The 57,671-nt window shown below is 41.7% G+C and carries 41 protein-coding genes and 1 pseudogene (2 of these 42 only partly in view); 16 read left to right on the forward strand and 26 right to left on the reverse strand.

From position 1 onward, the window contains the following. Positions 1-506: pseudogene (locus E0E16_RS14960) on the forward strand (IS4 family transposase); its annotated part reaches 766 nt to the left of the window's first position; the annotation flags it as partial. Positions 507-822: 316 nt separating this feature from the next. Here the strand turns inward: E0E16_RS14960 and E0E16_RS13510 are convergent. The 5 genes from E0E16_RS13510 to E0E16_RS05010 form a co-directional block, all read right to left on the reverse strand. Further along, a complete protein-coding gene (locus tag E0E16_RS13510; RefSeq protein ID WP_165444195.1) occupies positions 823-987 on the reverse strand; it encodes a hypothetical protein in 165 nt (54 codons plus the stop codon). Positions 988-1,107: 120 nt separating this feature from the next. After that, on the reverse strand, positions 1,108-3,021 hold the full coding sequence (locus tag E0E16_RS04995) for a RecQ family ATP-dependent DNA helicase (RefSeq protein ID WP_130829743.1): 1,914 nt from the start codon (positions 3,019-3,021) through the stop codon (positions 1,108-1,110). A 28-nt stretch (positions 3,022-3,049) separates the two neighbouring features. Continuing rightward, a complete protein-coding gene (gene recJ / locus E0E16_RS05000; protein WP_130829313.1) occupies positions 3,050-4,774 on the reverse strand; it encodes a single-stranded-DNA-specific exonuclease RecJ in 1,725 nt (574 codons plus the stop codon). 134 nt (positions 4,775-4,908) lie between these two features. Further along, a complete protein-coding gene (locus E0E16_RS05005; RefSeq protein WP_130829314.1) occupies positions 4,909-6,114 on the reverse strand; it encodes a C1 family peptidase in 1,206 nt (401 codons plus the stop codon). 118 nt (positions 6,115-6,232) lie between these two features. After that, positions 6,233-7,630 (reverse strand): aminopeptidase P family protein, encoded by a 1,398-nt coding sequence (locus E0E16_RS05010; protein WP_130829316.1) that lies wholly within the window; start codon positions 7,628-7,630, stop codon positions 6,233-6,235. An 86-nt stretch (positions 7,631-7,716) separates the two neighbouring features. Between E0E16_RS05010 and E0E16_RS05015 the strand changes: the two genes are divergently transcribed. After that, complete coding sequence (locus E0E16_RS05015) at positions 7,717-8,574, forward strand: patatin-like phospholipase family protein (protein ID WP_130829318.1); 858 nt, start codon at positions 7,717-7,719, stop codon at positions 8,572-8,574. Positions 8,575-8,686: 112 nt separating this feature from the next. On the opposite strand, the gene trmD is transcribed toward E0E16_RS05015, so the two are convergent. Continuing rightward, positions 8,687-9,361 carry a tRNA (guanosine(37)-N1)-methyltransferase TrmD gene (trmD, locus tag E0E16_RS05020; RefSeq protein ID WP_130829320.1) on the reverse strand — a complete coding sequence of 225 codons (675 nt, stop codon included), beginning with the start codon at positions 9,359-9,361 and terminating at the stop codon, positions 8,687-8,689. A gap of 99 nt (positions 9,362-9,460) precedes the next feature. Here trmD and E0E16_RS05025 point away from each other — a divergent pair, with 99 nt between their 5' ends. Then, on the forward strand, positions 9,461-10,207 hold the full coding sequence (locus E0E16_RS05025; protein ID WP_130829322.1) for a nucleoside-specific channel-forming Tsx family protein: 747 nt from the start codon (positions 9,461-9,463) through the stop codon (positions 10,205-10,207). Between the two features lie 474 nt (positions 10,208-10,681). On the opposite strand, the gene ligA is transcribed toward E0E16_RS05025, so the two are convergent. The 3 genes from ligA to E0E16_RS05040 are packed head-to-tail and all read right to left on the reverse strand — an operon-like array spanning position 10,682 to position 13,747. Continuing rightward, positions 10,682-12,658: an NAD-dependent DNA ligase LigA gene (gene ligA / locus E0E16_RS05030; RefSeq protein WP_130829325.1), complete on the reverse strand. Its 1,977-nt coding sequence runs from the start codon at positions 12,656-12,658 to the stop codon at positions 10,682-10,684. Between the two features lie 40 nt (positions 12,659-12,698). Further along, a complete protein-coding gene (locus tag E0E16_RS05035; protein WP_130829327.1) occupies positions 12,699-13,361 on the reverse strand; it encodes a B3/B4 domain-containing protein in 663 nt (220 codons plus the stop codon). Next, positions 13,346-13,747 (reverse strand): (deoxy)nucleoside triphosphate pyrophosphohydrolase, encoded by a 402-nt coding sequence (locus tag E0E16_RS05040; RefSeq protein WP_130829329.1) that lies wholly within the window; start codon positions 13,745-13,747, stop codon positions 13,346-13,348. The genes E0E16_RS05035 and E0E16_RS05040 overlap by 16 nt, the downstream gene beginning before the upstream one ends. A gap of 132 nt (positions 13,748-13,879) precedes the next feature. On the opposite strand from E0E16_RS05040, the gene nhaD reads away from it, so the two are divergent. Together nhaD and E0E16_RS05050 are read left to right on the forward strand one after the other, a co-directional pair. After that, positions 13,880-15,262, forward strand: a complete 1,383-nt coding sequence (gene nhaD, locus E0E16_RS05045; protein WP_130829331.1) for a sodium:proton antiporter NhaD — start codon at positions 13,880-13,882, stop codon at positions 15,260-15,262. Between the two features lie 135 nt (positions 15,263-15,397). Further along, positions 15,398-17,005 (forward strand): NAD(P)/FAD-dependent oxidoreductase, encoded by a 1,608-nt coding sequence (locus E0E16_RS05050; protein WP_130829333.1) that lies wholly within the window; start codon positions 15,398-15,400, stop codon positions 17,003-17,005. Positions 17,006-17,165: 160 nt separating this feature from the next. On the opposite strand, the gene carB is transcribed toward E0E16_RS05050, so the two are convergent. From carB to E0E16_RS05075, 5 genes are all read right to left on the reverse strand, one after another. Further along, the gene (carB, locus tag E0E16_RS05055) at positions 17,166-20,390 is read right to left on the reverse strand and encodes a carbamoyl-phosphate synthase (glutamine-hydrolyzing) large subunit (protein WP_130829335.1); all 3,225 of its coding nucleotides are present in this window, start codon (positions 20,388-20,390) and stop codon (positions 17,166-17,168) included. Next, positions 20,390-21,466 (reverse strand): glutamine-hydrolyzing carbamoyl-phosphate synthase small subunit, encoded by a 1,077-nt coding sequence (carA, locus tag E0E16_RS05060; protein WP_130829336.1) that lies wholly within the window; start codon positions 21,464-21,466, stop codon positions 20,390-20,392. Before carA ends, carB begins: the two co-directional genes overlap by 1 nt. A gap of 27 nt (positions 21,467-21,493) precedes the next feature. Continuing rightward, complete coding sequence (locus E0E16_RS05065) at positions 21,494-23,386, reverse strand: amidophosphoribosyltransferase (protein WP_130829338.1); 1,893 nt, start codon at positions 23,384-23,386, stop codon at positions 21,494-21,496. A gap of 29 nt (positions 23,387-23,415) precedes the next feature. Next, positions 23,416-25,263, reverse strand: a complete 1,848-nt coding sequence (glmS, locus tag E0E16_RS05070; protein ID WP_130829340.1) for a glutamine--fructose-6-phosphate transaminase (isomerizing) — start codon at positions 25,261-25,263, stop codon at positions 23,416-23,418. A gap of 132 nt (positions 25,264-25,395) precedes the next feature. Beyond that, positions 25,396-26,178, reverse strand: coding sequence for a polysaccharide biosynthesis/export family protein (locus E0E16_RS05075; RefSeq protein WP_130829342.1), 783 nt, complete (start codon positions 26,176-26,178; stop codon positions 25,396-25,398). 362 nt (positions 26,179-26,540) lie between these two features. Here E0E16_RS05075 and E0E16_RS05080 point away from each other — a divergent pair, with 362 nt between their 5' ends. Beyond that, on the forward strand, positions 26,541-27,584 hold the full coding sequence (locus tag E0E16_RS05080) for an asparaginase (RefSeq protein WP_130829344.1): 1,044 nt from the start codon (positions 26,541-26,543) through the stop codon (positions 27,582-27,584). Between the two features lie 37 nt (positions 27,585-27,621). Here the strand turns inward: E0E16_RS05080 and dapA are convergent, their stop codons facing one another. From dapA to E0E16_RS05110, 6 genes are all read right to left on the reverse strand, one after another. Next, the gene (gene dapA, locus E0E16_RS05085) at positions 27,622-28,506 is read right to left on the reverse strand and encodes a 4-hydroxy-tetrahydrodipicolinate synthase (RefSeq protein WP_130829346.1); all 885 of its coding nucleotides are present in this window, start codon (positions 28,504-28,506) and stop codon (positions 27,622-27,624) included. A gap of 869 nt (positions 28,507-29,375) precedes the next feature. Then, positions 29,376-31,382, reverse strand: coding sequence for a YgiQ family radical SAM protein (locus tag E0E16_RS05090; RefSeq protein ID WP_130829744.1), 2,007 nt, complete (start codon positions 31,380-31,382; stop codon positions 29,376-29,378). 112 nt (positions 31,383-31,494) lie between these two features. Then, positions 31,495-31,806: a DUF8442 family protein gene (locus E0E16_RS05095; RefSeq protein ID WP_130829348.1), complete on the reverse strand. Its 312-nt coding sequence runs from the start codon at positions 31,804-31,806 to the stop codon at positions 31,495-31,497. A 29-nt stretch (positions 31,807-31,835) separates the two neighbouring features. Beyond that, complete coding sequence (locus E0E16_RS05100; RefSeq protein WP_130829350.1) at positions 31,836-34,421, reverse strand: golvesin C-terminal-like domain-containing protein; 2,586 nt, start codon at positions 34,419-34,421, stop codon at positions 31,836-31,838. Positions 34,422-34,423: 2 nt separating this feature from the next. Further along, the gene (locus E0E16_RS05105) at positions 34,424-34,978 is read right to left on the reverse strand and encodes a 1-acyl-sn-glycerol-3-phosphate acyltransferase (RefSeq protein WP_130829353.1); all 555 of its coding nucleotides are present in this window, start codon (positions 34,976-34,978) and stop codon (positions 34,424-34,426) included. A gap of 4 nt (positions 34,979-34,982) precedes the next feature. Beyond that, on the reverse strand, positions 34,983-35,255 hold the full coding sequence (locus tag E0E16_RS05110) for a hypothetical protein (RefSeq protein ID WP_130829355.1): 273 nt from the start codon (positions 35,253-35,255) through the stop codon (positions 34,983-34,985). A 195-nt stretch (positions 35,256-35,450) separates the two neighbouring features. On the opposite strand from E0E16_RS05110, the gene E0E16_RS05115 reads away from it, so the two are divergent. Both E0E16_RS05115 and E0E16_RS05120 read left to right on the forward strand, forming a co-directional pair. Further along, on the forward strand, positions 35,451-37,106 hold the full coding sequence (locus E0E16_RS05115; protein ID WP_130829357.1) for a diphosphate--fructose-6-phosphate 1-phosphotransferase: 1,656 nt from the start codon (positions 35,451-35,453) through the stop codon (positions 37,104-37,106). A 100-nt stretch (positions 37,107-37,206) separates the two neighbouring features. Continuing rightward, positions 37,207-38,028 (forward strand): glycoside hydrolase family 25 protein, encoded by an 822-nt coding sequence (locus E0E16_RS05120; protein WP_376744090.1) that lies wholly within the window; start codon positions 37,207-37,209, stop codon positions 38,026-38,028. On the opposite strand, the gene prmA is transcribed toward E0E16_RS05120, so the two are convergent. Then, positions 37,961-38,830 carry a 50S ribosomal protein L11 methyltransferase gene (gene prmA / locus E0E16_RS05125; RefSeq protein ID WP_130829361.1) on the reverse strand — a complete coding sequence of 290 codons (870 nt, stop codon included), beginning with the start codon at positions 38,828-38,830 and terminating at the stop codon, positions 37,961-37,963. The genes E0E16_RS05120 and prmA overlap by 68 nt on opposite strands. Positions 38,831-38,991: 161 nt before the next feature. On the opposite strand from prmA, the gene E0E16_RS05130 reads away from it, so the two are divergent. Together E0E16_RS05130 and E0E16_RS05135 are read left to right on the forward strand one after the other, a co-directional pair. Continuing rightward, complete coding sequence (locus tag E0E16_RS05130) at positions 38,992-39,939, forward strand: hypothetical protein (RefSeq protein WP_255418115.1); 948 nt, start codon at positions 38,992-38,994, stop codon at positions 39,937-39,939. Between the two features lie 43 nt (positions 39,940-39,982). Further along, positions 39,983-41,590 (forward strand): OmpP1/FadL family transporter, encoded by a 1,608-nt coding sequence (locus E0E16_RS05135; RefSeq protein WP_130829746.1) that lies wholly within the window; start codon positions 39,983-39,985, stop codon positions 41,588-41,590. Positions 41,591-42,437: 847 nt separating this feature from the next. Here the strand turns inward: E0E16_RS05135 and E0E16_RS05145 are convergent. From E0E16_RS05145 to E0E16_RS05165, 5 genes are all read right to left on the reverse strand, one after another. Then, a complete protein-coding gene (locus tag E0E16_RS05145; protein WP_240048085.1) occupies positions 42,438-44,588 on the reverse strand; it encodes a cytochrome c biogenesis protein CcsA in 2,151 nt (716 codons plus the stop codon). 134 nt (positions 44,589-44,722) lie between these two features. Then, positions 44,723-46,309 (reverse strand): di-heme oxidoredictase family protein, encoded by a 1,587-nt coding sequence (locus tag E0E16_RS05150; RefSeq protein WP_130829362.1) that lies wholly within the window; start codon positions 46,307-46,309, stop codon positions 44,723-44,725. Between the two features lie 110 nt (positions 46,310-46,419). Continuing rightward, entirely contained in the window at positions 46,420-47,604 is a 1,185-nt protein-coding gene (locus E0E16_RS05155; RefSeq protein ID WP_130829749.1) for an imelysin family protein, read from the reverse strand. Between the two features lie 46 nt (positions 47,605-47,650). Beyond that, positions 47,651-48,994: a hypothetical protein gene (locus tag E0E16_RS05160; RefSeq protein WP_130829363.1), complete on the reverse strand. Its 1,344-nt coding sequence runs from the start codon at positions 48,992-48,994 to the stop codon at positions 47,651-47,653. Positions 48,995-49,708: 714 nt separating this feature from the next. Next, on the reverse strand, positions 49,709-50,122 hold the full coding sequence (locus E0E16_RS05165; protein WP_130829364.1) for a DUF3127 domain-containing protein: 414 nt from the start codon (positions 50,120-50,122) through the stop codon (positions 49,709-49,711). A 208-nt stretch (positions 50,123-50,330) separates the two neighbouring features. Between E0E16_RS05165 and dnaN the strand changes: the two genes are divergently transcribed. From dnaN to E0E16_RS05195, 6 genes are all read left to right on the forward strand, one after another. Next, complete coding sequence (gene dnaN, locus E0E16_RS05170; RefSeq protein WP_130829365.1) at positions 50,331-51,455, forward strand: DNA polymerase III subunit beta; 1,125 nt, start codon at positions 50,331-50,333, stop codon at positions 51,453-51,455. Between the two features lie 64 nt (positions 51,456-51,519). After that, positions 51,520-52,374, forward strand: coding sequence for a 3'-5' exonuclease (locus E0E16_RS05175; RefSeq protein WP_130829366.1), 855 nt, complete (start codon positions 51,520-51,522; stop codon positions 52,372-52,374). Positions 52,375-52,377: 3 nt separating this feature from the next. Continuing rightward, positions 52,378-53,577, forward strand: coding sequence for a bifunctional phosphopantothenoylcysteine decarboxylase/phosphopantothenate--cysteine ligase CoaBC (coaBC, locus tag E0E16_RS05180; protein ID WP_130829367.1), 1,200 nt, complete (start codon positions 52,378-52,380; stop codon positions 53,575-53,577). Then, positions 53,543-54,439 carry a type IX secretion system protein PorD gene (gene porD, locus E0E16_RS05185; protein ID WP_446676318.1) on the forward strand — a complete coding sequence of 299 codons (897 nt, stop codon included), beginning with the start codon at positions 53,543-53,545 and terminating at the stop codon, positions 54,437-54,439. The genes coaBC and porD overlap by 35 nt, the downstream gene beginning before the upstream one ends. A 10-nt stretch (positions 54,440-54,449) precedes the next feature. Further along, the gene (recN, locus tag E0E16_RS05190; protein WP_130829368.1) at positions 54,450-56,129 is read left to right on the forward strand and encodes a DNA repair protein RecN; all 1,680 of its coding nucleotides are present in this window, start codon (positions 54,450-54,452) and stop codon (positions 56,127-56,129) included. A 36-nt stretch (positions 56,130-56,165) separates the two neighbouring features. After that, on the forward strand, positions 56,166-57,671 hold the 5' portion of the coding sequence (locus E0E16_RS05195; protein ID WP_130829370.1) for a tetratricopeptide repeat protein. Its footprint extends 159 nt past the window's final position; the window shows 1,506 of its 1,665 coding nt (coding positions 1-1,506); it begins with the start codon at positions 56,166-56,168; the stop codon falls past the right edge of the window.

Raw genomic sequence — 57,671 nt, forward strand, 5'->3', positions numbered from 1 at the left:
AAGACTGCATGGATATGAACGAGGATGGGCTGATGGAATATCGTGAGCAGGTGGTGGTGTTCAGGAAGGGCGGTATCAACCATATAGCGCGTATCATCACCTATGTGGATATCAAGAAGGGAAAGATGCCAAAGTTGGTGTCCTTGCTTACCAACGACTTTGACATGTCCATGGAGACTATCGTAGCCATCTACCGCAGGAGGTGGCAGATAGAGACTCTTTTCAAGCAGATAAAACAGAACTTCCCGCTTAGATACTTCTATGGGGAGAGTGCCAACGCCATCAAGATACAGATTTGGGTTACACTCATTGCCAATCTATTACTGTCACTGCTGCAAAGCTCATTGCAGAGGCGGTGGAGTTTCTCAGGGCTGGCTACTATGGTGCGCATTGTACTTATGGAATACCTCAACATGAATAATTTCTTCAACATGCCGGATGCCGACATGAAACTCATGCTTGAAGCAGCGGCTGAATCGCCACCCGAGGTAACAGAAAATGAATAAGGGGGCTTGTCACTAACATGCTGTCATCCGAACTATTGTGTCTCAATGAGTTGGAATGAGGATTTCTATGTTTAGCGGACAGTAATAATTATAAATAAGCATATTCCCTTGAGTTAGCCGAGGTATTGAAAACGCAAAAATCCTTCCCGGCGATATGGGAAAAGTTCAATAATGTCCTAAATTTTCTTTATTCATCTATCCAAAGCTTAGCTTTCACTTTCCAAAAGCTAAGCTTTTGCAATTGAAAAGGTCATGAATTGGAATGCAAAAGCTAAGCTTTTAAATCAAGATTAATATCATCCTGATTATCAATAGATTAAGAGACATATTCCCAATGCGGCTTTTGTAATATAATTTCGTGGTGATGGTCGGGACGAATGTTCACTATCAAGCGTTTGTTTATCATCACCTGAATGCGAATTGGAGGGGTGAGGAGATTGGCGCTATTCTCAGCATTGGAATAAAATATGCCAAATCTCATGGTTGTATGCTTACAAAGAAAAGGTAACTTGCACACTTTTTAGAAATAGTAGCATGCCCGGATAGAGCGGAAGCCTCGAACCTCATTTGTCGAAAAATAGGAAAAATGATGTTTTGAAGGTTAATTGTTCATATTGAGTTGTATGAAACTTCCATCCATAGAGATTTCTTCTTCATCCAATAAGTTCCTAAGTGTGTCTTTTAAATAATCGGCATCAGTGTCTGCGGTTCTTATTGATTTCAGTTCAGTAATCAAATGTTTCTTTCCATCAGACAATAGGGTTAGGATTTGTTCTTTGGGGCTTATCCGCATGTCAGGATGTTTTTCGGTCTGATGTTCGAGACAAACATCGCATTGACAACAATCTTCTGATTTTATTTCCCCAAAATACTTCAGCAACTGTCGGCTTCTGCACACTTTTCCATTTTGCGCATAGCTGATTATAGCCATGATACGAGCGACAAATCGTTCCTTACTGTCTTCGTAAACATTCTTATTGAGGATGATATCTTTCCCATCTTCTCTGTCTTTTGTGTATCGTATCAGTGGAATGTCCTTTCTTGGAATGAAATCAATGATTCTTTTTTTTGCCAAATTCTGTAATGTCAGATACGTTTGGTTGTGATCTAAACCGGCTTCTTCCGCCACATGTCCCTCGTCAATGAAGGAATAGTCCGTGAACAGACCTCCATAATTTCTGAGTAAGGAAATGATAATCTTATTCTCATAACCTGAAAGCGAGTTGAGTTTGTAAAGATCCTCTCGTCCTAACAAGAAATGCACTCTGGCTTTGGTGTCAGGGTCAGGATCGTATTCTATGTATCCCGCTCTTCTGAGAAGATGTAGCGCGGAGTTGACGCGTATGGGGAAATGCTTGAATGCAACGCAGAATTTATCTATCGGGAATTCAAATGTCATGTTGTGTCCGCTGCCCACTCCTATCTGATAAAAATAGGCCAAATGTTCATATACCTGTCGTATATATTCCTTGGGTGGGAATGTGTCGTCTATTCTTTTTCTCAATATGTTTTCATCGTGAGCCGGCGTATAGAGCAGTATGGCGTATGATTTGTTTCCGTCCCTTCCCGCACGCCCTGCTTCTTGAAAATATTCTTCAATTGAATTTGGGAAATCAACATGAATGACAAGGCGGACATCGGGCTTGTCTATACCCATTCCGAAAGCATTGGTCGCCACCATCACCCTCACTTCGCTTTTTTGCCATTTGGTTTGCCGTTTGTCTTTTATCGTAGGTTCCAAGCCGGCATGATACCATGTTGCAGATATGTTGTTATTCAGAAGCAGAGTTGCTAATTCTTTTGTACGCTTTCGGCTTCTGCAATAAATGATGGCTGTGCCTTTTACCGATTGCAGTATGTGAAGCATCTCATTGAGCTTATCTTCGGTTTTTCGCAGAACGTAAGCAAGGTTCTTACGTTCGAAACTCATTTTGAAAACATTCTCTTCCCTAAATTCCAACTGTTGCTGGATGTCTTTTATAACCGCCGGAGTAGCGGTCGCGGTTAGGGCAAGTATGGGTGAGTTCGGAACAAGTCTTCTTATTTTCGCTATGTTGAGATAAGCCGGGCGAAAGTCATAGCCCCATTGACTGATGCAGTGGGCTTCATCCACTGTTATGAAACTTATCTTGATGTGCTTGAGCTTTGCCTGGAAAAGATCTGATGACAATCGTTCCGGAGAGATATATAAAAGTTTGATGCTTCCGAAAATACAGTTTTCGAGTGTGGTAACAATTTCATTGCGCGACATTCCGGAATGGATGGTGGCTGAGAGAACACCCTGTTTTTTGAGATGATCTACTTGATCCTTCATTAGCGAAATGAGTGGTGTTATGACGATGCAAACCCCTTTCTTCGCCAATGCTGGTATTTGGAACGTTAGCGATTTGCCGCCACCGGTGGGCATGAGACCAAGCGTATCTTTTCCCAGACCGATGCTTTCAATAACTTCTTTCTGAATGCCCCGGAAGTCAGGATATCCCCAGTATTTGTGGAGGATATCCTTATAAGTCAATTTCTCTTGTTTACTCACTGATTTCGGCTCAATCTTCTTCAGACGGTCTGATGCCTTCTATTTGCAGCTGTACCGCTCCCCGCTTGAAAATATTGTCTTCTATCGTATAAGCAATGTCGAAAGAACGTTTTGATTTTATGTAGCGCGCCGACTCACTCTGTCCGAACGCAATGCCGTTCATGACATTGTTTGATTTGGAATCGACAAGCTCCAATTTGATGTGTTCCTGTTCGCGACCCACAACCTTACTCGTTCCGAAATCAAACACGTTTTTTGTGCAGAAGAGTGGCTTGGGATTTCCGGGACCAAAGGGTGCGAAACGCTTCAAGTCATTATGAAGTTTCTTCGTGATGTCTTTGAAGTCGATTATTGCATCGATATCAAGAGTTGGTTCTGTTTGTTCGGGGAGAATATGCTCATCTACATATTTCTGTAGTCTGTCCCTGAAAGCCTTTACATCTTCCCAATTGAGTGTCAGTCCGGCGGCGTAGGTATGTCCGCCAAAATTGATTAATAAATCGCTGCAACTTTTTATGGCTGAATAAATATCAAATCCTGCTACACTGCGCGCCGAACCGGTTGCCAATACACCATCTTTTGTGAGTACGATAGTCGGGCGACAATATATTTCCGTTAGCCGGGAAGCAACAATACCTATCACACCTTTTTTCCAATTCTCATCGTACAGTACGATACTGTTTTGATGTTTTTGACTTTCCAGACGTTCCACGATTTGGTTTGCCTCATCAGTCATTTGGCGATCAACATCTTTTCGCTTTTCGTTGTATTCATTGATGTGTTTTGCTTCCAATAACGCACTGGGCAAGTCGCGTTCCACCAACAAATTCACACTTTCACATCCGTTTTCCATTCTTCCGCTTGCGTTAATTCGTGGACCTATCTTGAAAATGATGTCGCTCATGGAAAGTTCCCTTCCGCTCAGACCGCAAATGTCAATAATCGCTTTCAGACCGATACTCGGATTTTGGTTGAGTTGCTTCAATCCGTGAAAAGCCAAAATGCGGTTTTCTTCTACTACCGGTACCAAATCAGCTGCTATGCTAACCGCGCAAAAATCGAGTAAGGGGATGAGCCGTGAAAAAGGAATGTTGTTATTTTTAGCGAAAGCCTGCATGAATTTAAAACCAACTCCACACCCACACAATTCCTTAAATGGGTATGTGTCATCGGGACGTTTGGGATTTAAGATAGCGGTAGCAGGAGGTAGATCATCATCCGGCACATGATGGTCGCAAATAATGAAATCTATTCCCAATCCTTTGGCATACATAATCTCCTTGTTTGCCTTAATGCCACAATCAAGTATGATTATCAATCTTACATTTGTATCTTTGGCATAGTCTATTCCCTTTTTGCTTACGCCATATCCTTCTTCGTAACGGTCAGGGATATAGTAGTCTATATTTGAATAGAATTGTCTTAAAAATTTATACACCAATGCTACAGCCGTACAGCCGTCCACATCATAGTCGCCGTAAATCATGATACGTTCTTTCCTTCCCATGGCATCGTTCAGACGATCAACGGCTATATCCATGTCCTTCATAAGGAATGGATTGATAAGGTCGGATAATTGAGGACGAAAAAACCTCTTTGCCGCACTCTCGGTATTGATACCACGCTTGATTAACAGGGATGCCAATGTAGGACTCATGCTGAGTTTTTCTCCCAATTCTTTAGCTGCGTTTGTCTGTTCAGATGTAGATGGTGTGTAGTTCCATTTGAAATGCATTTTAATTGTTTTTTAATATGCGGTAAAGGTACAAAAAAAAAGCGTAAGTCTGTGTAGATTTACGCTTTTTTAATTTCTGCTTGATAATCCTCTTTTAAGTTAGGGTTATCAGAGAAGAATGAGTTTTTATGCTGTTAAAGCCCCATCTTCTTGCGGAGATTTTCGGGGATGGCATTCTTATTCACCATGAAGTCCATCGTGTTCGCAGCGATGAAATTCTTGGTCATGTACCATACGCCTTTGTATTCGCCTGTTTCGCCCCATGAATTCTTAACCATATAGTATTCTTTACCATTCTGGTCTTTCGCGATACCGAAAATCAACATACCATGGTCATCAGTAAGTTCCCAGTTGTCGAAACGCTCTTGACGCATTTCTTGCGTTGGGGTAACTTCTGGTACGTTCATGCCAAGCTCATCAATGATGTTGCGCTTCTTGGCTGCTGAAAGTCCCAACCATCTTGCCATATCGCTGCCTTTCATGGTTTCTACCTTCTTGCCATCAACCATATAAGCCAATCCATTGCGTGTGAAGCCCGGTTCGCTAACATCACCACCCCAAGCAATGCAATAGCCATTCATTACGGCATTGTCTATGATTTGCATCATTTCGTCCATTGGAACGTTATGAGACTGCGGATTGCGCCAGTTGTCCTGTACTTCTACTGCAAATGTAGAATAGAATGGGTGGTGTGTGTAAGATGTAACTGTTACATAGTCATCCCAATTCAGTCCAAGACTTGCAGCAAATGACATGGGAGTGTATTCCTTTCCTTCATATATGAACTTCTCCGGACATTTACCCAGATAAGAATCGAGGATAGCTTGAAGTCCCGGTTTCCACTGACCGGAGATCTTGCTTGCCTTGTTGGTAGCAACAGCGTTTACGTAAGGCTCCATTACCGAGAAGAATTCGTTAAAGTTGTAGAGGGAGTCGCCCGTAAGTGAGCCGGGGAAAGGCATGATGCCCTCGGGACAGATACCATAATTCTTCATGCAGTATAGTGGGTCATAGCAAGACCCCCCTTGTGCAAATTGGGCATCGCCGTGCATGCGTACAACGGTTATGGCACGATCCATGTAAGTCTTGTTGGCTACGAAACTTTCGCAAAGGTCGTATGTCTTACCGGTTTTCTTCAGAATTTCTGCTTCAAAATAAGATAAAGTTGAATAATCCCAGCATGTACCTGAACGATTTTGGTCTTTAATACTGGTGATTGGATTTTCTTTGATTACAGTGAAAACCGGTTTGTTGTTGTTTTTCTTTGCATCCTTTTTGGGTGCCGCGTTCACGCTTGTCGCAAAAATCGCGAGCAATGCGAATACAAAAATTTTTCTCATAATTCTTAAATTTACCGGAATGTCAATTTTAGGAATAGCTTATCCGGTTGGTTAAAAATGTTGTTTAATTGATTATTATTGATTTGTTGTTTAATTCCGTTTATGTTTCTATCGGAAATCAAGCGTTCATGAATGCCTCAATGTCCTTTGGATGATAAGGAATGAGTTCTTTTCCGATAAACCGGCAACCATCTTTTGTGATGAGTAAGTCGTCCTCTATGCGGATGCCACCGAAGTCTTTGTATGTTTCGAGTTTATCGAAGTTAAGGAATTCCGCACAATGTTTCTTTTCTCGCCATTCGTCTATCAATGCGGGGATGAAGTAAATACCGGGTTCATCAGTTACCACAAAACCTTCTTGCAACCTACGTCCCATTCGAAGTGCGTTAGTTCCGAATTGTTCCAAGTTGGGGCGCGTCTCTTCATCAAAGCCCACGTAAATCTGCCCGAGTGCTTCCATATCGTGTACGTCCATGCCCATCATGTGTCCAAGTCCATGTGGCAAGAACATAGCGTGTGCGCCTGCTGTCACGGCAGCATCAGTGTTTCCCTTGGCAAGTCCGAGTTCTTTCATGCGATCAAAAATGATGCGACATACGGCAAAGTGTACATCAGCGTACTTCATGCCGGGTTTTGCCAATTGTAATGCAGCATCGTGGCATTCCACAACCACATTATAAATATCTAATTGTCTTTGCGTAAACTTTCCATTAACAGGGAAAGTTCGTGTATTATCTGAACAATAATGGTTCAGAGTTTCACCTCCACAATCGCAAAGTACCAATCTTCCGGCTTGTAACTCTGCCATGGAAGGATTACCGTGCATGATTTCTCCGTGTTGGGAGAAGATGGTTGGGAATGAAACCATTGCGCCATAAGAATTGGCGACTCCATCCACATTGCCGGCTACAAACTTCTCGGTTAGTCCCGGTTTTGTTAGGCGCATTGCCGTAGTGTGCATCTTGTAGCCGATAACGGCTGCACGTTCCAATTCTTCTATCTCTTCAGCCGTTTTCGTCGAACGCATCTTTACAATTGCGTGAATCAGCTCCAAACTTGCGGCTTCTTTTTGTTTATTGGGATGGATTCCGAGCAAATCGGATATTTGTATCTTGATGTCTGAGCGATAGGGCGGAAGGAAATGAATTTTCCGTTGCGCTTTCTGTGCTTTATCGCAAATGCTTTTAAGTTCTGCCATAGGAGCGGAATTAGCAACCCCTACTTGCTCACCGAGTTCCCTTACGGTATCTACACCTCCAAACCACACGATGTCTTCAATGTCGATATCATCGCCGATGAGCATTTCCTTATTCTCATCAATGTCTATTACACCTACAAGCCCATCTCTTTGTTGTCCAAAATAATACAAGAAAGAGGAGTCCTGACGGAAAGGAGAGTAATTATTGGCAGGTGAATTAACTGCCGATTCGTTGTTCCCGAATAAAATAATCACGCCGCTTTTTACGAGCTTTTTCAGCTCGGCGCGACGGTTGATGTACGTTTTTTTGCTAAACATATAGGTTTTGGTTGATTGTTTAGTTGCAAAGATAATGAAATTTCCATCAAAATCATTAACTTTGCATTGTATTTTACAAGATTTTTATGGAAATAAATCAAAATACGGGTTTAGTCTTAGAGGGAGGCGGTATGCGCGGCGTATTTACTGCCGGCGTATTGGATGCTTTTATGAAATATGGATTGTATTTTGATTATGTTGTAGCAGTCTCTGCCGGAGCATGCAACGGTTTATCATACATCAGCAAGCAGCCTCGACGTGCACGTGTTTCTAACATTGAGATGTTGTCAAAATACAACTATATCGGTCTGCGGCATCTTGTAACACAAGGTTGTATTTTTGATCCCGACCTACTGTACCATCGGTTTCCTTTTGAATTGGTACCTTTTGATTACGATACCTTTTTCAAAAGAGTAAATAATGGTTGTGTTTTCGAAATGGTAACAACCAATTGCAATACCGGTAGGAGTGAATATTTGCAGGAATGCAGCGGAGATCGTCACAGGCTGAATGAACTGGCTCAAGCTTCCAGCAGTCTTCCGTACGTTAGCAAGATCGTGATGATAAATGGTGTTCCCATGTTGGATGGTGGTATTGTTGATTCCATTCCGTTGCAGCGTTCCATAGTTACCGGTCATCGTACCAATGTCGTAATTTGCACTCGGAACAAAGGTTGGCGCGATAATGGAAAAGACCTCAAACAGCCAAAGTTTATCTATAAGAATTATCCTCGCTTGCGAGTTGTTTTAAGCCATCGCTTGAAAACATACAATCGTCAGTTGGATATGATTGATGAGTATGAATCCAGAGGAGAAATATCAGTCATTCGTCCCGAGAAGCCCATTGTTGTAGGGCGAATGGAAAAAGACATAAGAAAGTTGGATGACCTATATACCGAAGGATTCCAATTAGGTGAGCGATTTATTATGGATAATGAAATTTAACCTTGAAATCAATGGTTAGGCTTCATTATTACAACACTTCGTTAATTCTCATGTAAGCGTTTGAAGATGAGATAGAGTTAATTAACAGAGTGTTGTCAGATATTAGAAAATCTCATTTTAACAAGTCGGGGCGCAATTTGCGCGTGCGTTCCATGGCTTGGTCAAGTTCCCATTGTCTTATTTTGGCTTCGTTGCCACTCAACAGAATTTCAGGTACATCCCAACCTTTATAGCTGCGAGGGCGTGTATAGATGGGAGCTGACAATAGATCGTCTTGAAAACAATCCGATAAGGCACTTTGTTCATCTCCTATCACGCCCGGTACTATTCTTACGACAGCATCGGCTATAATCGCCGCGGGCAACTCGCCTCCAGTAAGCACATAATCGCCCACGGAGATTTCTCTTGTTATCAAGTGGTCCCTAACCCTTTGGTCTATGCCTTTGTAATGTCCTGCCAATATTATGATGTTGCCACCAAGCGAAAGTTCGTTGGCTATTTTTTGTGTGAAAGACTCGCCATCGGGTGATGTAAAAATGACTTCATCGTAGCTCCTTTCTTCTTTCAGAGCACTGATGCAGCGATCTATTGGCTCTATCTGCATAACCATGCCTGCTTGCCCCCCAAAGGGATAATCATCAACGCGTCGCCACTTGTCAAGGGTGTAGTCGCGGAGATTGTGCAATCTGATTTCTGCCAATCCTTTTTTTTCGGCTCTTGCCAAAATGCTTTCATGAACAAAACCTTCCAGCATCTCCGGCAATACGGTAATGATGTCTATTCTCATATTTATCGACAAAGTTACCAATTATTTTACAATATTATTTACTCCTTGGGATTTTTTTGTAACTTTGCCACCGTTTTTCAATATAATTCTTAAAAACTCATGAGAAAAATCTTTTCCCTCGCCATCTTTATGGCTGCTTTTGTAAATGTGCAAGCTCAAGACATACAGTTGCATTATGATTTGGGGCACAATTTGTACGACAACTTGGACAATCGCCCATCAGTAACCACTACTTTGGAAATGTTCAAGCCCGACAAGTGGGGTTCAACCTATCTTTTCACAGATATAGACTATAAGAATGATGGCGCGACAGGAGTCTATTGGGAAATTTCCCGCGAATTCCATCTTACCAAAGACAAAAGATGGGCTGCTCATGTTGAATATAACGGGGGTGCGGCGACAGGAGAACTGCTTGATGGATATTATGGAAATCGCTTCCAACATGCATTTCTTGCGGGTGGAGCGTGGAATTGGGCTTCTCACGACTTTTCAAAAACGTTCAGTGTGCAGCTGATGTATAAATACTATTTTAAGAACGGACACACCGGAACACATCCATTCAACGGATTCCAATTGACTGAAGTTTGGGGACTTACTTTTGCGAAAGGCAGATGTTCATTCAGTGGCTTTTGCGATGTGTGGTATGATCCTAACGTAAACGGAAAACTCATTTTGCTTTCGGAGCCACAGTTTTGGTTTAACATGAATACATTAAAAGGATGGGACAAAATAAATCTTTCGCTTGGTTCTGAAGTTGAGATTAGCAATAACTTCGTGTGGGATAATAAGGGGCGGAACAATAGATTTTATGCCATTCCCACCATTGCCGCCAAATGGACATTTTAATTCGAAGCTGCCATTAAGCTGTCAAGCCACGTAGCTTCGGCAATCCACCCGAGACAAATCACATCGTGTTGTTATCTCTCTGAGTTTCGGGCGATTGCTGTTTCGTTTACGAGTGGAAAATTGCACTTGTCAGTACAGAGGATATGTCCAGCCAATAATAGTTGGACTATCGTTGTCCACCGATGCTTAATCGTGCCATCCATCGGATTATATTTGTAAAAACTTGCGCATCAAATTATAAGAGCTTAGCTTTTGACTTTTAAAAGCTAAGCTTTTGAACAGCAAAAGCTTAGCTATTGCATCGCAAAAGCTAAGCTTTTAAAATGCCATGTGTAAGTAATTGATAATCAGACTCTAATTTTTAGCCTTCACTGACCTGTAAATTTTGTGATTCATGCTGGAAAGATAGCTGCGTTGTCGTAGGCTAAGTGAGTGAAAAAACGAGGGTTTCTTTCTGCAATGTGCCGGCTATCACTATTTAACAAAGTCTTCCACAAATTTGTCTTCTGAGATAATCGGAATATTAAGTTGTTTTGCTTTTTGATTTTTTCCAGAAAGGCTGTCAATATCGTTATTGATAAGGAAATTGGTTGATTTGGAGATGCTGCCAACCACCTTGCCACCCTGACTTTCGATGTAGGCTTTAAGCTCATTTCTGTTCTTGTAATGATGAACATCGCCCGTTACCACGAAGGTTAGTCCTTCGCAACGCATGCCTTTAGGGATAGATTCGGATTGCGAAATAATGAGTTCCGGCAGCAAGTCATCGAGTATCATGCGATTGTTTTCATCTTTCATCCATTTGACGAAACTCGAACTTTTCTCAGGACCAATGCCGTCTATTATGGAAAAAACCATAGAATCGGTTGTCGCTCTCGCGGTTTGGATGAGTTCATTCAACGAATACTCGGAGAGCAAACGAGCGCAGACATCTTTTCCAACCAATGGGATGTTGAGCGCAAAAAGCAATTGTCGGGCTTCAACAGCTCGTGCTTTTTCAATGGCTCTTAATAAGTTAGAAACACTTTTGTTGCCAAATCCATCCATGAAACGCAGTTTGTTGGCATAATCATTTAAGTGGAACAGGTCGGCATATTCGGAAACCCATCCGAGGTTGATGAATTTTTGTAGGGTTTGTTCTGACAATCCATCAATGCTGATTCCTTCTTTCGAGACGAAGCGTGCAAATTTTTTCAACTGCTTCGCCGGACAATTCACGTTGGTGCAATGGAGTGTTTTCGTTCCGCTGTTTTCACTTTCTTTCACTTCTGTTTCTGCTTTACAAACAGGGCATGTGTCGGGAATAGTAAAAACTCCTTTTCTCTCCTTCACCTGAATGACTTTCGGGATAATCTTATTGGCTTTGATAACAGAGAGAAGCGACCCTTTACCGCCAATCCCCAGACGTTCGCATTCCGAGATGTTGCAGAGGCTTGCTCGTTTCACGGTTGTTCCTTCTAAATCCACCGGATTGAATACTGCGACAGGCGAGATGGTGGAGGCTGCGCATGACCATTCAATATGGTCGAGTTGCGTTTCCACACTTTCATCCTGCCACTTGAAAGCATACCCCGCGCGCGTGGCATGATGTCCGGTGATGCTTCCTCCGGCGGCATATTCCGTATCGTCAAACGAGACGACAAGTCCGTCGACAGGATAGGGATTGATGCGATGGGTTACAAGTTCCGTCCATTTGTTTACCACCTTATTAATATTGTCGGTAGAAGGGGCTTTTATCAGTTCGTGCTCAACAGTATTGAATTTATTTGCTTCCAAAAATTCCATGCGTTCTCCCCATGACCTTATATCTTTCTCACAATATACCAACGTGAAAGGTATCCATCTGATTTTTCGTTCCTTCACTTCGTTTATTTCTTTCAGGGTCAGAGATCCGGAAGCCAAGTTGCGCGGGTTGGCATATTCCTCATCTGCCTCCATGTTGAATTGTTCAAAATCGGCATAACTGATTACGGCCTCTCCTCGAATTACAACATGTCCTTTCTCCGCAATGGCAGGGTTTATACCCTTGATGGCAGGGGCAAGATGAGTAATGTTCGTACCAATATGCCCATTGCCGCGAGTTACGACTTTGGTGAGTTGTCCGTTGTCGTAGGTAACGACCAGTGTCAGCCCATCGAGTTTCCACGAAATCCATATCGGTTTTCCTTCAGCCCACTTCGCCAGTTCTTCCGTCTTCTTGGTTTTCGCCAGCGAGAGTGCCGCAAACTCATGTTGTTCTTTCGCTCCTGCTAAGTTGTCAGCACTCACGTTTGAGGTAGGAGAATCCGGTAAGACAATGCCGGTCTCCCTTTCCAATTCCTTGAGTTCATCGAAGGCTGCATCCCATTCATGGTCAGACATGATTTCACTCCGTCCGTTGTAATAGGCGTCAGACGCTTTGTTCAGCCTCGTTACGAGAGATTGCATTCGTAGTTCTTGTTCGCTTTGCATAATCATAGAAATTAATTGAAGTCGTTATGGGCAGAGGTATTTAATAAATGGTGTATGTTCCACCATCGCTATCACAATATTTCCGCAATAAATCTTGAATAAATTCTGCATTGTCCCTTACGGCTTTTTCATTTCCATCGTACCCATTGATGAGGACTACAAGGTGCGATGTGTCAATGGCTATCTTTGTGCGCTCGTTGTCGGAAGTGGGTGTGCCCACGCCTCCTGCCGCATCGCGATATACGGGCAAGCCATGAATGTTTATCATTCCTCTTCCTATTCCCTCGTAGGGTTCGCCCTCTTTTCCAATGCCCAACGTGAGCTTACTGCCTTCAAACTTATCGGCATCGAAACCGCCAATGCTGTAGCCGAATGCGATAGACGCAAGGTTAATGAGATCGACAAGTGTGTTGATTTGATAAAGTTCTTTTCCTTGAAGCATTCTTCGGATGAGCGATTCCGCAGCCGGACGATATCTCGAAGGATCTTTTCCGCACTCGCGATAAACTTTGCGTGTAGCTGCTATTCCCGATAATTCCTTTAAGCTTTCTGTGGTTAATCGCTCTTTGTATCGCGCGGCATAGGTATGAATCTCATCCCAAAGAGCAGGACAAAACTTTGAGTTTTTCACTTGCGCGTCCACACAAGCACCAATGAAGTTCGGACATACCTTTTCTATTTCTTTGCTTACTGTAACCTCCATATCTTTTCTATTAATAACTTGTCGGCTTCCGTCCAATTCAAGGAAGGAAATTCTTCTGTGGCCAGCCATTTTGCGTCCAAATGCGCAAGTAACTTGAAGTTGTTGTTGCGTGCAAGACATTCGTATGCTTTTAGATGGATGATAAAGTCGGGATATTCATGTTCTATTGTTCCAAGCTTTCTGCCCACGAATATGTCCCAATCCATTTCTTCGCGTATTTCCCTTCGCAAAGCCTCGTAGTCGTTTTCGTTATCTTCTACTTTTCCACCCGGAAACTCCCAATGTTCAGCTGTGTAATCGGGACCTTTACGGAGCCTTTGTGTGCATAAATACTTGTTACCATCACGCATGATGGCACAGACCACATTTATTCTTTTCTTTTTCATGATACTGTGATTTTGCTACAAATATACTATAAATTTATGAGAAATTCCAATCCTTATTCTATTTTTCCCATACTATTTATGTCTTACTCATAACTTTTGTGTACCTTTGTCGTCAAATTAAATTTAATAAAAATGTCAACACTATCAATTTCAATTATTGTTGCTTTTGTATTAGGGTACGCCCTGATTGCAATGGAAAGCCTGACAAAAATCAATAAGGCTGCTATTGCCTTACTAATGTTTGTATGCTGTTGGACACTTTACATGATTAATCCGGCATCTTTCATACAAATCATGCATCCCGACTTTAAGGGTGTAGGTCAAGAAGTTATTACGTTTGTCAATGAAGTCATTACACGTCATTTGGGTGATACGGCAACGACTTTGTTTTTCTTAATGGGAGCCATGACCATCGTTGAGATAGTGGATCAAAATGGCGGCTTCAATTGGGTGAAAAATGTCATGCAAACCAAGTCGAAACGCAGTTTGATGTGGCGCATAGCTTTTATGACCTTTATACTCTCTGCCATACTCGACAATCTTACGACGAGTATTGTAATGATTATGATTCTGCGGAAACTCATTCGCAACCATAACGATCGACTGATATATGCTTCTTTGGTTATCATCGCTGCCAATTCGGGAGGGGCTTTCTCACCGATAGGGGACGTTACAACCATTATGCTGTGGAATGCGGGAATGATTACCGCTGTGGGAGTTATTTCGGAAATCTTTATACCATCATTGGTGTCGATGGTTATTCCGGCTTTCATCCTTCAGTACATGTTGAAAGGCGACATGGAAAGCGATGTTGAAAAGATAGTGGAATCTGAAGTGTCTGATGAGGAATTTGGAAGCAAGCAGCGTAAGGTAATTTTTATTGTTGGTGTGGGAGGTCTTTGCTTTGTACCTATATTCAAGTCCATTACCCATCTGCCTCCGTTTGTGGGTATATTACTCGTCCTTAGCGTCTTATGGACGGTAACAGAGCTATTCTATCGTCATTTGCATCGAAAGAACGGAGGCAATCAAAATTTCGCTAAACGTGTTTCCAATATCATGCGCAGAATAGACATGTCCACCATCCTCTTTTTTCTTGGCATTTTGATGGCAGTCGCTTGTTTGCAGGAAATAGGATTGTTGACACAGATGGGTGGTTCCTTAAATGATATATTCAATGAGAACCACTATGCGGTAACAGGAATTATAGGTGTGCTTTCATCCATTGTGGACAACGTGCCATTAGTAGCCGGTTGTATGGGTATGTATCCCATTCAGGCTGCCGGGGATATGGCAGTAGATGGCATCTTTTGGCAGTTGCTGGCTTATTGTGCAGGTGTGGGAGGTTCCATGCTGATTATTGGCAGTGCTGCCGGAGTAGTCGTAATGGGTTTGGAAAAAATCACTTTCGGATGGTATATGAAGAAGATTACATGGATAGCTTTCGTGGGCTATATTGCGGGGATTCTCAGTTATTGGGTTATTCGCAATTTCCTTTTAACCACTCCGCTATAAGTTTGTCGCAGTATAGAGGTCGATAGATTTCTTTATTAATTCTATACCCAAAAGGCGCACTCCCATTGTCTTGGAAGTCTCCTCTTGGGTATTTTTTTTAACGAAGATATACGAGTAAGTTTTTTTTGATTAATTATGATACAGGAATATCAACTTAGGGTTACCCCACAAACAGCTTACAACGAACAAAACATTAAAGCGTTTCTTGCCCGGGATAAGGGATTGGATGCGAGAACCATCCATGCGGTTCGCACATTGAAAAAGTCAATAGACGCCCGACACAGGGATATATATATCAACTTGAAAGTGCGGGTTTATATAAACGAAGAACCTACCGATGATGTTTTCGTGAGAACTGAATATGCTGATGTAAGTTCCGCTCCTGCTGTAATAGTCGTAGGCGCGGGACCCGGTGGGTTTTTTGCCGCACTTCGTCTCATTGAATTAGGCTTGCGCCCCATCGTGCTTGAGCGAGGGAAATCTGTTCGAGAACGCAATAAGGATTTATCCTTGATTTCTAAAACTCAGAAAGTAAATCCCGAATCCAATTATTGTTTTGGAGAAGGAGGAGCCGGTGCAAACTCTGATGGAAAACTCTACACTCGAAGTAAGAAGCGAGGTTCGGTGGAGAAAATTCTGAATGTGTTCTGTCAGCATGGAGCCTCTCCTGCCATATTGTCGGATGCTCATCCTCATATTGGTACGGATAAACTCCCGAAAGTGATTGAGAATATGCGAAATACTATCCGATCGTGTGGGGGAGAAGTATATTTTCAAACAAAGATGACCTCCTTTATCATCGATTCCAACAAAGTTATTGGGGTTCGTGCCAAGACGGTTTTCGAGAGCGACATCCAAATTGAAAAAGTGTTTCATGGACCGGTCATACTTGCCACAGGTCATTCTGCTCGTGATGTGTATCGCTATTTAGCGGAAAGCAAAGTTGAGATGGAGCCTAAGGGAATAGCCGTGGGAGTGAGATTGGAACATCCATCGCAGCTTATTGACCAAATTCAGTATCATAATAAGACAGGTAGGGGAAAATATCTCCCCGCCGCTGAATATTCTTTTGTAACTCAGGCGCGCCAACGAGGTGTTTATTCGTTCTGTATGTGTCCCGGGGGCTTTGTTATTCCTTCCGCATCGGGACCACGGCAAATCGTTACCAACGGAATGAGCACTGCCAATAGAGGTTCCAAATGGTCAAATTCGGGAATGGTGGTACAAGTAAATCCTGATGACCTGCCGGGTAATGACTTACTTAGGATGCTTACTTTTCAAGAACGCATGGAACAAGACGCATGGCAACAGGGCAACATGCGGCAGACTGCTCCGGCACAACGCATGACTGACTTCGTAAACAAGCGCTTGTCCTATGATTTGCCCTCATCAAGCTATACGCCGGGGTTAATATCAAGCCCATTGCATTTTTGGATGCCACCTTTCGTTACCATTAGATTGCAGGAGGCGTTCCAAACCTTTGGAAAACAGGCTCATGGTTTTCTCACCAAGGAGGCTTTGATGATAGCTGTCGAAACGCGAACAAGTTCTCCGGTGCGTATTCTCAGAGAACCTGACACCCTGATGCATCTGCGATTGCGCGGACTTTTTCCCTGTGGCGAAGGAGCCGGGTATGCCGGAGGAATTGTCAGTGCGGGTATGGATGGAGAACGATGTGCTGAGATGGCGAAATTATATGTTGAAGCATCGCTGACTGACATCAAAAAACAGATAATGAAATAATACTCCCCCACTATATCATCTGTCTATGTAGGCTAATGTCTTGCACCATCAGGCACGAATAGATAGAGATTTTATCTTATTATTTCCTTATGAATTGTTTTATCTCGAGGCTCATAGCATTGGCATGCATGAGCCTCGAGATGGTAAAAGCATGAATGGATCAGTATTCTCCCCAAGCCTTGATATCGATGGTATCGAGGCTGTTGTTGCAAAATGCCGTGATGAACGCGCTGGCAAGACGGCTATTCGTAATCAATGGTATGTTCAGGTCGATGGTGGCACGCCTGATTTTATAGCCGTTGGTCAGTTCGCGAGGCGTGAGGTCTTTGGGAATGTTCACTACCATGTCTATCTTCTTCTCGTGCAAGAGGCTGAGTGCCTGTGGCTGCATACCCTCATCAGAGGGCCAATAAACCAATGTGTTATCCACGCCATTCTCCGTCAAGAACTTGGAGGTGCCTCCGGTTGCGTAGAGGTTATAACCATGGTTGCGCAACATTTTTGCCGCGTCGAGCATTTCGGCTTTTTGCTTTGCACCACCTGTGGAAAGAAGAATATTCTTCTTCGGAATGCGATGCCCCACCGAAAGCATGCTCTTCAGTAAGGCGGTTGAAGTGTCATCGCCAAGGCATCCCACCTCGCCGGTGGAACTCATATCAACGCCCAAGACTGGGTCTGCCTTTTGCAAACGATTGAAAGAAAACTGACTTGCCTTTATGCCCACATAGTCAAGATCGAAGAGGTTCTTACTTGGCTTTTCCACGGACACGCCTAACATTACCTTCGTGGCAAGGTCAATCAAGTTGAGTTTCAAAACCTTGCTTACGAATGGGAAGGAACGGCTCGCACGAAGGTTGCACTCAATGACCAAAATATCGTTCTCGCGTGCCATGAATTGTATGTTGAACGGACCATTAATATGCAATGCCTTTGCTATCTGCCGACTGATGCGTTTCACGCGGCGCACGGTTTCCACGTAGAGTTTCTGTGGGGGGAACTGTATGGTGGCATCACCGGAGTGAACTCCGGCAAACTCGATATGTTCGGAAATGGCATAAGCAAGTATCTCTCCGTCCCTTGCCACTGCATCCATCTCAATTTCCTTAGCATGCTCAATGAACTTGCTGACCACCACAGGATGATCCTCGCTAACATTGGCTGCCAACCGGAGGAACTTCGTCAGCTCATCCTTATTGGAGCATACGTTCATCGCTGCACCTGAGAGGACATAGGAGGGACGTACAAGAACAGGAAATCCTACCTTATCCACGAATTCGTTGATATCGTCCATGCTCGTGAGTGCACGCCATTCGGGTTGGTTAATGCCTCGTTCGGAGAGCAGCGAGGAAAACTTGGCGCGATCTTCAGCATTGTCGATGTCCTTTGCCTTTGTTCCAAGAATGGTAACGTTCTCGGCATCAAGATACATGGCAAGATTATTGGGAATCTGTCCGCCTGTAGAGACTATCACGCCGTGTGGACTTTCAAAATCGATGATGTCCATAACACGCTCGAAAGTAAGTTCATCGAAATAGAGGCGGTCGCACATGTCATAATCGGTGGATACAGTCTCCGGGTTGTAATTGATCATGATGGAACGATAGCCCTGCTTGCGAATGGTATTTAAGGCTTGGACGCCACACCAATCGAACTCCACGGAACTTCCAATGCGATAGGCTCCCGATCCAAGAACGATGACGCTGTTGCGGTCGTTCACAAATCTGATGTCGGATTTTATGCCCGAATAGGTAACATAAAGATAGTTGGTTTGGGCAGGATATTCAGCGGCGAGGGTATCGATTTGCTTTACCACGGGAAGAATACCATAACTCTTGCGTAGCTTGCGAACAACGAGCATCGCTTGATGCATGTTCTTACACTCTTCCTCCAACCCAACGGCGCGGGCGATTTGAAAGTCGGTGAACCCATATACCTTTGCTTCACGCAATTGTTCCTTGTCCAAAGTGTTGATATTGTGTGCTTTCAGTCCCTCATCAATATCAATGATGTGCTTGAGCTTGTTAAGGAACCAACAATCTATCTTTGTCAGGTCATGGATTTGGTTCACGGTATAACCTTTATGCATTGCCTTTGAGATGACAAAGACGCGTTTGTCTGTGGGTTCACGCAGAGCTTCGTCGATGTCCGGGATTTGCAGTTCCTTGTTCTCTACAAAACCATGCATACCCTGTCCTATCATTCGGAGACCTTTTTGTATGGCTTCTTCAAAGTTCCTACCAATTGCCATGACCTCGCCCACCGATTTCATGCTTGATCCTAATTCCTTGTCCACGCCACGGAACTTGCTCAAGTCCCAACGGGGTATCTTACATACAACGTAGTCGAGTGCAGGTTCGAAGAATGCCGATGTTGTTTTGGTAACGGAGTTCTTCAGTTCAAAGAGTCCGTATCCCATACCGAGCTTTGCAGCCACGAAAGCCAAGGGATAGCCTGTGGCCTTGCTTGCCAAGGCCGAGGAGCGCGAAAGGCGGGCATTTACCTCGATGACCCGGTAATCCTCGCTTTGTGGGTCGAAAGCATACTGCACATTGCACTCGCCCACGATACCTATATGGCGCACGATGCGAATGGCAAGCGCTCTAAGCTTATGATATTCGCTATTGGTAAGGGTTTGCGAGGGTGCTACCACAATCGACTCTCCTGTATGGATGCCAAGGGGATCGAAGTTCTCCATGTTACAGACCGTGATGCAGTTATCGTAACGGTCGCGCACCACTTCATATTCTATCTCTTTCCATCCCTTAAGACTTTTCTCCACCAAGACTTGTGGCGAGAAAGAGAAGGCTTTCTCGCAGATTTTGTCGAGTTCTTCCTCATTATCGGCAAAGCCACTTCCCAAGCCACCCAAGGCATAGGCAGCTCTGATGATGACGGGATAACCGAGCGTTTTTGCTGCTTCGCGCGCGCTTCGTATATCTTCGCAAGCCTCGCTCTTAATGGTCTTTACGTCTATCTCGTCCAGCCGTTCGACGAACAGTTCTCGGTCTTCTGTGTTCATGATGGCTTCAACGGGTGTTCCCAATACCTTTACATTGTATTTTCGCAACACTCCCGAACGGTCAAGCTCCACACCACAGTTAAGTGCCGTTTGCCCACCAAAAGAAAGAAGAATACCATCCGGCTTTTCCTTCTGAATGACACGCTCTACAAAGTAGGGCTGTATGGGTAGGAAATAAATTTGGTCGGCTACCCCTTCTGATGTCTGAACAGTTGCAATGTTTGGGTTGATAAGCACTGTGGAAATACCTTCCTCGCGCAATGCCTTTAATGCTTGAGAACCAGAGTAATCGAATTCTCCCGCTTCACCAATCTTTAATGCGCCTGAACCCAATATCAGGACTTTCTTTATTGATTCGTCTCTCATTATTTCAGTGCTCCTACAAATTTGTCGAAAATAAATTCAGTATCCATGGGTCCGGAACTTGCCTCCGGGTGGAATTGCGAACTGAACCAAGGATGAGTCTTATGCCTGATTCCTTCATTGCTGCCATCGTTCATATTCACAAAGAGTTCTTCCCAATCCTTATCAAGCGTCTTGGCGTCCAGGGCGTAACCATGGTTCTGAGAGGTTATATAGCACTTATTCGTACCCACCATGCGTACCGGCTGATTATGACCACGGTGTCCGTATTTCAGTTTATAGATGGTAGCTCCGGCAGCCTTTGCCATCAATTGATTACCCATACAGATGCCGCATATCGGCTTGGAACCGGCATTCATCTGCTTACGGATAATGGCAACGGCATCGGCGCACATATCAGGATCGCCGGGTCCGTTGGCAAGGAACAATCCATCATAGTCCATCCCTGTATAATCATAGTTCCATGGAACGCTAATTACTTCTACATTCCTGCTGACCAGTTCGCGAAGGATGTTTGCCTTTACTCCACAGTCCACGAGAATCACCTTCTTTCCGCCACCTTCATTATACTTTATGATTTCTTTCGTTGAGACAATATCTACGAAGTTCACTCCCTCATAATGAGCTTCGGGAATGTTGTCAGGCTCGTCGTCAAATATTATCTTGCCCATCATCACACCATGCTCGCGCAACACCTTCGTAAGCTCGCGAGTATCGATGCCGGTGATACCCGGGACATGTTCCCTCTTCAACCAGCTTGCCAAACTCTCCACGGCGTTCCAATGTGAATAAGCCTCACTATAGTCTGATACAATAAGGGCAGAAACATATATCTTGTTGCTCTCCATATAAGATGGAATTTTGTTTTGCTCTATTGTAAACGGTGGTACACCGTAATTACCAACTAAAGGAAAGGTCATTACAAGCATCTGACCGGCATACGAAGGGTCGGTCAGACTTTCGGGATAGCCCATCATAGCTGTGTTAAACACCACCTCGCCGGCTACTGGGGCATCATAACCAAATGACTTTCCATGAAATTCAGTACCGTCATTTAAGACTAAAGTTACATTTCTCATTATATTATATAATTGCTTGATTCCGAATTATTCTTTGCTATAGACATTTTCATAGTAATTTATGAAAGCCTGATTAACGTGCCGCATACCACCGGACGTGGGATAATCCCCTGTAAAATACCAATCTCCCTTATGATTGGGGATAGCTTCATGCAGTCCCTCGATGCTTTGATACACTAAATCCACAGGAGTTGTCATACCATCGGGACGCAACATTTCCACTATCTTTCTATTGATTTCATCTATAGAGAAAGGGGAATATACCTTACGAACGGCATTGTTGATAGTTTCGCCTTGCCCTTTGCTCACTTCTCGTTTACAATCCTCATAGACCTCATCCAACAGCCGACCTTGTTTACGTTCCTTTATCAGCTCCACTGTTGCCCGGAAAACACAAAACTCTTCCAATCGCGGCATATCAATACCATAATAATCAGGATAACGGATTTGCGGAGCACTGGAAACAATGACTATCTTCTTGGGATGCAATCGGTCGAGGATGCGCAATATACTCTCTTTCAACGTTGTTCCCCTTACGATGGAGTCGTCGATGATGACAAGATTATCTTCATAAGGAACGATACTCTCATAGCTGATGTCATACACATGGGATGCTAAATCTCTTCTCGAATTGCCCTCAGTAATAAAAGTACGTAACTTAATATCTTTCCATGCCACCTTCTCAGAACGAATCGACTGATTGAGTATGGTTGATAGTTCGTCTTCCGAGGGCTGATGTCCCAAAGCCTTGATACGTTCCACCTTTTGTTCGTTGAGCCAAAACTTAAGTCCCTGTAAAAGACCGTAGAATGCGACTTCTGCCGTATTTGGTATAAACGATAACACAGTGTGAGACGTGTCGTAATCAATGGATTGCAAGACATTTTGAGTGAGCTGCTCTCCCAACTTCTTTCGCTCTTTGTAGATGTCTCTATCCGACCCTCTTGAAAAATAAATACGTTCAAATGAACAGGCAGCATCACCTCTTTGCTCAATAATCTGTTGCAAACAACATTCCCCGCTTTTATTTACGATGAGAGCTTCACCGGGATGAAGCTCACGCACATCTTCACAAGACAAGTCGAAAGTGGTTTGAAGAACAGGACGCTCACTTGCTAAGGCAACTATCTCGTCATTCATATAATAAAATGCCGGGCGAATGCCCCAAGGATCCCTTATAGAAAACATCTCGCCCGAACCTGTAATGCCACAGATGACATATCCGCCATCGAAAGCGTGCATGGTGGTCTGAAGAACATTTTTCATATCAACATGGTCTTCGATGTATTTTGTTATATCCCGCTTTTCAAGTCCTTTCTTCTTCGCGGCAACAAAATTTCTTTCCACCTCTCTATCCAATCGATGCCCCATCAACTCCAATAAGATGTAAGTGTCGCTGTAAATGCGCGGACATTGTCCTTGCTCGGTCAGCTTCTCAAAAATCTCATCGATATTGGTCATGTTGAAGTTGCCACACAGGGCAAGATTTTTAGCCTTCCAATTGTTTCTTCTCAAAAAAGGATGCACGTAAGATAATCCGCTTTTGCCGGTTGTGGAGTAGCGAAGATGTCCCATATAAAGCTCTCCGGCAAAAGGAATTTCTTTTTCGGCAAGAGCAGAGTCAGCCATTTGGGCTTCAGAATAATGCTTATAAGAGTGATGAACATTGGCAAATATTTCTGTTACGGCATTCTTTCCTTCAGCTCTCTCACGAAACATATACTCATGTCCGGGATCGGAACAAAGTTTCACGGCCGCCATACCGGCACCTTCCTGTCCGCGATTGTGTTGTTTCTCCATCATCAGATAGAGCTTGTTCAAAGCATACCTCCATGTACCATATTTCTTCTGATAATAATCGAGAGGTTTCAGCAGCCTGATCATGGCCACGCCACAATCTTCATGTATCTCTTTCTCCATTAGGTTATGTTTATTTTTTCATAAAAAGATTACTCTACAGTTACCGATTTCGCAAGATTTCGGGGTTGATCAACATTCTTACCTTTGCAAACTGCTATATGATATGCCAACAATTGCAGGGGAATTGTAGCAAGTAGTGGTTCCAAACATTCCAAGGTGTCGGGAAGTTCTATAACAGAATCAGCTATCTTTGAGATGGTCGTGTCTCCTTTTGAAACCAAAGCGATGACTCTTCCCTGCCTTGCCTTAATCTCTTGTATGTTGCTTCTTACCTTTTCATACATCGCGTTGTGTGTGGCAATTGCAACAACCGGCATATCGGAATCTATCAACGCGATAGGACCGTGCTTCATTTCTGCTGCCGGATAGCCTTCTGCGTGGATATAGGATATTTCCTTTAACTTCAATGCTCCTTCCAAAGCGACCGGGAAACTAAATCCTCTGCCGAGATACAAGAAGTTGCGAGCGTATGTGAACGTCCGAGCCAAATCTGCCACGAGGTCGTTGGTCTTCAACACTTCCGTTATCTTATCCGGCATGGACGTCAATTCCTTTACCACCTCCACATATTTATTATGCGAAAGGGTGCCTTTGGCGTTTGCCAATGCCAATCCGAACATGGTCAAGACTGTAACCTGACCTGTAAAGGCTTTGGTGGAAGCAACTCCGATTTCTGGTCCTACATGGATATAAGTTCCGGTATGGGTCGCACGAGGAATGCTCGAACCTATTGCATTGCATATTCCATAAATAAAGGCTCCTCGCTCTTTAGCAAGTTCTACCGCCGCAAGCGTGTCGGCTGTTTCGCCGCTTTGCGACAAAGCTATCACCACGTCATCATGAGAGACCACCGGATTGCGATACCGAAATTCACTGGCATATTCCACATCAACCGGAACGCGGCAGAACGTCTCTATGATTTGCTTTCCAATTAATCCGGCGTGCCAACTTGTTCCACAAGCAACAATGATAATGCGCTTGGCGTTCACCAAGTTACTGCGGTAATCTATCAGCGCGCTTAGGGTTACATTGTCATGCTCTACGTTTATCCTTCCTCGCATACAGTTTCTCAAACAGTCAGGTTGCTCAAATATTTCCTTTAACATGAAATGAGGATAACCGCCTTTTTCTATTTGACCAAGATTCACATCAACCTTCTTAACCTCAAGCGAGAGTTTCTCATTATCTATATTGACAACCTTCAGTTCTTCTCCAAGTTTCATTACGACAATATTGCCATCATCGGGATAAACCACCTTGTCTGTATATTCCACTATCGGACTGGCATCCGAACCTAAGAAGAACTCTCCATCACCAATCCCCACCACCAGCGGACTTTGCTTGCGTGCGGCAATGAGGGTGTCGGGATGCCGTTTATCCAAAATGGCTATGGCATAGGCCCCTATCACCTGGTGCAAAGCTATTTGAACGGCGGAGAGAAGATCGGTTTTCTTTTGAGTTTGAATGTATTCCACTAATTGCACCAATACTTCCGTATCGGTATCAGAAAGGAATTTAACCCCATTCGCCTGTAATTTCTTCTTTATCTCGGCATAATTTTCAATGATGCCGTTATGGATGATGGCTAAATTTTTAGACTGTGAATAATGCGGATGCGCATTGGTGGAAGAAGGTTCGCCATGTGTTGCCCAGCGAGTGTGGGCAATACCAATGGTACCTTCTATGTTTTTTTCCGCACAATAAGCCTCCAAATTCGAGACTTTTCCTTTTGTTTTATATACACTCAGATTGTTATCACTACTCATCAGTGCTATTCCGGCACTATCATAGCCGCGATATTCCAATCTTTTCAATCCGTTTATTAATATTGGATAGGCTTGTCGCTTTGTTCCTATGTATCCTACTATACCACACATAAATAAAAAATCTTGAAATCTAAAATAAAAATTAATACTTGCTCTGAAACGAACTAATGAAAATCACCAAAAGCCATGAGAGAAAGTATAAAATAAAATTTTCATCTTAATTCCAAATTCAACGAGCATACTTTATCTGAGAATATTAACTATTAATGAAGCCAATGAAGTTAGAATCCCAACTACGGAGAACCATATTGTTGTTGAACTTCCGATTTCGGAGTTTTTTGCTTTTACACTGTTGGGGGCTACATATAAAATATCATTCTGTTGTAAATAAAAATAAGGCGAGTTAATGATATTCGCGTCATTCAGATTTAAACGAGTCTTGTGCTTCTCTCCATTGGCATCTTCGCGCAAAAGTATTACATTGTCACGTTTACCGTATATCGTCAAATCACCTGCTGCTGCCAAAGCCTCCATCACACTCATCTTCTCAGTATTTACCGGAATTACGCCCGGATGGTTCACTTCGCCGGTAACCGTAACTCTGTAACTACTCATACGGACAGCCACCAATGGATTTTCCGTGCGCGACATATAGGGTTGTATTTTGCTTTTCAACAAATCTTCACACTCGTTCTTTGTCAAGCCCGCCACATGAATTTTCCCTACCAATGGGAAATTGATATATCCATCATTATCTACAAGATATCCACTAATTCTGTGTTCATCTATAGTATATTGGTTAGGTTGTCTCAAATTAAATGGCTCTGAAGTAGCCGGATCAGTGGTCTGTACAAGGATATTTAATTCATCCTTCGGCATAATTCTCGCATCGTACAACCCTTTCGAAGCTGCCAAACTGATAGAGTCAATATTTTGCCAATAAACGATTTTTCTACTTGAACCACAACCTGCGACTATGGTGAGGAGAATGGCACATACAAAAAGGGGTAAAAGTAATTTCTTCATATATTTAAAAACATGTTAACAGAAACATTCTCATAAAGATGTTGCAAAAATACTACTATTTTTTGATAACAACAAAAGAATAAATCACTTTTCCGTTTCTATTGATGCCTTTTCCTAAAAACTTGATACAAATGGACGCAAAGAATACGAAGTTATCAAATGGGTAAGTTTAATTGCGCTTTACAACCTATCGCAAGAAAAGAGAAGCATTTAGTCAATTATTTTCAAGAAACAGCTATTTACTGTTAGCCATCCATGTAGATAAAAGGAGACGTTATGGTGTTTTGAGAGAAAAAATCAGGCGAAAGAATGTCAAACAGGTAAAATCTTTTTAGTATCTTTGCGCCAAAGATAATACTAACATGAAAAGAACAAATAAAGTTTTATTAATTTACACCGGTGGAACCATTGGTATGGGAAGCAATCCGATTACCGGTGCTTTAGAGCCTTTGGATTTTAACCATTTAGCTGATAACGTCCCCGAATTTAAGCAAATTACAACTGACATCGACACTTATCAATTCGTACCGCCCATCGATTCATCGAACATGTCGCCAAAACTTTGGGGCGATATTGTTACTATCATCGCCGACCGATATGATAGGTATGATGGGTTTGTCATTCTGCATGGCACGGACACCATGGCATACACTGCTTCGGCGTTATCGTTCATGTTTGAGAACCTTACAAAGCCCATTATTCTCACCGGTTCCCAACTGCCTATAGGGCAACTCAGAACAGACGGAAAAGAAAACCTAATGACAAGTATCGAACTGGCATCCACCTACAAAGATGATGGCACGGCAATGGTTCCCGAAGTATGCATCTACTTCAATGGGCATTTGCTACGAGGCAATCGCTCCACAAAGCAGAACGCGGACGAATTTAACGCATTCGATTCGTTCAATTATCCACATCTCTGCGAGGCCGGAGTAAACTTCACATTTCACGAACATAACATCCTTAAGCCCGATTTTAATAAACCAATGATTCCGCATATCGGTCTTGACAACAACGTCATTATCTTCTCTTTGTTTCCCGGTTTGGAGGAGCATTTGGTGGAACATGTACTCGACGCGCCTGAGTTGCGAGGCATCGTAATGCGTTCTTTCGGTAGTGGAAACGCCCCTCAAATGCCTTGGCTTATGAAACTTTTGAAAAAGGCTACCGAAAGAGGTATTGTGGTTGTCAATATCAGCCAATGTATCAGTGGTCAGGTAGAGATGAGCCGCTACGACGCGGGTTATCATCTGAAAGAAGCCGGAATTGTAACAGGATACGACAGCACGGTGGAAGCCGCTGTGGCAAAACTCATGCATCTGCAAGCCAGATACAAGGATTCTGACATTATTCGCCAATACATGAAAAAATCCTTGGCTGGAGAAATAACCATACCGAGAACTTAGAAATACGATTCCGAGAATCAAGCAAAGGGGTGAGCACTTAGTGTCTCATCCCTTTTAATATTTCGTCCATTTTCTTCTTTGTCTCAATCCGAGTGGGAACCAAAGGAAGACGCAACACATTTTCTATCATCCCCATATCGTTCAGCAAAGCCTTACATCCCGCAGGATTTCCATCAACAAAAAGGAGCTTATACAATTCGGTAAACTGATGGTGAATTTTGCGAGCTGACTCAAATTCTCCATTTAATTCCAATCGTATCATTCTTGAAAACTCTTTTGGCAGCGCGTTGCCAATAACGGAAATGACACCAACCGCGCCGCTGACAATCATAGGAAAGGTTAGAGCGTCATCGCCACTTATCACCTCGAAATTTGTCGGCTTAAGTTTCATTATCTCATCTATCTGCGCCAAATCGCCCGAAGCCTCCTTTATTCCCACTACATTGGGAAAATCCTTAGCAATACGCACTGTCGTTTCTGCTTTCATGTTCACGCCCGTGCGCCCCGGAACGTTATACAGGACTATCGGCAACGGCGATATCTCCGCTATGGCTTTGAAGTGCTGATATAGTCCTTCCTGACTGGGCTTGTTGTAATAGGGACAGATGCTCAAGATACCATCAATCCCTTGCCAGTCGCTTGTTTTAATTTCATCAACAACGGCAGCGGTATGGTTGCCACCACAATATTTAAGGATCGGAACTCTGCCTTTAACTACCGACTTAATGAAAGTGGTCAGCTCGTTTTTCTCCTTTGATGTTAGACATGGGGTTTCACCCGTAGTGGCTAAAATACATAAAAAATCTGCACCGTTCTCTATTTGATATTCTATTAATTTCTCAAGTGCTCCATAGTCAATGTCACCATTAATATTAAAAGGTGTTACAAGAGCGACTCCTAATCCGCGAAAAACATTTTGCATATTGATTATCTTTGTTTCATTGCAAAAGTAACACATTATTGTCAATCATCAAAGAAAATTCACTTTTTATATATTCTTAATTCCGCAACACTTTAATTTTGAACCCCTACTTATATTGTTAAAAACTTGAGCAACGATATATTGTTCATGATTTTACCATGTCGAAAAATCACATTTCTAAGTATTGCAAAATCAAACAAGTAAATTCTGCGACTAACATGACAAAAACCAATACTATCTTATTTTTTTATTCTATCTATCCCCAAAGCTTACCTTTTACCAAGCAAAAGCTTAGCTTTTGGAATGCAAAAGGTCATGAATTGAAGCGCAAAAGCTAAGCTTTTAAATCGAAATTAATATCGCCTTGATTATCAATACATTACGAAGCGTGTCCTGGATGCAGCTTTTGTAATATAATTTCGCGGTGATGGTCGGGGCAAATGCCCGGCATTAAGTGTCTGTTTTCCACTGGCTGAATACGAATTGAAGCCATGAGGAGATTGGTGCTGCACGGCATTGGAACAAAACACGTCAAGTCGTATGATTTGCTGCAACCTTGCGTGAGACTTACACGAAATCATTCAGGACACCATTAAGAAAAGAAAAAGATTTCTCACAGCCATACAACACCGGGGATTCCTAATGACCGGTGGAGTTGAATATATGTCAATACTGTAAATGTATGGTAGAAATGTTGGGATTATGTTGATTTGTGTGGGTAATGACTAACTCAATTCCCCAAATATTATTGCCTTTGAAGTCATGAATAAAGATATGCTTTTTTCAATAGGTTTCAGCATAGCCTCTTGTCGAAAAAAATATGGTAATAAATGATATTTGTAACGACTAAATATGCGTTGGGAAGGCTGCTATCTTCGCTTTTTGTCATTTCGTGAATACCGTTCCTTGACACGTTTAACAGTGTTGTTTCTTTTTTTTGAACCTTGTTTATCATCCAAAGGATTACTGCCAATAGCTTGTCGGTTATAATTTACTTTGGTGCGGAAAGGCTTGCCATCATAAAGTCTTGGGATTAAGTCGCTTCTTCCTATCCTTCGTAACTCTTTTTCAATATTATGCCTCTCGCTATTCTTATACCAAAAGAAGAACTGGCGTTGTGCAAGTTTTTCTCGAGGAGTTTTTGCTGAAAAAACCGGTTCAAGTGTATATGGATCAAAACCGGAATACCAAGTTTCAGTGGCAACGGTCATTGGAGTAGGGGTAAAATCTTGGACCTGTTCCAAATGAAAATCCAAATCTTTGGTCAGCACAGCGAGTTCTGCCATATCCTCCTCTTTGCAACCGGGATGAGAAGAGATGAAGTAGGGAATGATTTGTTGCTTCAGATGTGCAGCGCTGTTTATTTTGTCAAATATGCGCTTAAAGGCATAAAACTGTTGGAACGAGGGCTTTCTCATCAGTCGTAGTACATTGTTGGATGTGTGTTCCGGAGCTACTTTCAGGCGACCGCTAACATGGCGTGTTACCAATTCCTTGGCATATTCCTTTGCCGCTTGATTAACTTTTTCATCTTTGGATTTATGGAGAATTAAGTCGTATCGGACACCGGAACCTATAAAGCTCTTTTTTATTCCGGGCAACCGATCCACAGCCCTATATATGTCCAACAACTTGCTATGATCGGTATTTAGATTTGGGCACACTTCCGGGAAGATGCAACTTGGACGCTTGCAGCGGTCGCACGCTTTTTGGTTCATGCCCCCCATGCCATACATATTGGCGGACGGACCGCCCAAGTCTGACAGATAACCCTTAAAGTCGGGCATTTTGATGATTTGTCGTACCTCCTTCAATATGCTTTCTTTTGATCGGCAGGTAATAAACTTTCCTTGATGTGCAGATATGGTGCAGAATGCGCAACCTCCGAAACACCCCCGATGTATGTTTACGCTATGTTTTATCATTTCGTACGCCGGTATGATTTTCCCTTTGTATTTGGGGTGTGGCTCCCTTGTATAGGGTAAATCATAAGCAGCATCCACCTCATCTGTTGTCATGGTGGGGTAAGGAGGATTGACCACAACGTATTTTTTATCAACTGCTTGCAGGATTCGTTTTGCATATCTCTTGTTGGATTCCTCTTCGATATGCTTAAAATTTTCCGACTCAAATTTTTTGTTGTTCAGACATTCTTCGTGGGAATGGAGGATGATGTCTTCTTCTTTTATTCCTCCGGGAATATCTTCTTTTTTGCACAAGAATGCCGTTTGAGGGATTTCTTTAACTTCGTTTATATTATTACCAGCCCCAAGTTCCTTTGCTATTGCAAGAATCTGCTTTTCCCCCATACCATAGATTAGCATATCAGCATCAGCATCGCAAAGGATGCTTTTCCGGAGTTTGTCTTGCCAATAGTCGTAGTGAGTCAATCGACGCAAAGAGGCTTCTATCCCTCCCAATACGATAGGAACATCAGGATATAGCTGTCTTAATATCTTGCTATAGACAATGGTAGGGTATTCGGGTCGGAGGTCGTGTCGCCCGTCTGGTGAATATGCGTCTTCGGAACGGAGCCGTTTGTTCGCAGTATATTTATTTACCATTGAGTCCATTGCTCCCGGGGCAATTCCGAAAAAAAGTCTGGGACGCCCCAATTTCTTGAAATCACGGAAATCACCATGCCAATCGGGTTGTGGGACTATTGCAACTTTATAACCTGCCTTTTCGAGTGTTCGCCCAATGACGGCTGCGCCAAAAGCCGGATGGTCTATATACGCATCGCCGGAAAAGAGAATGATGTCAAGTTCGTTCCAATGTCTTAGTTCTACTTCTTTTTTTGTTGTCGGCAAGAAATCCGTCAGTTGAAAACGTGAATATGAAGCAGAAACCAATTTGTTGTTTTTAGTTCCCATCATTTCCGGTTTCTGCTTTTGGGTATTCGTTCTCCCTGATATTTTTTCAGGATTTATCTTTTCCTTTGATTTACGTGTTTTCAAATGATTATTGGATTTACTGCTAAGGATGAGATTATTCTTTCACTTCTTTATTTGTTAATTCCCATTCGTGGAACAGGGTAAGAAGGTTTTTTAATCCCAAAGCCTTCATGTTAGGATTGTAAATAACATCAAGACATAGGTCTAACAGGGAATTGTCTTTGGAGATATCCGACTCCAACAATCCTCTTGTTTTAAGCCTGAGTCTGTCAAGCATATCCTCATTGATAACTCCACTTGAATCTATAAGATTGGCAAAAAGAGAATAGTGTCTAATGGTTTCTAAATGTTTCTCATTAATGTCAATGTGCCTCGTTCCTGAAGCGTTTGTTTGTATTTTATACATAAAACATCTATTGTTATGGTTTTACTCTCTTAATTCATTAAAAAGGTGATAATCCCCTTCATAATTCTTAATCGCTGATTCTTGTCTTTGATACATTCAAATGGGAATGACATCGCGAACAAGTTGTAATCAGTTCCTTTATAGGCCACGGCAGCTCCGGTGTTATCGGAATATTTCATGGCGCAGAAAGCTGGGCTTATGGGCAAAATGATGTCGGGTGAATAGGCACCATAATGATTCTCATTCAGAAATCTGTAAATATCGAAATTGGTGTTAAGTCCTACAACTTGTGAGCTGCTCCCATTTCTATTCACACCTCCAAACTGAATTTTGAGATAGCGTGCCAGCCATTTCCTTTCTGAATCGCTATAAGCGTCGGAAGCAAAATAGGCACCATTAATAAATATTTTTCCTTTATTCTTCAAATAATCAGATAATTTCTTTTGCATTTGAGGTTTAATCGCCTTATAGTAGAACAAGCTATGTCCATCGTCTTTTTCCAATCCCAAAGCTAAATCCGCCAAAGCATATTTATTAATATCTATCCATCCATTTTCTACAGCTTCAGAGGAACAACTTACAATATTGTATTGATTTAATGCTGCAATGGCATCAGCATGGGTTGTTATGTGATTGAAATTATTACCCGTCAATAATTTCCCTGCCAACTCATCTCCGCTGAAACCAAGTGCATCTGTTCCTTCTTTGCCGAATTGTGATTTATCAAAGTTGCTTTGTTTGCCACACCAACCCATCGTGGGACCATAGCTTATGCCGGGATCAGAATCCATGTCAAATCCTTGTTCAGTTTCCGTATCAATAATTGCAGGTGATGACAAACGGTGAAAGCCATTGATAATGAGTATGGTTTGTTTCTCGTTCCCGGCATTGTATGCCGATAAAACTTCTGTTGGAAAACTTTCGCCACCCTGATTGCATGCCGTTATTCGAAAATGATATAAAACTCCCGGCTCCAATTTCAGTTTATATGAATTTTTCTTTATATTTGTTCCATTGTCAAAACCACTCGTTCCTGTGGCTATATAAACATTGTAAGATGTGGATTTCGCCGATGGCTCTGTGATATCGCTAACAGCTTTCCAACTCAGTTTTACTTTATTTTTTGATGTAAATTCTATTTTAAAATTGTTCGGTGTAAGCGGCTGCACCGTATAATGCGTACCATGTAATTGAGAGGTGTATCTTAGAATTGTTTTATAGATGGAACGAGCGAGGGTGAATTTGAAATTCGGATCTTGTCCCATTCGCATATCATTAAAATTTTGATGGGACATTGTTTCAAGTATAGCGGATGGGACTTCCGGCAATCTGGTTTCACTATAATTTTGATCGATTACATTACGAATATTCCAAGCCTTATAGAACGTTTTTTCAATGTCTGTTTTTATGTTGGCGACAAGTTGTTCGGCAAATATCTTCGAAGCGTTCCGCGAAAGACCTGTCCCAAGTCTTGGGTTTCCGCTCTTTGTGGTACATATTCCAAGCGTTCCTACCGTAGTTCCATCCTTCTTAACCCCTGCATCGCTATGAATAGCCAGCGATAATTCTATGGGAACTCTTAATCCATACTTATTTGGAACATAGTCAGAGCCTCCCGCCAACCAATTAATATATAATGAACGGCTGTTGATATCGTCATTATAATCGTTAGCACCATTGCTTTTGCTCACAATATTGCGTGGTGCACCTGCCCATTGCGTGAAATATCTTGCTCCTTCCAAAGCTTTTGGAACGCCACTGGTGGTTCCTCCTCGAAGTATGTTCCCCATTCCTCCACCTATGCGTACAGCATCAGTAGTAACTATTCCGTTTCTTTTACTATGATTGGAAATGATGACGCGGTTGTAGATATTATTTCCTTTGTCAAAATCGAATGTACCAAGGTACACCCATGTGCCTCCACCCATTTTTTGATTTACCTTAATTTTGGTTTCTTGTCCTTTATGGCAGACAATATATTCGGCATCATCAACACTATGTTTTAAAGTTCTATAACTGACATAAACTGCATATTTCCCATCCGCAGGGATAAATGGCTGATAGAACGCATAGCTTAATTTGTTCTTGCGCCTTGTTGTTTTGATTTGACGTATAGTACCTGCAATGAAGGGATTTTCTCCATCAAAGTAATTCCCTCCATGAGCTGCAAATCCTAATTCAGTGGAGCCTTCCCACTTGTGTTTTTCATTCACCTCAAAATAGTAAGGTTTTCCACTGTCATTATCAACAATTATTTCATGCTTTTGCCAATCTCGCTCACGAGGCGATATCACAACGGCACCGGCATTTTCAAGCATTGGCATGAGATATGGAATAACAATGGACTGGGTGAATAAATCCTCAGTGGTGCAGAATAAATTTGGACGTTGCCATTTCCATATTTGTTTTTGAGAGTCATAATATCTTCCGTGTGAGGCCCACACGGAGATGTGTCGCCCATTTAATCCTTCGGAGATTCTATTTGGCTTTGAAACATTCTCCACCCACGGCTTACCTTTATATTCAAATTTTCCCCATGAAATTTGGTTGCTTTGCGCAACACAAGGCAAAATAGACAGTATGACGAAGAAAGAAAATAAGAATAGTCTTTTCATTATCAGATATCTCCAATAGTAAAGTTCTCTGGTATCTTGCCGTGAAAGTCCTTAAAGTATAATTTTATTTCCCTCATGTCTTTTTTTATGTCTCCTGATGGAATTATCGACTTTGTGCAATTAATCATCTTCTTTTTGTAATCCACCCCAAATAAGAGAATAGGTATTTCAGCTTTTTGGGCTATGTAATAAAAACCTTTCTTCCATTCTGGATTCAAGGATCTTGTTCCCTCGGGCGTAATACATAACTGGAAAGTGTCTGACTGTCGTGCTACTTCTGCCATGATATCGGTCATACTCGTATGTTTCTCTCTATATACCGGTATTCCTCCCATTTTTTTAAAAAGAGTTCTTAAAGGCCAAAAGAACCATTCTTTCTTCATTAAGAAATTGCTGTTTAATCCTTCAGCGTGGCTGAATAATTGTCCAATGACAAAGTCCCAATTGCTCGTATGAGGAGCTAAACAGATGATAAATTTAGTTGGATAACTGATGCTTACTTCTTTTTTCCAGCCCATTACCCTATATAAAATCCATGAGAAAAAATTACTCAGCATTGATTTATCCTAAGTTTGTGATTTGGTCGATGATTTCGCTTACTTCTTCATTAAATTTGTACTTTAAGTCATTAAAATAAAGTTTGGATTTCATGCCCGGCTCTATGTGTGATACCCGGCTTATGTAATTATTACGCAGAATTAAGATAGACGTTAAAAGTGCTTCTACATCTTCTTTATTTACATTCGAGCCATATAGCGAAGCCGCTAATGCTTCCGCGAATAAATCGCCACAGATATAATTGATAGTTCGTTTTAAATCTCTTTTGTTACTCATTTTATATATGAATTATGAAGTTAGTCAAATGATTTTAATGTTCAAAGATAAACAAAAAAAGAGAAAAGAAAGAATCAATTGAAAAAAAATAAAACCATTACTATTAAAAATGATTTTTTCTGCATATTTATCATGTAAAAACAGTACATTTGCATTCACGAAAGATTGTATAAATGAATTTCAAACTTTTAACGTATGGAAACAAGCTCGTTGCAAAAAGAAAGGGCAAAATATCAGCCCATGTTGCCAAAAGCTCTTCAGAGTGCGGTTAGTATTAAAGAAGGAAATCCCACTCAAAGTGCTGATGATCATGAGGATATAAAGAAATTATTCCCCAATACTTACGGATTACCTATCGTAGAATTTGAACCGACTATTTCAAAAGAAACGCCAAATTTCAATGTTGGGGTTATTCTGTCCGGTGGACAGGCACCGGGTGGACACAATGTTATCTCAGGTATTTTCGATGAATTGAAGAAGTTAAATCCAAATAGTCGCCTCTATGGCTTCCTTATGGGACCGGGTGGATTAGTTGATCATAATTATATTGAAATAACCACTGAACTTATTCAAAATTATAGAAACACAGGAGGTTTTGATCTTATTGGCTCCGGAAGAACAAAACTGGAAAAAATTGACCAATTTGAAAAAAGTTTGGAAATCATTAGGCAGTTGGATATAAAGGCAATTGTAATAATAGGTGGCGATGACTCTAATACAAACGCTTGTGTTTTGGCTGAATACTATGCCGCAAAAAAATATGGAGTTCAGGTCATTGGATGTCCGAAAACGATTGATGGAGATTTGAAAAATGATCAAATTGAAACTTCTTTCGGATTCGATACTGCAACAAAGACTTACTCTGAAATGATAGGAAATATTGCTCGGGATTGTAATTCTGCTCGTAAATATTGGCATTTTATTAAGTTAATGGGACGTTCAGCTTCGCATATAGCATTGGAATGTGCCTTGCAGACACACCCGAACATATGTTTAATCTCAGAAGAAATTAAGGCTAAAGATAAAACTTTGAATGATGTCGTAGAGTATATTGCGACCATCGTTGCCAATAGAGCTAAGGAGGGTAAGAATTATGGTGTTGTTCTTGTTCCTGAAGGGCTGCTTGAATTCATTCCCGCAGTTTATCGGCTCATTCAAGAATTGAGTGATTTGTTGGCTACGCATGGAGAAGAATATAAAAACCTCGACGATTTATCTCAGAAGGAATATATTACAACTCATCTATCTGAAACTAATAGAGCAACATTCGAAACACTGCCCTTGGAAGTAGCTCATCAGTTGGCTCTTGAGCGTGATCCACACGGAAATGTACAAGTCTCTTTGATAGAAACCGAGAAACTGCTTTCGGTTATGGTTGAAGCAAAACTAAAAGAATGGGTAAAAACGGGAAAATATGTGGGTAAATTTTCCACCATTCATCACTTCTTAGGTTATGAGGGGCGTTGTGCCGCTCCGTCCAATTTTGACGCAAACTATTGTTATTCCCTCGGTACAACAGCTGTTCAGCTTATAGCCAATGGAAAAACGGGATATATGGCAATTGTGAAAAATACCACCGCCCCCACAGAAGAATGGATTGCCGGTGGAGTACCTATCACTATGATGATGAATATGGAAAGGCGTAATGGAGAAATGAAACCCGTAATTCGTAAGGCTCTTGTTGATTTGCAAGGAGCACCTTTCCAAACTTTTGTCCTAAATCGAGAGAAATGGGCTAAGGAATCATCGTATATATACCCCGGTCCAATTCAATATTGGGGACCAAAAGAAGTTTGCGACAGAACAACGAAAACATTAGCTCTTGAAAAAGGAAGCAATAAAAACGAATAGTTGAATTTTAAACATGAAATTCCAACTTATTGTCAAAGATACGGTAGCATAATAAATGGATATTCCTAAAACCATCTGTCAAATCATTCGGAAACTGCAAATGAAGTATTCATGGATGTGGTGGGCATTAGGAATATCTTTCTCTATATTTTATTCACTCGCTTTTTATCTTTTGTTTGTTTCACCCACCGCATTTCGATGGAGAGCAATATACGGAGACCCGGATTATCCGGATGGATATGAGATTCATGGTATTGATATTAGTCATTATCAGGGGGACGTGAATTGGAATCGGCTTAGAAATGCGATAATCGATACCTACCCCATTAGGTTCGTATTCTTAAAGGCTACAGAAGGCGATAGCCATTTGGACGCTAAATTTCGCGAGAACTTTTTTAATTCAAAAGAAGCTGGTCTTATTCGCGGAGTATATCATTTTTGGAGCAACCAGTCTTCCCCTCGCAGGCAAGCTTATTTTTTTCTTGCAATGGCTCCACTTGTTCCCGGAGATTTGCCACCGGTGCTTGATGTGGAAACAAAACCTACAGATTTATCTACCGAAGACTTTCAACAGAATATCCTGACATGGCTTCATATCGTTGAGGATAAATATCACGTCAAACCAATCATATATACCTATTATAAGTTTAAGGATAAATATCTTTCCGATTCTCGTTTTGATGATTATCCATATTGGATAGCACATTATTATGTGGATAAGATGGAATATCAGGGCGCATGGAAATTTTGGCAACACACTGATGCCGGTCGCTTACCGGGTATAAAAGGGTACGTGGACTTGAATATTTATAACGGTAGCTATTATGACTTGATAAAAATGTTAATACAGAAGCCTATGCCGGTTGAAGTACAAGACAGCACCAGCGATGTTCCTCTTTTTGAAGACACAGTCTCAGATTGAGCGATTTGGCTTTATCAAGAATTAGTTCATTATCTTCCGTGTAGAAACCACTCAATATTAAGAAACCATCCTTATTCAAAACCGCTGCCAAACTATCCATATCGTCTAATACAATGTTTCGGTTGATATTGGCAAGGATTACATCAAAGTTTGTTTCAAACTTATTGATAACATGCTTATTACCTTCTAAAACTTTAAGTGTAACATCGTTCTGCTTCATGTTATCAATGGTGTTCTTGACACTCCACGAATCTACATCGTAGGCACATACTTTCCTCGCTCCCAACTTTGAAGCAACTATACCCAATATACCGGTTCCACAACCACAATCCAATACACTCTTTCCTTTCAAATCCATATTAAATAGTTGGCTAACTATCATCTGAGTAGTTTCATGCGTACCTGTTCCAAAGGCTTTGCAAGGATTAATTTCGATAATCAGTGGATGAGAATTGTCGTTTAAGGCTGATTTCTTAGCTTGTAGTACATCTTTAGTATTACAAATCAAACATTTATGCTCTATAATAATTGGTTTGAAATTATTTTGTTCCCATTCTTCATTCCAGTTCCTGTCCTCAACTTTTGAAGTGGTGAAAGAAATTTTTGTATTAGGTAGGGGAAAATCGGCTAACGCTTTATTTAATATCAATTCATCAAAGTTTTCTTCTTGACAATAGGCAATTACTGCACCATTATTCTCTATGAAAGATTCACAGCCGGTTTCTCCTGCGATTGCCGTTAATAAATCGCGAGCGGTGGAGGAATCTGGCGATAAATAAAATTTTATTTCTATATAGTTCATTACATTGTATTGAAAAGTCAATGCAAATTTACAAAAAATAGGGAAAAACCTATCTTTTATTAGGGAAATTCCGTATATTTGCACTAAAAGTTAATGTATTTTTGTGTCAAATAAATTAGGTAATACCAATATTGAATTTAACAAGAAATAAAAATAAGGATATGGCAATGAAAAAAATTTTTATTTTATCAATCCTAACACTTGTAATGCCATTGGCTACATGGGCACAGGACGACTTATACTTTGTACCTGCTAAGGATAAATCCGATTTTCAGCACTCTATCGTGAAGACAGAACCCTCCACTTATTATGCCGGAATTAATAAGTCGGACGCAGACTACAACCGTAGAGGACATTTTCATAGTTCATATCAGAAAATAGGCAAGGACTCTCTTGGGAATGACATTGTTTTGTTTGACATGAACGATGCTAAACGAGACACTATTTATCAGGTAGAACGGCTTTTCGATAATGGTGAAAGCGATTTTGCTTATAGCCAACAAATGAATCGCTTCGATGATGGTTGGGATTATTACCCATGGAGGTATAGAGGTTCATTCTATTATGACACATGGTGGGGTTGGAATCCTTGGTATGATGATTACTACTATGGACCATGGAATGATTACGGATGGTATCGCTATTATGGATGGTATTCTCCTTGGAGATATGGTTATTACCGCTGGGGATGGCCCTATTATTCTTATGGATGGTATCCTTATTCGTACGGATGGTGGACACCCCGATATTATGGAAGAGTATATGGTCATACCGGTACGGCGAACCATTGGGCAAATGGGCGAGTTTTTAACAGAAGTACGACAGGTTATCGTGGCAATATAAATAGAAACGATAATGGAAGAGTTACTTTTGGAAACACGACAGTTCGTTCAAATCGATTTGGAGGTACGAGAAATGATGGCAACGTGAGGTTTAATGGTTCGAGAAATAATAACTCTCTCAACAACAACAGACAATTCACTCCAAATCGTAACAACAGCTTTGGCAATGGAACTCGCTCGTCAATTGGCGGCGGTAACTTTGGTGGATCGAGAGGCGGCGGAAGCGGAACTCGAACTGGAGGTGGACGTTTTGGCGGACGTCGATAAAACGGAAAAATAACACTTTAATAATGAATTACAACTGATGAATATGAGAATACAACATTTTTTGCTGGCAGCCTCTTTGGTTTCATTGCCGGCAATAGCACAAGAAACTTATGAGAATGCCCGTATTTCAGGCGAAGATCTTAATGGAACGGCGCGTTATGTTGGAATGGGTGGTGCATTAGAAGCTTTAGGAGCTGATATTTCCACAATGGGATCAAATCCGGCGGGTATCGGATTGTTTCGCCATAGTAACGCCAGTATCAGTGGTGGACTGATAATACAAGGAAAGGGTAATGAGTTCGCGAATGGGAATAAAACAAATGCAAGTTTCGATCAGGCTGGTTTTGTGTACTCCACTCGCACGAGAAAAGATTCTTACTTAAATTTTGGTTTCAATTATCATAAAGGTAAAAATTTCAATTTCATTCTTAATGCCGCCAACAGTCTTAATGGAAGTTCACAGAACAGACAGTCTTATCTGAAAGGATTGATAGGAAACGAAGCAAGTGGCGGTTTCTCGGTTGGACAAAATAAACAAGGAGAATATTTCGGATATGTCGATGATAAAAGTACATATACGGCTTTGACCTATAGCACGGTAGATTATCTCTATTGGAACACGATGATTCCGGATGCTAAAGATGGAAAGTTTTATACTTATGATGCCGATGCTTATCAATTTGACAGAAGTAATACCGGATACATATCCAACTACGATTTCAACATCAGTGGAAATATACATGACAAGGTCTTCCTTGGAATAACATTTGGCGTTAAGGATGTGCATTACAAGGGGTACAGCGAATACCACGAATTGTTATCTAACGGAGGGGGAAGTGTAACTTTAGCCGATAATAGACGAATTACAGGTAGTGGCTTTGATGTAACTGCCGGAATTATAGTTCGTCCAATGCAAAATTCTCCATTTCGTATTGGTGTCTATGTAAAAACCCCAACTTGGTTCGATTTAACTACGGAAAATTATACGAATATCGCAAATAATTCCACCGAGGGAGGAACATATGACAAAGGCTCTATTACAAACTCCTATGACTTTAAGATATGGACACCATGGAAGTTTGGTGTTTCTCTCGGACATACCATTGATAACTATTTTGCTTTTGGACTAACTTATGAATATGAGGATTATAGTGCGATAAATACGAGAATAAACGACGACTCTTATATTGACTATTACTATGGTGATTTATATCAATCCACTTCAGCAGACCAATTTATGAATAACCACACTGAAAAAGCCCTTAAAGGGGTCAGCACTCTTAAGTTGGGAGCAGAGGTTAAACCAATAGACAACTTAGCTGTTCGTTTTGGTTACAATTATGTGGGTCCAAAATATTCGTCTTCAGCTCAAAAAGATTCCGGTTTGATGTCGTATGGAAGTAGTTATGCTTCTGCAACAGACTTTACCAATTGGAAATCAACGAATCGTTTTACTATAGGACTTGGCTATATAGTTGATAAGTTCAGTGTTGATTTAGCTTACCAATATAGCACTCAAAAGGGCGAGTTCTATCCATTCTCGGCGATGTCTGTAAATGATGGCGGGCAAACCTATGCGAATGTGCCAACAATGACCAAGGTGCAAAATGACAGAAGTCAATTGCTCATGACAGTAGGCTATCATTTCTAAACAGCGGAAAAGATTAGGAATAAAAAATATATCAAGTGTAAGCTACAAAACAACCGTGTATCAAGTATGTTTTGTAGCTTACATTTTTTTAGTAGGGATATTTTGTAAATTTCCAACTAATTGTTTGTCAGTGTGATATGTTATTTATACCCTTACACACAGGGAATTATATGAATTTTCCTAAATAATTTTATTAGCCCGCACTCAAGGTTGCATTAAACCCAAATTGGTCATTAAGATTTCTCAGTGTTGTATGCCAGTGAGAAAACTTTTTATCTTTTCCCAATGGCGTCCTAATCACCACGAAATTATATTACAAAAACCGTTTCAGGAACACGCTTCATAATCTATTGATAATCAAGACGATATTGATTGCAGTTTAAAAGCTTGGCTTTTGTACTCCAATTCATGACCTTTTGCATTGTAAAAACTTACCTTTTGGAAAGCAAAAGCTAAGCTTTGGATGGATGAATGAAGAAAATTTAGGACATTATTGAACATTTCCCATATCGCCGGGAAGGATTTTCGCGTTTTCAATGCCCCGGCTAAATAAAGAGAATATGCTTGGCTCTCGCCTACCCTATTAGGCGCAGGTCTTGATATATAAAGTTCATAGCGCATGGCTTTTAGTTAGTAAATTGCAGAATAACAAACTCATATAATTGAATATTTCTAATGACAGTATAACTAAAATAGTTTCTAATTTCTTTGGACGGTAGCGGAAAGCAGCTTAGCCCTTATTAAATCACAAAGAAGAAGAGAAAAGAAAGTTGGCACAGTGGAGAAAACATTCACCCGAGGGAGCGATTATCTGAATAAACAGACCTACCGGCATGTATCCATACCACTATGCGTAGCTGTGAAGCCCTCCCAATAAGAAGTTTACGCCGAAATAAGTCATCAATACTGTCAAAAAAGCCAGCACCAAATAGAGATGGAAGAAGATGGAACGACGAAAAGCTGGAAGAGAAGCCCTATGAAAGCTTACCGAATAAACCATCATGGCTATCAATGCCCAAGTTTCTTTAGGATCCCAGCCCCAATAGCGTCCCCATGAAACATTAGCCCATACTGCACCGATAAATATTCCCAAGGCAAGCAGGAATACAGCCGGGTAGAGAATCAGGCGACTAAGGTCGGACAATCGATCGGCAAGCCGAACTCCATTTTCTGTATGCCACAACACCAAAGCCGTAATACCATTGAAAAACAAAAAGGCTAACAACGAATAAGCAAACATAATGATTGCCACGTGAAAGCTCAACAATGGCGATGCCAATACAGGCATGAGTGTGGTAATCTGTGGATTATTCTCTCCCATCATTGACACCATCAGAGCCAAACCACCCATCAGAAATCCAAAAGGCATAAAGAGAGATAGGCGACGACACAGCAGCAGGGCGATGAGCAACACGCAAAAAGCCATAAACTGCATGGTTTCATAACCATTGGAGAGTGGCATATACCCACCGGAATAGCCGCGAAGAACAATCACAGTGGACAAAAACACAGTTGCCAAGAGTAGAAGCCAGCGTCCACAATGCCGAACAAGGGAAGACATAGGATGATTGTTCAACCAGCTCCGAACCACAAGAACATAATAAACCACTCCGAGCAAAACAAGGAACACCGCCAACGGCAGGGAGTATTGTAAGGAATTATAGAGTTGTTCGGCTCTAAAACGAGTGGCAGAAGGCAAATATGCACCACCCTTTTTCTGTTGATAAAGTCTTATTTTGTCGAGCACTTCATCCAAACCGGCATAATCGTTCGTTAATGCCAATTCCATGATATAGTCAGTGGAACGCTTGATAAAGAGCCACTCATCGTGTGGAAGAGTCTCCGGCAGCCGGTCGCCCTGCGCCACCCAATTCAAAGTGCCATTTGTACTGATGGGAAACATCCTGACAGCACTGCCCGACATCAACGAGGCTATAATATTATATTTCTCATAGGCTGCCGAGACGTCATTGGCTTCATTTCCCTTCAGCACGCCACGGTTCAACTCCTCCACCAACGATGTCAACTTGAATTGATTGGTGTCATCCATATAGTCGCGCCAAGATACATAAGTTCCTTTGGCATCCAACGCCTCTCTCACTTTGTGCCCACTCACTTTAATCATGGATTGATTCACCCAATCAGTGGGATAGAGCATCCATCCCACGAGTACTTGAACAGCACTGTAACCCTTATAACGGTCGTGTCCGTAGAGTTTGGTGGTGAAATCTCTTGCCAACGTCTGCATGGGGCATATACGTCCATTATGATAAACATAAAGATTACCGAAACGTTCTGCTTGTGTCGTTGGCAAAGTTTTCGGAAGCGACTTGTCGTTAGCTCGCAAAGGAAGAGATAATAGCAGAGCTAACACAATCATCCAACTATTACTGTATTTCATCACGTTACGCCACGCATGACGAAAGCCCTCTTTCGGGTGAAGGAGCAATGCAAGAATGCCACAAAGCAATAATGCATAGCCAATATAGGTAACGAAGATGCCCCAAGGATCGTGTGCCACCGAGAGATGCACCCCCTCGCGTTCCAAGTCGTAGCCACTCTGATAAAACCGATAATGCTGGTTCTGCGCTATGTGGTTCATGGACACTTGCTGTTCGCCATCTCCATCGAAACTAACTCTGCTTACAAAATCCATAGGCGACTGTGTGCCGGGAAAATAAACAATTTCAAACTTTCGCAACCTTACGGTAAAGGGAAGTGGCTCTCGCTTACCATCTGAGGTGGTGAAGGAAGAAACGGGTTGTCCGCGATAGAGATACATATCGCCCTGTGTCCCAAAGAAGTGGGTAAGTCCCGCACCCAAAAGAATGAAAGCAAAAGAACAATGAAATAAAAGCAGAGCCGGACGGCGCATCATGTTCCAAGCTCCAAGCATGGCTACCAATGCCACTATCGCGAGTAGCAGCCAGAGGACAATGAAAGGCAAGGAGCCATAAAACCAATGATGAGCCGTTTCCGTATCGACTACTTTCTCCACGAAAGAGGCTGTAGTCAAGACTAAGACAATCAAGACTAACAGCCCAAAAGAAAGGTAAGTCAATGTTTTTCTTATTCGATGGTTAGAAATCATATTATCTACGTGAATTCAACAGATGGACTGACTGACAAGTATTATATGGATTCTATGAATTTCACAATGGCCTGTCGGTCTTCCTTTTTTAATTCACGGAATTTCTTAGTGGTCCAACGTGCGTGAGACACACCGCCTTCACGAGAGCAGCCATGCCACATAATAGCCTCTATGACATTACGTGCGCGAGCATCGTAAAGACGATCATCATGTCCCGTGCAGACTTTCATCAGTCCTTTTCCCCAAAGGGGCGGTGTGCGTATCCATCCTTTTCGCACATCATTCTTCATGTACAAACGATGAGACACTAAATCAGTATAAGGCCATATCTTTTGTTTCGGATAATGTGGCAAGCGAGCATCGTTGGGAGTAAAATTAAGATCACCCGGATATTTGAACAAGTCGTTTCCTGTTATCCACATTGGACGATGGCAAGTTGCGCATCCAATCTCCGTAAAGAGCTGCTTACCTCTCTGAACAGCAGGGTCATCCAAATTGCGAGCTGCTGGAACCGCAAGTCCGCGAAGCCAAACCATATAATTCAGGTAATCTCCATCCTTCATTTCAATGGGGTGGTCATCGCTCATAAAATAATTATAAATGTCTTTCTCAGGATTACCCGTCTTTTTCCATTCTGGATAATATTTATAAAAAACTTTTTGCACTTCAGGATCCTTGCTGGCAGTAAGCGCATACTCCTTCGTTACATTGATGCTGGTATGCCCCTTACGAGTTACATTAAAATTAGCCCAATGTTGCACATCCCATGTAAAAGTACTTAAGTCAAGGAAATGTCCAAAGCGGAAAGGAAGCTTCGTTATGGGATCGATTGCTGCCCACTGACCATTCTTAAACCGAGTTGGGTCGAGTGGGACGTGCGCCTCTTCGCGTTTCCACTGAAGCAGCAAACTGTCGTCATCAATGGCACCAATAAGACCATTGCCAAAGAAAGGAATGGCATTTTTTAAACGTATCGTAATGTCTTTTACATCAACCGGTTTGCCATTATGTGAAGGTTTCACATAGTAACCATCCTCTGGTATTTCCACCTCCGGATAAATCAGACTATAATGCTCACCATCTGGAAAAGCATTACCCCAATCATCGACGTACTCTTTCCATGTGATTTTAACCTTTGCCGGGTCAAGATAAGATTTGAAAGGAGGCATGCCCTGAAATTTTGGACTGAAAAACGACAGCAAGTCTCCATCAGAATTACATATCTCAAGTTCTGTGGAATTGCCCCATTGCTTGGGATCAAACCGGGTAATGCGCCAACCATGACCATAGCCACAATGACAACTCTCGCAGGAGGGACGCGAATAGAGCGGACCTCGCCCATTGAACGGACGAGTGCTGGAGTTGTACGGACGTTCAAAGAAGTACTCACCCATCTTAAATTGATACTCTAATCCGGCTTCCTCTATGGCAGGAGTCGGATCTTCGTATGCACTGGCAGTCGCATTGAAAGTTGTGCCGAGTTTTCCACCGGCATACCACTCGTCTGCCAACTCTGTTTTTTCACCCGGATTGGGTTTAGGCAAATTCACATCATCATGACATGCGGCAAGACTACCCCACATCATTGTCATGGTGATCAAAAAGAGAAACGATGTACTCTTCTTCATTCTTTTTTTCATAGCTATACTTTTTTAAAGGTGGGTCATCATCATGATATGAACAACCCACCTGATAAATTCAACCTATTGAGTGAAGAGTTCTTAGAAACCTCATTCACTTATTTTTCCAGTGCGCTCTTGAGTTTACTGAGCGTCTCATCTAAAGCTTTACAAGCATCCATGGCTTTCTCGCAGCTGGCATCCTTATAATTTTCAACAAAAGGAGCTTTCATGCCCTTGATGGCATCCTTTGCTTCCTTGATGGCATTCACCACTTCCATATCCATAGCCTTGTTATTCTTAGCCATATAGTTGTGCATGGAAGCTTTGCCACGCTTGCCCTCAATACCGCCATAGTAAACATTTTCTACGGAAATAATATTGTTATGGAAATCCTCGATCGACATCCTGCTATATGGAGACTCAATATAGGATATATCTTGACCGGTATGTGCGGAGCCTATTTTTGAAGTACCCACCTCATCGCAAATATCGTTGCATCCTGACACGATGGATTGTAGAGCGTTTACCCAAGACCTATAGATAGAACCGGGTTTGCCTGCCATGAGGATATTCTCTCCATACGACAAATCTTTTCCCCCTACGGTAACAGACAGTTCTACATCTTCTATGATGTGTCTCACCAAATCTGCATCGAGCTTTGACGCATATTCCTTACCTGCCCATGAGGTCAAGAGTTGCCAGCAGCTGTTTCGCAAATCGCCTGCAACGGCAATAGCATAAACCAAATACTTATCTTCTATAGAACCTGCGATACGAGGCTTCCCCTCATCAAATAGTATGTATTCCACACCATGATAACCCAATAATTCCTGACCGAGTTTCGTGCGTGCAGCGATATCAAAGTCTTCGCCATTGAGATCCTCGATATTCGTTGCGGTAGCAAGATATTTTTGCAAAGCCGGAAGGTCGAGAGGCCATGAGTCGATATGCGGATCAATACCAAAATCAGAAGCTGCACCAAAAAGGAAAGCCTCACTGCGTTCCCACCATTGACGTGAGAGGAGAAAATCCTCACAAGCTTTGTTGAGATTGTCTTGTGTCGGATTTTTCCGATAGGTTTTCAGATCTTCCACTAAGGCGGAAGCCTTCAGCGCCATTTGCTCATAAGTGGGAACCACTGTATTATTCACGAAGGCATCAGCAATTTCATTATAAGCCTTATCGCGCTCTTCCGACTGCGACAACGGTTTATCTTCATTTTCATCGCTACAAGAGACAAATGTTGTTGAAAGAGATAACGCAAGAAATGCCAAGAAAGCATAATTAAAAACTTTTTTCATTCTCATTTTTATTTATTATGTATAAATGGTTAGTTAAAGATATATCTTACAAGAAGAAACCTGCATAAGCAATGCCTATGGAAACACTCGGTTCATCGTTGAATTGCTTTTTGAGAAAACGCTTACTGAATTCAGCCTTGACTTGTAATTCCTTCATGGGGAAATAGTTAATACCGAATGCCATACGCTGTCGATCGGTCCATTCATAATCACTGTTTCCTTTCACCGGATGATAAGCATCATAGTGCTCATAGGCTCCAAAGCAGTAAAGTTTCTGCTTCTTGTCGCGCAGCATAGGGAACAAGTTCAGTACATCGTATCCCACTTGTATGCCGGCAGCATGAGCCCGATCGCCCACAAGTGTACGTTTGTAAGGCGAAGACGAACTCTGCGAACGATTGTAGATGGAAATGATATCGGCATCTCCAAGATGACCATAGTCAAAGTTTCCGAGAACGCGCCAGCCATGACCTTGATAATTAAAATCGAACGACCCAATAACAACGGTGCCTTTCACGTCTTTATATTTACCACGTTCATCACTCTGCAGCGTATTATTGAACGATTGTCCATAATAACCACTCAAACCCAAACGTAATCCCCGAATGGGATAGAAATCAAAACGGACAGCTGTGGCATATTTGTTGGACGGCGTAAACTCAAACGCACTGGCAGCACCATTCTTTATCCATTGGTCTTTGCTAAACATCAATGAGTTCAAACCCGGAAGGAACATAAGCTGATAACGCAAAAACTTCCAACGTCCCCAGACCGAAATTCCGGTCTGATGCCATGTGCAGGGAAGGATCTGACTTTCACCTTCAGGTCGATAGACCGTAAAGAACTCGTTGGGTGTATGATGTGCGTTGGTATAACCTATGGGCACAATGTCATGGCCCACACGAATATTCAGTTCGGGGCAAAATGACTTCTGAATCCAGAATTGCTCCAACGCAACTTCTCCTCCTCGCTCTATCTCACCTTCCCATTCGCCAAATTCTTCATCCTCCATTTCCATGGCACTCTCCGTTCCGCCATGCTCAAACTCTATTTCTGAATTCATCGACCAACCTTTACCAAAGTCATAACCTAACATCAGCACCACATGTGGCAAATCGGTCTGTCCCCTACTCTTGGCATCTTTATACCTTTCCGCTTTACTATAGCGATTGATATTATCTGAATAGAATAGACGACTCGTTACTGCCTCTCCGTAACCACCAAGCGTAAACTTGCTTTTTTTACGAGAGGCACACTTATCACATTTACCTCTGACCGCGCTTTTATCTAACTTCGAACTGCTGAGAGAATCGCTCTGCGCCTTCATCTTACAAGGACAATTCGTCAGGAGAAAAGCTCCGATCGAGACAATGATTAATAGACGTTTCATTTTGTTTTTTTTCTTAGTTTAATTACTTCTGATTTTGTTGCAAAATTAGAGGTTTTGCGCTACCGGAACAATACCCAAATGTGGGTAAATTTATCAAATATAAAGAAATAAAAACATATTTTCAAGGGTTCATATCCCCATTTATTATTAGTATTCTGCTAAAAACCAACCAAACATCAGGTAAAAAAACACTTTGTCCCACTGATTTCTGCTAACCGTTGGAATAAACAATAATTCAAAATCGTCTGAGCACTCAAAAACCATAGTTCCTTGTTAAGAGAATTACCAGTGAGTGGTAAGAGGATTACCAATGAGCGGTAAGGGGATTACCAATGAGTGGTAAGAGGATTACCAATGAGTGGTAAAAAATGTTTTAGCAAATTTACAAACCGCATGACATTCCTTTACACCTTATTTATTTAATAAATAGGTGTTCAAAAATAATTGCAACAATATTTTCGTTTGATTTTCAATCAGCCTTTTGACTTGAAAAGGGAGCGTAATGAGCTATTCGACCGTTGAAAGGCTGAAGAATGAAGAAAAAAGACGAAGAGATTGTGGTAAAGTGAAATCAAAAAACTAAGAAAGGTATATACGTTTAATTTTGAATACCCACTTAACAACTTAACTTCTTCAACATGGGCTCATGGAAAAGAAAAATCCCCCTTCCTACAATTTAATCAGAAGAGGGATATAAAACTTTATCGACCTTTGTCAGAAAGGTAAATCATCATCGGCAGATGATTCCGTTGCCGGTGGGAACGGATCCTGATTGCCGGCAGTGGTTGCCGGGTTGCCGGAGGGCTGAGATTGAGTTGGTGTAGCGGCGGCTATAGGAGCAGCGGCTTGAACGGCAGCAGCATCTATTCGCTGAATATTCCAAGCACGGATATTATTGTACCAACGCCCCTGATATTCATGTGCGTCAATATCGAAACTCACGATTATCTCTTCACCGGCCTTGATTCCAAACTGATCAATCCTTTCTGCACCAAAGATGTTGAATACCATCTTGCGAGGAAATTGATCATGTGTTTCAATTACATACTCCTGTGATTTCCACGGACCACGTGCCGAAGTTCCCTCACGAGCTTCCAATACGGCGATGACTCTTCCTTGTAATTCCATATATTCTGAAGTAATATTTATATTTTAATGTTTATTCCGAATGCGAAATTACTAAAAAAAGTTCTAAAAACAAAAACTTTTATTCTTAATTTTTGTTTTTCGGTGTGTTTTTTGTATTTTTGTAGAATAAAAGAGAAAGTTTTACGACCATCCGGGTGTAAGGCTTTCTGTAACAGAATGAATAATAACTAAAATACATAGGACGCTCATGAGATTTACAATTTCAAGTACTGCATTGGGCAGTAGATTGTTGACACTTTCGCGTGTTATTAACAGCAAAAATTCACTCGCGATTTTGGAATGCTTTCTTTTTAACGTACAAGATGGACAACTCAAAATCACAGCCTCGGACAGCGAGAACGTGATGCAATCCACCTTAAACCTTGACAGTTCTGAGGGAGAAGGCGCATTTGCTGTAAAAAACCAAACCATCTTAAACGCTGTAAAAGAACTTCCGGAACAACCCTTGAACGTGGACGTAAATTTCGAGGAGTTCAAGATTTATATTACCTATCAGAACGGTTCATGCAATTTTCCCATACTCAATGCGGAAGAATATCCTAAAGCACAGCCCGTGGCAGAGGATGCCACAAGCATAGTCATTGACTCCGAAATACTCTCGGAAGACATTACGCGCACTATCTTCGCTACGGCACAAGACGAGTTGAGGCCGGTGATGAACGGTATTTTCTTCGACCTTACACCCGATGCGCTGGCGATTGTGGCCACTGACGGACATAAATTGGTACGCAACACTATCACCTCCATAAAAAGCGAAGCACCGGCATCGTTCATTCTTCCAAAGAAACCCGCTAATTTGCTGAAAAATGTATTAACAAAGGATGGTGGTGATGTAGTTATCCGCTTCGATACACGGTCCGCCGAATTTTCTTACGCTGACGGTAATCTCACTTGCCGTCTCATCGAAGGCACCTATCCCAATTACAACAGCGTTATTCCGAACAACAATCCCTATCAAATTGCGATTGATCGCAAATCCCTTCTCGGTGCCATCAGACGTGTCTTACCCTTCGCAAGCGACTCTTCACAATTGATACGCTTCCACATCAACAACGGACAATTAGACCTCAACGCAGAAGATATAGATTTCGCAACCAATGCCAAGGAGAGCATCATCTGCGATTACGTCGGCAACCCCATGAACATAGGCTTCAAAGGGTCAAGCATGATTGAAATATTGAACAATCTCTCCGGCGATGACGTTAATATTCAACTTGCCGACCCATCACGAGCAGGAATTATCATTCCAAGCGAGTGCCCGGAAAATGAGAACATTCTCATGCTCATCATGCCCATGCTGCTAAATGATTAAACTCAGGCAGAATTGGGCAGATACATAAAACTTGCTGTCGAAAATCATTTAAAAAAAGTTAGAAATGCGATTAAACCTTACGAAGCCCCTGATTGTCTTCGATCTCGAGACAACGGGGCTTGACCTTGTTAAAGACCGTATCATACAAATTTCATATATAAAGGTACATACGGACGGAAAAGAAGAACGAGAAAATATTTTTATTAACCCGGAAAAAGAAATTCCCACAGAGGTGGAACAATTAACAGGTATCTCAAACGAACGAGTGGCAGATGCGCCAACTTTCAAGGAAAAAGCCGCCGAGCTGGCTTCTAAGTTCATGGGATGCGACTTCGCGGGCTTCAATTCCAATCGCTTTGATGTACCTATGCTGGCTGAAGAGTTTCTGCGTGCAGGTGTAAATTTCGACTTCTCAAAATCTAAACTCATCGATGCACAAAACATCTTTCACAAGATGGAACGAAGAAACTTAGCCGCTGCCTATGAATTCTACTGCGGTAGGAAGATGGAAGAAGATTTTCGCGCCCATCAAGCTGACGAGGACACCGAGGCAACTTGGAAAGTGCTGCAAGGACAAATTGAAATGTATTCACCCAAAAAACAAACCGACCCGGAACGAATATTACAGAATGACATGAATGAGCTGGCAGAGTTTTCCCGAATGAACGAATTTGTGGATTTTGCCGGAAGGATTATTTGGAAAGACATAACTGACAAAGACGGTAATGTTCTCCTTGATAAGCAAAACAAACCACAACGTCACGAGGTTTTTAATTTCGGGAAGTATAAAGGTTGGGACGTTGCAGAAGTTCTTCGCAAAGACCCCGGCTATTATAGTTGGATGCTTGCCAACGACTTCACCTACAACACAAAGCAAGTATTGACACGCATCCGCCTTCGAGAACTTCAAAACAAATAAGATATGCTGGAAGGAAAGAAAATAGTTTTGGGGATTACCGGATCGATTGCGGCATATAAAAGTTGTTTGATCATTCGCCAACTCATAAAAAAAGGTGCCGAAGTGCAAGTTGTCATCACGCCTGCGGGAAAGGAGTTCATCACCCCCATAACGCTTTCCGCGCTAACACATAAACCGGTTATCAGCGATTTCTTTTCACAACGTGACGGCACGTGGCATTCACATGTCAATCTTGGACTATGGGCAGATGCCATGCTGATAGCTCCGTGTACAGCATCGACTATTGGAAAATTGTGTAATGGCATAGCCGATAACATGCTCGTTACCACTTATCTCTCCATGAAAGCACCGGTATTTATCGCTCCGGCTATGGATCTTGATATGTTCAGACATCCCTCTACGCAAGAAAATTTACAAACGTTGCAAAAAAGAGGCAACCATATCATCGAACCCGGAAGAGGATTCTTGGCAAGCGGACTGGAAGGAAAAGGACGCATGGAAGAACCGGAAAAAATCGTTAAGGCTTTGGAAGATTTCTTTCGAGAAGAAAGAACAAACAAAGACTTCTCTGAAAAAAAAATACTGATTACAGCCGGTCCCACTTACGAGAAGATAGACCCTGTTCGTTTTATAGGAAATTACTCGTCCGGAAAAATGGGGTTTGCCTTAGCAGAAGAGTGCCGGAGAAGAGGTGCTGAAGTAACACTCATAACAGGTCCCGTACATTTGGATTGTTCCCCATCCATCAAGCGCATCAACGTGGAAAGCTGCCAACAGATGTTCGAGGCATGCCTCACAGCTTTCCCCATGACAGACGCAGCAATTCTTTGTGCGGCAGTTGCCGATTTCAAGCCACAAATTGTATCCAACCATAAAATAAAACGTGGGAAAGAGGGTTTACACATTGACCTTGAGCCAACTCAAGATATTGCTGCCACACTTGGACGGCAGAAGAGAGATGACCAAAAACTCGTAGCTTTCGCACTTGAAACAAACGATGAAGAAGTGCACGCAAAGGAAAAACTGGAAAGAAAGAATGCTGACTTCATCGTCTTGAATTCAACTAAAATTCCGGGAACAACATTCCAATCTGATGAAAATCAAATCACAATCATCTCAAGGAAAGGGAAAAAGAAGTATGAGAAAAAAAAGAAGATGCAAGTGGCTCATGATATTGTTGATGAATTGTCTGCTATCTTATAGTCATAATACTCTTGCACAGGAATTGCAGGCAAAAATAAAAATCAACCATAACCAGATACAAGGCACTGATGCTTCTATATTTGAAAACCTTCAACAAACATTGGAACAGTTTGTAAACGAACGCCAATGGACCAACTTGAAGTTTCAAAAAAACGAACGCATCATTTGCAATTTTAACATCACGGTTACTAAATATGACCCAAGCAGCAACGCTTTCAGCTGCACGGCTCTGATACAAGCCAACAGACCGGTATATAACTCTGCTTATACAACCACCTTATATAATAATCAAGATGGAGATTTTAACTTTGAGTTCGCACAATTCGATCAGTTGGAATTTAATGAGGAAAATATCGACAATCAGCTGACGGCTCTCTTTGCATATTATGCTTATCTCATCATCGGAATGGACCTTGATTCTTTCTCACCGATGGGCGGTGAGGATATACTCAGAAGATGTTTGAACTTAACCAATAACGCACAAAATCTTAATTTCACGGGGTGGAAAGCTTTTGAGAATCCTCACAACCGATTCGCTTTCATCAACGACTATCTTGATGAGGCTCTAAAACCTTTCAGACAACTTCAATACAATTATTACAGGATGGGACTTGACGAGATGGCAAACAGCGTGGAACGAGGCAGGACAAACATTACAACAACGCTGGAAAACGACTTAAAGAAAGCCCATGAAGGACGCCCCATGAGTCTGCTCACACAAATATGGACAGATTATAAGAAAGAAGAATTAGCACAAATCTATTTCGGGAAAGGTACACAAAAAGAGAAAGAAGCAGTTTATGAAATTCTTTTCGGCATCAACGCCAGCCAGAACGCTACTTGGGAGAAAATAAAAAAATAAGAAAACGATCATGCTCAAGCATCTTTACATAAAAAACTTTGCGTTAATCGATAAGTTGGACATTGACTTCCATTCGGGCTTTTCCGTCATCAGCGGTGAGACGGGAGCCGGAAAAAGCATCATTTTAGGAGCCATAGGACTGCTGTTAGGCAATAGAGCCGACAGCAAACAAATCAAGCAAGGGGAAAAGAAATGTATCATAGAGGCATTATTCGATATAGAGAAATACGATTTTGAGATTTTTTTTAATGAGAACAATATCGATTTTGAACCTAAAGAAACACTCTTACGAAGAGAACTCACCGATAAGGGGAAGTCAAGAGCATTTATTAATGACACACCGGTTTCCTTATCGCAAATGAAAATATTGGGCGAGCAACTAGTTGACATCCACTCACAACACCAAAATCTACTCCTGCAAAAACAAGACTTCCAACTGAACGTCATAGATACCATGGCACAGAACACCGCAAAACTGAAAAAATATCAAGTCATGTACAGTACTTATATTTCATCGGAGAAAAAGTTGGAACAACTGAAAAATGATATCCGAGAGCGCAAAGAGAACGAAGACTTCATCAGGTTTCAATTTGATGAACTCGATAACGCTAATTTGCAAGAAGGAGAACAAGAAAGTTTGGAAATAGAAAGCAGAGCCCTCTCACATGCGGAGGAAATAAAGAGTGCATTATATGAGGCAGACAATGCACTTAATAATGAAGACACGGGTGTCATAGACATGTTGAAAAAAGCTTCCGAAGCAATGCAAAATATCATTTCCGTTTTTCCAAAAAACAAAGACTTGGCAGAGCGATTAGAGTCTGCCTACATTGAATTACAAGATATCGGCAGTGAAATTGGAACAAATAAAGAGGATATAGATTTTAATCCAATGGAATTGGATAAAATAAACCAGCGGTTGGACAGCATCTATCACCTTGAACAAAAGTTCCATGTAGAAACTTTGAAAGAGCTAATCAATACTAAAAACGATTTAAAAATACAACTAAACAGCATCGATAATAGTTCGGAAGATATTAGGGAACTCGAAATGGAAGTTGAGCAAAAGCGAAACGACTGTAGGAAACAAGCTAAGCTATTAACAGCAACAAGACAAAAAGCAGCTAAACTGATAGAAGGGGAATTGAAAAAGAAACTTATTCCAATGGGTATTCCTAATATTAGGTTCTGCATTGATATTCATGAAAAGCCAATGAGCGACAATGGAACCGACGCCATAGAGTTTCTTTTCTCTGCCAATAAGAATAGTCCGCTACAACCTGTTGCCCATGTAGCTTCAGGCGGAGAAATCGCGCGCGTCATGCTATCGATGAAAGCGATGATAACGGGAGCTCTTCAACTTCCAACCATCATCTTCGACGAAATTGATACCGGCGTAAGTGGCAAGATAGCACAGCAAATGGCACTTACCATGCAGGAAATGGGAAAACATGACAGACAAGTAATCTCCATTACTCATTTGCCACAAATCGCCGCAATGGGGACGAGTCATTACAAAGTAGAAAAAAAAGACACGGAAATGGGAACAACCAGCCATCTAAGGGAGCTAACCCAAGAGGAACGCATCACGGAAATAGCTCAAATGCTTTCCGGATCTGACATCAGCGAAGCAGCTTTACGCAACGCGAAAGAATTATTGGAATATAGTATAAGAGAGAAAATAAATTAATATAGAACAACATTGAAATAAACATAAACAAGTTGTATGAAAAAGATTATTAAAACATTCCTAACGCTCATATTTATCATTTATCATGGTACGGTATTGGCGCAACCATCTAACATAAAGAAAGCAGCAAACTCCACTTTCACACTTACTACATTTAAAGCAGATGGATCCATATTGGCAAACTCTAACGGCTTCTTTATTACTACCAATGGGGTATGCGTCAGTCCTTGGAAACCTTTTATCGGTGCAAGCCGGGCTGTCGTTATAGACAATAAAGGACAAAAGCACGAAGTTGAAGCTATCATGGGTGCAAATGGAATCTACGACATCACGAAATTCAAAATCAACGCATCCACAACACCAATTAACTTAACATCCAATATTACAAGCAATTCTAATGCATGGATAGTTACCACATCTAAAAGTCATTCTGCAGAGAAAGCCACTGTGAAAAGGGTGGAGAAGTTCATGGAAAAATACAACTATAGCGTGCTTGTAACTTCTGCCGATGAACAGTGCAATGGAGCTTTGGTTACCAACGATATGGGACAAGCCATCGGAATGTATGCTTTCAATAATGAAATACGAAGTGCCACAGATGCGACTTTCGCCCGAGACTTCAACATTTCCGGACTTTCTCAAAATGACCTTACACTTCGCGACTGTTTCATAAGGGTGGCGTTACCAACCGAACAGGAAGAGGCCATTATAGCACTCATGTTATCGACAGACAAACCGGAAAAATATAGAGAAGGAATCGTGGATGAGTTTTTGAAAAAGTTCCCACAACTAAATGACGGATACGCAGCAAAAGCTAATTTATTGATTAGCAAAGAGGAATTTGAAAAAGCGGACAAAGTGCTGAGAGAAGCGATTGCAAAAACTACAGCTAAAGATGTGGCACATTATAACTTTGCAAGAATACAATACCAGTGTGTCCTAAATACCACAACATCAAAAACTGTGAAAGACTTAGGATGGACACTTGATGAAGCGATGAAAGAAGTTCTGGAGGCGAACAAAATTAAACCAAACCCACAATATAGGCATTTGCAAGCAAAACTCATATTTGCAAAAAGGGATTACGAAAAAGCTTACAAAGCATTTGAAGCCCTTACCACCTCTTCCATAAAAAATCCGGAGTTGTATCTTGAAATGGCGCAATGCAAACAACAATTGAATGGGGACGACAATGAAATTCTCAATTTGTTGAATCAAAGTATTGAACTTTGCGATACACCATATGTACGAACATCAGCTCCCTATTTCTTCGCTCGCGCCCAACAGTTAGACAAAATGGGGCAATACCGGCTTGCCATGAAGGATTACTACGCTTATGAATACTTCTATCGAGGACAATTGGGAGCTGAATTCTACTATATGCGAGAACAATGCGAAGCGAAAGGAAAGTTATGGCAACAAGCACTGCAAGACATTCTCATTGCCTCTCGATTAGACCCTAAAGAGCCAATATATTGTGCTGAAGCCGGAAGTCTTTTGCTTCGCGTAAATAAATTTGAAGCAGCCATCAGCGCGGCAAAA

Source organism: Prevotella rectalis (assembly GCF_900607215.1).
Taxonomy (GTDB): Bacteria; Bacteroidota; Bacteroidia; order Bacteroidales; family Bacteroidaceae; genus Prevotella; species Prevotella brunnea.

Coding starts and splice junctions, on each gene's coding strand:
- E0E16_RS13510 (WP_165444195.1), bottom strand. CDS start 987: ATGAGATTTGGCATATTTTATTCCAATGCTGAGAATAGCGCCAATCTC.
- recJ (WP_130829313.1), bottom strand. CDS start 4,774: ATGCATTTCAAATGGAACTACACACCATCTACATCTGAACAGACAAAC.
- E0E16_RS05005 (WP_130829314.1), bottom strand. CDS start 6,114: ATGAGAAAAATTTTTGTATTCGCATTGCTCGCGATTTTTGCGACAAGC.
- E0E16_RS05010 (WP_130829316.1), bottom strand. CDS start 7,630: ATGTTTAGCAAAAAAACGTACATCAACCGTCGCGCCGAGCTGAAAAAG.
- E0E16_RS05015 (WP_130829318.1), top strand. CDS start 7,717: ATGGAAATAAATCAAAATACGGGTTTAGTCTTAGAGGGAGGCGGTATG.
- trmD (WP_130829320.1), bottom strand. CDS start 9,361: ATGAGAATAGACATCATTACCGTATTGCCGGAGATGCTGGAAGGTTTT.
- E0E16_RS05025 (WP_130829322.1), top strand. CDS start 9,461: ATGAGAAAAATCTTTTCCCTCGCCATCTTTATGGCTGCTTTTGTAAAT.
- ligA (WP_130829325.1), bottom strand. CDS start 12,658: ATGCAAAGCGAACAAGAACTACGAATGCAATCTCTCGTAACGAGGCTG.
- E0E16_RS05035 (WP_130829327.1), bottom strand. CDS start 13,361: ATGGAGGTTACAGTAAGCAAAGAAATAGAAAAGGTATGTCCGAACTTC.
- E0E16_RS05040 (WP_130829329.1), bottom strand. CDS start 13,747: ATGAAAAAGAAAAGAATAAATGTGGTCTGTGCCATCATGCGTGATGGT.
- nhaD (WP_130829331.1), top strand. CDS start 13,880: ATGTCAACACTATCAATTTCAATTATTGTTGCTTTTGTATTAGGGTAC.
- E0E16_RS05050 (WP_130829333.1), top strand. CDS start 15,398: ATGATACAGGAATATCAACTTAGGGTTACCCCACAAACAGCTTACAAC.
- carB (WP_130829335.1), bottom strand. CDS start 20,390: ATGAGAGACGAATCAATAAAGAAAGTCCTGATATTGGGTTCAGGCGCA.
- carA (WP_130829336.1), bottom strand. CDS start 21,466: ATGAGAAATGTAACTTTAGTCTTAAATGACGGTACTGAATTTCATGGA.
- E0E16_RS05065 (WP_130829338.1), bottom strand. CDS start 23,386: ATGGAGAAAGAGATACATGAAGATTGTGGCGTGGCCATGATCAGGCTG.
- glmS (WP_130829340.1), bottom strand. CDS start 25,263: ATGTGTGGTATAGTAGGATACATAGGAACAAAGCGACAAGCCTATCCA.
- E0E16_RS05075 (WP_130829342.1), bottom strand. CDS start 26,178: ATGAAGAAATTACTTTTACCCCTTTTTGTATGTGCCATTCTCCTCACC.
- E0E16_RS05080 (WP_130829344.1), top strand. CDS start 26,541: ATGAAAAGAACAAATAAAGTTTTATTAATTTACACCGGTGGAACCATT.
- dapA (WP_130829346.1), bottom strand. CDS start 28,506: ATGCAAAATGTTTTTCGCGGATTAGGAGTCGCTCTTGTAACACCTTTT.
- E0E16_RS05090 (WP_130829744.1), bottom strand. CDS start 31,382: ATGATGGGAACTAAAAACAACAAATTGGTTTCTGCTTCATATTCACGT.
- E0E16_RS05095 (WP_130829348.1), bottom strand. CDS start 31,806: ATGTATAAAATACAAACAAACGCTTCAGGAACGAGGCACATTGACATT.
- E0E16_RS05100 (WP_130829350.1), bottom strand. CDS start 34,421: ATGAAAAGACTATTCTTATTTTCTTTCTTCGTCATACTGTCTATTTTG.
- E0E16_RS05105 (WP_130829353.1), bottom strand. CDS start 34,978: ATGCTGAGTAATTTTTTCTCATGGATTTTATATAGGGTAATGGGCTGG.
- E0E16_RS05110 (WP_130829355.1), bottom strand. CDS start 35,255: ATGAGTAACAAAAGAGATTTAAAACGAACTATCAATTATATCTGTGGC.
- E0E16_RS05115 (WP_130829357.1), top strand. CDS start 35,451: ATGGAAACAAGCTCGTTGCAAAAAGAAAGGGCAAAATATCAGCCCATG.
- E0E16_RS05120 (WP_376744090.1), top strand. CDS start 37,207: ATGAAGTATTCATGGATGTGGTGGGCATTAGGAATATCTTTCTCTATA.
- prmA (WP_130829361.1), bottom strand. CDS start 38,830: ATGAACTATATAGAAATAAAATTTTATTTATCGCCAGATTCCTCCACC.
- E0E16_RS05130 (WP_255418115.1), top strand. CDS start 38,992: ATGGCAATGAAAAAAATTTTTATTTTATCAATCCTAACACTTGTAATG.
- E0E16_RS05135 (WP_130829746.1), top strand. CDS start 39,983: ATGAGAATACAACATTTTTTGCTGGCAGCCTCTTTGGTTTCATTGCCG.
- E0E16_RS05150 (WP_130829362.1), bottom strand. CDS start 46,309: ATGAAGAAGAGTACATCGTTTCTCTTTTTGATCACCATGACAATGATG.
- E0E16_RS05155 (WP_130829749.1), bottom strand. CDS start 47,604: ATGAAAAAAGTTTTTAATTATGCTTTCTTGGCATTTCTTGCGTTATCT.
- E0E16_RS05160 (WP_130829363.1), bottom strand. CDS start 48,994: ATGAAACGTCTATTAATCATTGTCTCGATCGGAGCTTTTCTCCTGACG.
- E0E16_RS05165 (WP_130829364.1), bottom strand. CDS start 50,122: ATGGAATTACAAGGAAGAGTCATCGCCGTATTGGAAGCTCGTGAGGGA.
- dnaN (WP_130829365.1), top strand. CDS start 50,331: ATGAGATTTACAATTTCAAGTACTGCATTGGGCAGTAGATTGTTGACA.
- E0E16_RS05175 (WP_130829366.1), top strand. CDS start 51,520: ATGCGATTAAACCTTACGAAGCCCCTGATTGTCTTCGATCTCGAGACA.
- coaBC (WP_130829367.1), top strand. CDS start 52,378: ATGCTGGAAGGAAAGAAAATAGTTTTGGGGATTACCGGATCGATTGCG.
- porD (WP_446676318.1), top strand. CDS start 53,543: ATGATATTGTTGATGAATTGTCTGCTATCTTATAGTCATAATACTCTT.
- recN (WP_130829368.1), top strand. CDS start 54,450: ATGCTCAAGCATCTTTACATAAAAAACTTTGCGTTAATCGATAAGTTG.